The organism is Mesorhizobium sp. M0037 (genome assembly GCF_040323635.1).
Lineage (GTDB): Bacteria > Pseudomonadota > Alphaproteobacteria > Rhizobiales > Rhizobiaceae > Mesorhizobium.
In genome coordinates this window covers 115344-173014 of sequence record NZ_JAMYVB010000011.1, presented here as the reverse complement: position 1 = coordinate 173014, position 57671 = coordinate 115344, and the positions used below count along the sequence as shown (strand labels likewise).

47 protein-coding genes and 5 pseudogenes (2 of these 52 cut by a window edge) are annotated in these 57671 nt (G+C 61.1%); 38 read left to right on the top strand and 14 right to left on the bottom strand.

The window, feature by feature from the left end; all coding sequences use genetic code 11:
* On the bottom strand, positions 1 to 227 hold the 5' portion of the coding sequence (locus NKJ78_RS18330) for a hypothetical protein (protein WP_023807047.1). Its footprint begins 61 nt before the window's first position; only the first 227 of its 288 coding nucleotides appear in the window; the start codon lies at positions 225 to 227; the stop codon falls past the left edge of the window.
* 1010 nt (positions 228 to 1237) lie between these two features.
* Between NKJ78_RS18330 and bluB the strand changes: the two genes are divergently transcribed.
* From bluB to NKJ78_RS18300, 6 genes and pseudogenes are all read left to right on the top strand, one after another.
* On the top strand, positions 1238 to 1873 hold the full coding sequence (gene bluB / locus NKJ78_RS18325; protein WP_023808081.1) for a 5,6-dimethylbenzimidazole synthase: 636 nt from the start codon (positions 1238 to 1240) through the stop codon (positions 1871 to 1873).
* Positions 1874 to 2202: 329 nt separating this feature from the next.
* Positions 2203 to 2355: a class I SAM-dependent methyltransferase gene (locus tag NKJ78_RS18320; protein WP_023807044.1), complete on the top strand. Its 153-nt coding sequence runs from the start codon at positions 2203 to 2205 to the stop codon at positions 2353 to 2355.
* A gap of 386 nt (positions 2356 to 2741) precedes the next feature.
* On the top strand, positions 2742 to 4562 hold the full coding sequence (gene glmS, locus NKJ78_RS18315) for a glutamine--fructose-6-phosphate transaminase (isomerizing) (RefSeq protein ID WP_352562577.1): 1821 nt from the start codon (positions 2742 to 2744) through the stop codon (positions 4560 to 4562).
* A gap of 452 nt (positions 4563 to 5014) precedes the next feature.
* Positions 5015 to 5269, top strand: coding sequence for a helix-turn-helix domain-containing protein (locus NKJ78_RS18310; RefSeq protein ID WP_031197535.1), 255 nt, complete (start codon positions 5015 to 5017; stop codon positions 5267 to 5269).
* 681 nt (positions 5270 to 5950) lie between these two features.
* Positions 5951 to 6833, top strand: a pseudogene (locus NKJ78_RS18305) (IS1380 family transposase); the annotation flags it as partial.
* Between the two features lie 168 nt (positions 6834 to 7001).
* Positions 7002 to 7166: pseudogene (locus NKJ78_RS18300) on the top strand (LysR family transcriptional regulator); the annotation flags it as partial.
* On the opposite strand, the gene NKJ78_RS18295 reads toward NKJ78_RS18300, so the two are convergent.
* Positions 7153 to 8358 carry a beta-ketoacyl-[acyl-carrier-protein] synthase family protein gene (locus NKJ78_RS18295; protein WP_031356310.1) on the bottom strand — a complete coding sequence of 402 codons (1206 nt, stop codon included), beginning with the start codon at positions 8356 to 8358 and terminating at the stop codon, positions 7153 to 7155. The pseudogene NKJ78_RS18300 and the gene NKJ78_RS18295 overlap by 14 nt on opposite strands.
* Entirely contained in the window at positions 8359 to 8634 is a 276-nt protein-coding gene (locus NKJ78_RS18290; RefSeq protein WP_352562576.1) for an acyl carrier protein, read from the bottom strand.
* Between the two features lie 576 nt (positions 8635 to 9210).
* Between NKJ78_RS18290 and NKJ78_RS18285 the strand changes: the two are divergent.
* A pseudogene (locus tag NKJ78_RS18285) lies at positions 9211 to 9312 on the top strand (LysR family transcriptional regulator); the annotation flags it as partial.
* A 97-nt stretch (positions 9313 to 9409) separates the two neighbouring features.
* Positions 9410 to 10564: pseudogene (locus NKJ78_RS18280) on the top strand (IS1380 family transposase).
* A 71-nt stretch (positions 10565 to 10635) separates the two neighbouring features.
* Here the strand turns inward: NKJ78_RS18280 and NKJ78_RS18275 are convergent.
* A complete protein-coding gene (locus NKJ78_RS18275; protein WP_352519777.1) occupies positions 10636 to 10959 on the bottom strand; it encodes a hypothetical protein in 324 nt (107 codons plus the stop codon).
* A gap of 56 nt (positions 10960 to 11015) precedes the next feature.
* Positions 11016 to 11405, bottom strand: a complete 390-nt coding sequence (locus NKJ78_RS18270; protein ID WP_023747260.1) for a hypothetical protein — start codon at positions 11403 to 11405, stop codon at positions 11016 to 11018.
* A gap of 559 nt (positions 11406 to 11964) precedes the next feature.
* Here NKJ78_RS18270 and queC point away from each other — a divergent pair.
* Genes queC through queE form a run of 3 tightly spaced genes read left to right on the top strand, consistent with a single transcriptional unit; the run spans position 11965 to position 13750 of the window.
* Positions 11965 to 12663, top strand: a complete 699-nt coding sequence (queC, locus tag NKJ78_RS18265) for a 7-cyano-7-deazaguanine synthase QueC (protein ID WP_031209007.1) — start codon at positions 11965 to 11967, stop codon at positions 12661 to 12663.
* Positions 12663 to 13019, top strand: coding sequence for a 6-carboxytetrahydropterin synthase QueD (queD, locus tag NKJ78_RS18260; RefSeq protein ID WP_023673552.1), 357 nt, complete (start codon positions 12663 to 12665; stop codon positions 13017 to 13019). The genes queC and queD overlap by 1 nt, the downstream gene beginning before the upstream one ends.
* Positions 13016 to 13750, top strand: a complete 735-nt coding sequence (gene queE, locus NKJ78_RS18255) for a 7-carboxy-7-deazaguanine synthase QueE (protein WP_023808090.1) — start codon at positions 13016 to 13018, stop codon at positions 13748 to 13750. The genes queD and queE overlap by 4 nt, the downstream gene beginning before the upstream one ends.
* A gap of 237 nt (positions 13751 to 13987) precedes the next feature.
* On the opposite strand, the gene hemN is transcribed toward queE, so the two are convergent.
* Positions 13988 to 15337: an oxygen-independent coproporphyrinogen III oxidase gene (gene hemN / locus NKJ78_RS18250; protein WP_352562601.1), complete on the bottom strand. Its 1350-nt coding sequence runs from the start codon at positions 15335 to 15337 to the stop codon at positions 13988 to 13990.
* Between the two features lie 152 nt (positions 15338 to 15489).
* Here hemN and NKJ78_RS18245 point away from each other — a divergent pair, with 152 nt between their 5' ends.
* The 13 genes from NKJ78_RS18245 to NKJ78_RS18185 all read left to right on the top strand — a co-directional run bounded on the left by NKJ78_RS18245 (position 15490) and on the right by NKJ78_RS18185 (position 29656).
* The gene (locus NKJ78_RS18245; protein WP_031356309.1) at positions 15490 to 16236 is read left to right on the top strand and encodes a Crp/Fnr family transcriptional regulator; all 747 of its coding nucleotides are present in this window, start codon (positions 15490 to 15492) and stop codon (positions 16234 to 16236) included.
* A 554-nt stretch (positions 16237 to 16790) separates the two neighbouring features.
* Positions 16791 to 18401 (top strand): cytochrome-c oxidase, cbb3-type subunit I, encoded by a 1611-nt coding sequence (gene ccoN / locus NKJ78_RS18240; RefSeq protein WP_352562575.1) that lies wholly within the window; start codon positions 16791 to 16793, stop codon positions 18399 to 18401.
* 11 nt (positions 18402 to 18412) lie between these two features.
* Entirely contained in the window at positions 18413 to 19144 is a 732-nt protein-coding gene (ccoO, locus tag NKJ78_RS18235; RefSeq protein WP_352562574.1) for a cytochrome-c oxidase, cbb3-type subunit II, read from the top strand.
* 11 nt (positions 19145 to 19155) lie between these two features.
* On the top strand, positions 19156 to 19305 hold the full coding sequence (locus NKJ78_RS18230; RefSeq protein WP_023766610.1) for a CcoQ/FixQ family Cbb3-type cytochrome c oxidase assembly chaperone: 150 nt from the start codon (positions 19156 to 19158) through the stop codon (positions 19303 to 19305).
* Between the two features lie 2 nt (positions 19306 to 19307).
* Positions 19308 to 20171, top strand: coding sequence for a cytochrome-c oxidase, cbb3-type subunit III (gene ccoP / locus NKJ78_RS18225; RefSeq protein WP_023822528.1), 864 nt, complete (start codon positions 19308 to 19310; stop codon positions 20169 to 20171).
* Between the two features lie 127 nt (positions 20172 to 20298).
* Positions 20299 to 21858: a cytochrome c oxidase accessory protein CcoG gene (gene ccoG / locus NKJ78_RS18220; protein WP_352562573.1), complete on the top strand. Its 1560-nt coding sequence runs from the start codon at positions 20299 to 20301 to the stop codon at positions 21856 to 21858.
* Positions 21855 to 22352 (top strand): FixH family protein, encoded by a 498-nt coding sequence (locus NKJ78_RS18215; protein ID WP_023750568.1) that lies wholly within the window; start codon positions 21855 to 21857, stop codon positions 22350 to 22352. Before ccoG ends, NKJ78_RS18215 begins: the two co-directional genes overlap by 4 nt.
* Entirely contained in the window at positions 22349 to 24637 is a 2289-nt protein-coding gene (locus NKJ78_RS18210; protein WP_352562572.1) for a cation-translocating P-type ATPase, read from the top strand. Before NKJ78_RS18215 ends, NKJ78_RS18210 begins: the two co-directional genes overlap by 4 nt.
* The gene (gene ccoS, locus NKJ78_RS18205) at positions 24634 to 24804 is read left to right on the top strand and encodes a cbb3-type cytochrome oxidase assembly protein CcoS (RefSeq protein WP_023806655.1); all 171 of its coding nucleotides are present in this window, start codon (positions 24634 to 24636) and stop codon (positions 24802 to 24804) included. Before NKJ78_RS18210 ends, ccoS (NKJ78_RS18205) begins: the two co-directional genes overlap by 4 nt.
* Before the next feature lie 67 nt (positions 24805 to 24871).
* Entirely contained in the window at positions 24872 to 25639 is a 768-nt protein-coding gene (locus tag NKJ78_RS18200; protein ID WP_352562571.1) for a CBS domain-containing protein, read from the top strand.
* A gap of 100 nt (positions 25640 to 25739) precedes the next feature.
* Positions 25740 to 25856, top strand: coding sequence for a cbb3-type cytochrome oxidase assembly protein CcoS (ccoS, locus tag NKJ78_RS18195; protein WP_373420163.1), 117 nt, complete (start codon positions 25740 to 25742; stop codon positions 25854 to 25856).
* Between the two features lie 414 nt (positions 25857 to 26270).
* Positions 26271 to 27452, top strand: coding sequence for a 5-demethoxyubiquinol-8 5-hydroxylase UbiM (ubiM, locus tag NKJ78_RS18190; protein WP_023822533.1), 1182 nt, complete (start codon positions 26271 to 26273; stop codon positions 27450 to 27452).
* Between the two features lie 293 nt (positions 27453 to 27745).
* Entirely contained in the window at positions 27746 to 29656 is a 1911-nt protein-coding gene (locus NKJ78_RS18185) for a putative bifunctional diguanylate cyclase/phosphodiesterase (protein ID WP_352521966.1), read from the top strand.
* A gap of 94 nt (positions 29657 to 29750) precedes the next feature.
* Here the strand turns inward: NKJ78_RS18185 and NKJ78_RS18180 are convergent, their stop codons facing one another.
* Positions 29751 to 30032 (bottom strand): DNA -binding domain-containing protein, encoded by a 282-nt coding sequence (locus tag NKJ78_RS18180; protein ID WP_352562600.1) that lies wholly within the window; start codon positions 30030 to 30032, stop codon positions 29751 to 29753.
* A 104-nt stretch (positions 30033 to 30136) separates the two neighbouring features.
* Between NKJ78_RS18180 and NKJ78_RS18175 the strand changes: the two genes are divergently transcribed.
* The 10 genes and pseudogenes from NKJ78_RS18175 to NKJ78_RS18125 form a co-directional block, all read left to right on the top strand.
* Positions 30137 to 30370: a helix-turn-helix domain-containing protein gene (locus tag NKJ78_RS18175; protein ID WP_023694857.1), complete on the top strand. Its 234-nt coding sequence runs from the start codon at positions 30137 to 30139 to the stop codon at positions 30368 to 30370.
* 372 nt (positions 30371 to 30742) lie between these two features.
* Positions 30743 to 31705, top strand: a complete 963-nt coding sequence (locus tag NKJ78_RS18170) for an ArdC family protein (RefSeq protein ID WP_023694856.1) — start codon at positions 30743 to 30745, stop codon at positions 31703 to 31705.
* A 248-nt stretch (positions 31706 to 31953) separates the two neighbouring features.
* Positions 31954 to 32373 (top strand): DUF2958 domain-containing protein, encoded by a 420-nt coding sequence (locus tag NKJ78_RS18165; protein WP_352562570.1) that lies wholly within the window; start codon positions 31954 to 31956, stop codon positions 32371 to 32373.
* Between the two features lie 79 nt (positions 32374 to 32452).
* Positions 32453 to 34174, top strand: coding sequence for a ParB/RepB/Spo0J family partition protein (locus NKJ78_RS18160; protein WP_352562569.1), 1722 nt, complete (start codon positions 32453 to 32455; stop codon positions 34172 to 34174).
* 546 nt (positions 34175 to 34720) lie between these two features.
* Complete coding sequence (locus NKJ78_RS18155; RefSeq protein ID WP_023747246.1) at positions 34721 to 35044, top strand: DUF736 domain-containing protein; 324 nt, start codon at positions 34721 to 34723, stop codon at positions 35042 to 35044.
* A gap of 166 nt (positions 35045 to 35210) precedes the next feature.
* Entirely contained in the window at positions 35211 to 35480 is a 270-nt protein-coding gene (locus tag NKJ78_RS18150; RefSeq protein ID WP_023672373.1) for a helix-turn-helix transcriptional regulator, read from the top strand.
* Positions 35477 to 36025, top strand: a complete 549-nt coding sequence (locus tag NKJ78_RS18145) for a S26 family signal peptidase (protein WP_023806668.1) — start codon at positions 35477 to 35479, stop codon at positions 36023 to 36025. Before NKJ78_RS18150 ends, NKJ78_RS18145 begins: the two co-directional genes overlap by 4 nt.
* Positions 36013 to 36699: a lytic transglycosylase domain-containing protein gene (locus tag NKJ78_RS18140; protein ID WP_023806669.1), complete on the top strand. Its 687-nt coding sequence runs from the start codon at positions 36013 to 36015 to the stop codon at positions 36697 to 36699. Before NKJ78_RS18145 ends, NKJ78_RS18140 begins: the two co-directional genes overlap by 13 nt.
* Positions 36700 to 36885: 186 nt before the next feature.
* Positions 36886 to 38853 carry a relaxase/mobilization nuclease RlxS gene (gene rlxS / locus NKJ78_RS18135; RefSeq protein ID WP_352562568.1) on the top strand — a complete coding sequence of 656 codons (1968 nt, stop codon included), beginning with the start codon at positions 36886 to 36888 and terminating at the stop codon, positions 38851 to 38853.
* Between the two features lie 1289 nt (positions 38854 to 40142).
* Positions 40143 to 40535, top strand: a pseudogene (locus NKJ78_RS18125) (nodulation factor fucose acetyltransferase NolL); the annotation flags it as partial.
* Between the two features lie 407 nt (positions 40536 to 40942).
* On the opposite strand, the gene NKJ78_RS18120 reads toward NKJ78_RS18125, so the two are convergent.
* Both NKJ78_RS18120 and NKJ78_RS18115 read right to left on the bottom strand, forming a co-directional pair.
* Complete coding sequence (locus tag NKJ78_RS18120; RefSeq protein ID WP_023704122.1) at positions 40943 to 42589, bottom strand: MFS transporter; 1647 nt, start codon at positions 42587 to 42589, stop codon at positions 40943 to 40945.
* Positions 42590 to 43136: 547 nt separating this feature from the next.
* A complete protein-coding gene (locus NKJ78_RS18115) occupies positions 43137 to 44282 on the bottom strand; it encodes a trans-sulfuration enzyme family protein (RefSeq protein ID WP_352519763.1) in 1146 nt (381 codons plus the stop codon).
* 88 nt (positions 44283 to 44370) lie between these two features.
* On the opposite strand from NKJ78_RS18115, the gene NKJ78_RS18110 reads away from it, so the two are divergent.
* The gene (locus NKJ78_RS18110) at positions 44371 to 45015 is read left to right on the top strand and encodes a helix-turn-helix domain-containing protein (protein ID WP_352562567.1); all 645 of its coding nucleotides are present in this window, start codon (positions 44371 to 44373) and stop codon (positions 45013 to 45015) included.
* 49 nt (positions 45016 to 45064) lie between these two features.
* The gene (locus NKJ78_RS18105) at positions 45065 to 45703 is read left to right on the top strand and encodes an FMN-binding negative transcriptional regulator (RefSeq protein ID WP_023672382.1); all 639 of its coding nucleotides are present in this window, start codon (positions 45065 to 45067) and stop codon (positions 45701 to 45703) included.
* Positions 45704 to 46347: 644 nt separating this feature from the next.
* Here NKJ78_RS18105 and NKJ78_RS18100 read toward each other — a convergent pair.
* From NKJ78_RS18100 to NKJ78_RS18080, 5 genes are all read right to left on the bottom strand, one after another.
* Positions 46348 to 48411 (bottom strand): carbamoyltransferase family protein, encoded by a 2064-nt coding sequence (locus NKJ78_RS18100; RefSeq protein WP_023708043.1) that lies wholly within the window; start codon positions 48409 to 48411, stop codon positions 46348 to 46350.
* A 1139-nt stretch (positions 48412 to 49550) separates the two neighbouring features.
* On the bottom strand, positions 49551 to 51761 hold the full coding sequence (locus NKJ78_RS18095; RefSeq protein ID WP_352562566.1) for a xanthine dehydrogenase family protein molybdopterin-binding subunit: 2211 nt from the start codon (positions 51759 to 51761) through the stop codon (positions 49551 to 49553).
* A 3-nt stretch (positions 51762 to 51764) separates the two neighbouring features.
* A complete protein-coding gene (locus tag NKJ78_RS18090; protein WP_352562565.1) occupies positions 51765 to 52223 on the bottom strand; it encodes a (2Fe-2S)-binding protein in 459 nt (152 codons plus the stop codon).
* A gap of 1161 nt (positions 52224 to 53384) precedes the next feature.
* The gene (locus tag NKJ78_RS18085) at positions 53385 to 54287 is read right to left on the bottom strand and encodes a dihydrodipicolinate synthase family protein (protein ID WP_352562564.1); all 903 of its coding nucleotides are present in this window, start codon (positions 54285 to 54287) and stop codon (positions 53385 to 53387) included.
* Between the two features lie 52 nt (positions 54288 to 54339).
* Entirely contained in the window at positions 54340 to 55572 is a 1233-nt protein-coding gene (locus NKJ78_RS18080; protein WP_352562563.1) for a trans-sulfuration enzyme family protein, read from the bottom strand.
* A gap of 74 nt (positions 55573 to 55646) precedes the next feature.
* Between NKJ78_RS18080 and pdxR the strand changes: the two genes are divergently transcribed.
* Together pdxR and NKJ78_RS18070 are read left to right on the top strand one after the other, a co-directional pair.
* Positions 55647 to 57152, top strand: a complete 1506-nt coding sequence (pdxR, locus tag NKJ78_RS18075) for a MocR-like pyridoxine biosynthesis transcription factor PdxR (protein WP_023697829.1) — start codon at positions 55647 to 55649, stop codon at positions 57150 to 57152.
* Between the two features lie 158 nt (positions 57153 to 57310).
* Positions 57311 to 57671, top strand: partial view of an MOSC domain-containing protein gene (locus NKJ78_RS18070; RefSeq protein WP_352562599.1) — the 5' portion only. 131 nt of this gene lie beyond the right edge of the window; 361 of the gene's 492 nt are visible here — the first part of the coding sequence; its start codon is at positions 57311 to 57313; its stop codon lies off the right edge, out of view.

Below are 57671 nucleotides of genomic sequence, written 5' to 3'. Positions count from 1 at the left end.
TTCCAATCGCCAGCGATGTCGACTGTTCCTCCGGAAAGGGCAATGGTCCCGCATACGTACACGGGCCGGTCTCTGTCGTAGGCACCGATATCTATGATCTTGACCGAGACGGCGACGGAATAGGTTGCGAAAACGGCTAGAGGAGGCAAGTCGCCCTCCAACTTCATGACGGCACCAGCCCATCCGCTGTTGATGGTAACGGTCATCTCCGGGTTGAGGGTGAGCAACGTTCCCAGCCATTTGCATCAAATATTAGGACCTCGTAAATGCGACTTGTGGCGACTCTGCGGTACGACGGTCGAACACCGTCCACGTCTCATCCGTCTCCTGCCATACGTTTGTCAGTTGGTAGCTGATTGTAGAATGTGCCAGTAACTGGGGATGCTCATCGCGTTCCACATGCGCGAGCCCTGATGCGCGTCAGTTATTTTTACTCTCCGAGAACCACTGGCCCGGGCGATGTTTCTCCGAGAAGAACAAAGAGGTAGATGGTTCCGGCATGGTCCCACCAATGCTTTCCCCTTGTGAACGGCATCCAAACTTTTCGGCGGGCTTGAACAGCGGCCGCCTTTGGCGGCTGTCGTAGGGCTGATGATAGACTCCATTCCAGCTCTTTCTAATGTGTCGTCCGAACAGTGAACGAAAGTAGAACATGTAATTCAAGCGCGAATTGACCGTGAGAGGGATGAGCTCCAATTTGGGTCATGCCTGACGCTGCTGGAAGACGAAATTGCGGTAGCGACTGGAAGCTCAGCGATGCCCCAAATGAAATTGGGCAGCTGGTGCTGTCCGCTGCGGCGCTATGACGTCAGACGATGGTATCTGCCGAATGACCTGGGAATCTTCGGGGACGTCGAGGCCGGTCGTGGTCGGAAGCAAACTGAGTTGCAGGCGGTGCTGTAGGAACGAGTATATGCAAGCTGAGACGCCTGTCGCCGTCTCCGCGTTCCAGGCCGACGTTCTCCTCGTTCCGAGGCTTGGTGAGCGATACGGGTGCGCCTGAGTGTCAATGGCGCATTTAGCAACGGCCTGGTACACGATTCACCGCCCTGCGAGCTGATCGAACTGGCTTGGTCGATTGCATCGTAATAGCGCCGCCCACCAGGAAAGATTTTTCTATCGTTTGCGGTTGGGGTCGCATGACGCGATTGTCGGACGCAACAAGCCAGCTTGGCAATAGGCAGAGGCTGTCCACACTGTACTCCCTAGTGCCCAATCCATACCTAACGAGACCGCCATGCCGTCACCTCCAGATTTCACCGACGATTTTCGCTCCGGGCTGATCACGCTGCTGCGCTGGCGCAGGGATGTGCGGCGCTTCGAGCCAACGGCTCTGCCAGAGGGTACGCTGGAACGCCTGCTCGAGCTCGCCAGCATTGCGCCCTCCGTTGGCCTCAGCCAGCCCTGGCGCTTCGTAGTGGTCGAGAGCCTCAAGCGGCGCACTGCCGTGAGAGACTGCTTCGAGCGCTGCAATGCCGAGGCGCTCACGCGCTTTTCGGGAGAGCGCGCCGCACTCTATGCCCGGCTGAAGCTTGCCGGGCTCGACGAGGCGCCCTGTCAATTCGCGGTCTTCGCCGACCACACGACCCGACAAGGCCATGGGCTCGGTCGCATGACCATGGCGGCGACCATCGACTATTCGGCCGTCATGGCAGTGCACACACTGTGGGTGGCGGCGCGGGCGGAGGGCATCGGCATGGGCTGGGTGTCGATCCTCGATGCGACCGAGATGGCCCAAATTCTCGACACGCCGCCCGAATGGACGCTGATCGGCTATTTCTGCCTCGGCTATGCCAGCGAGGAGCACGACATGCCGACCTTGGAACGCGAATGCTGGGAACATCGGCGGCCGCCGGTGGTGATCAGGCGGTAGTGGGGCTGCCTATCATTCGCCTCTTCCGTGGCGATGAGCTTGACGCAGATCGGGTCGCCCTTCGCCACGTTGCCATTCCGACCGAAGCCGAGGTTCGTGTTCTTGCAAAGGCTAGGAAAGAGCAGCATGACAAGCGCGACCGCAGCGAAGATGGCGCTTGCGACAACCGGGCTGAAGCCGGGCTTGGAGGTGGTCGACCTCTGTTGCGGGGCGGCTGTGCCGATCGCCACAATCGCCCGCCATGTCGTCGCACTACGCCGACCAGCTGGAGGCCGCGCAGCGCCGGCTGACCGGCGCCGGCGCGACCAATTGCGAATTCGTCGCCGGCTATGCGCTATGAACTCGCTACTCTGGTGGTGTCACGCCCCGTCGACTTCGTCTTCACGGCCAACGCCTTCGACGGCGTCCCGGACCGACCGCGGCTGGCACGTGCCGTGCGCGAGGCGCTCGCCCCCGGCGGACATTTTGTTATCGTCAACTGACACCGGCAGCCGCGCGAGACGACGACGGTCCTGAAGCGAACTCAGGCTGTCGCCAAGACAGACCATCGCCGATGCCCAAGTCGGCGGCACAATGCTCCTACCCGCAGGTCCGTCGTCCGTCCACTGTCCAAGGCCTCCCGGCCTTTCTGAGGCCGTGATCCTGCCGCGGGTGTGAGTTTGCGATCCTCATAAGAGCGTCAGGCGCGAATAGAAGTTTGGGTCGTGGCCCCACAGCGGCCGACCTATCCATCGGGTGGATGGTAGTTATCACAACAATCAATTTTACCAATATTATGGATTACTACTACAAGGCCGCCACTTAAAGCGGCCGGACGGGTATCCGTCTCGCGTGGGCTGGTGCTGCCCGCAAAGATGCGGAGACGAACATGTGCGGGATTGTTGGCATCGTTGGGCAACAGCCGGTGTCGGATCGGTTGATCGGCGCGTTGAAGGGTTTGGAATATCGCGGCTATGATTCCGCCGGCGTTGCGACGATCATCGAGGGTGCCTTGCACCGCCGGCGCGCCGAGGGCAAGCTCGTCAATCTCGAGACGCGACTGAAGGAAGAGCCGCTGAGCGGCAACGTCGGCATCGGCCACACGCGTTGGGCAACCCACGGGGCCTCGACCGAACGCAATGCGCACCCGCACTTTAGCGACGGTGTCGCCGTAGTCCATAACGGCATCATCGAGAATTTCACCGAGCTGAAGGACGAATTGGCGGCGGATGGCGCCGAGTTCCAGACCGACACCGACACAGAGGTCGTTGGGCATCTCTTGGCAAGATACCGCCGAGAGGGCATGAGGCCGCAAGAGGCCACGCGTGCCATGCTGAAACGCGTCAAGGGCGCCTATGCGCTTGCCATCCTCTTCGAAGATGAACCGACGACCATCACGGCGGCGCGCAACGGACCACCGCTCGCGATCGGTCACGGCGACGGCGAGATGTTCCTGGGCTCCGACGCGATCGCCCTTGCTCCTTTCACCAATGAAATTACCTATCTCATCGACGGCGACTGGGCCGTCGTCGGCAATTCGGGCGCCCATATCTTCGATATCGACGGCCGTCCCGTCGAGCGTCCGCGCCATATCTCCACGGCCGCGGCCGATCTGGCCAACAAGGGCAACCATCGCCACTTCATGGAGAAGGAGATTTACGAGCAGCCCGAGGTCATCGCCCATGCTCTCCGTCATTACATTAACATCATAGACAGTCGCGACATGGTTCCTGGCATTGATTTCGCCAAGGTCCCGAGCTTGGCGATCTCTGCCTGCGGGACCGCCTATTTCGCCGGACTGATCGGAAAATACTGGTTCGAGCGCTATGCGCGCCTGACGGTTGAAATCGACGTTGCGTCCGAATTCCGTTACCGCGAGATCCCGTTGCCGCCGCAGTCGGCGGCTCTTTTCATCTCGCAGTCCGGCGAAACCGCCGATACGCTTGCGTCATTGAGGTACTGCAAGGAGCGTGGGCTGAAAATTGGCGCTATCGTCAATGCCTGCGAATCGACCATCGCTCGGGAGGCCGATACGGTTTTCCCGATCCTTGCCGGACCGGAGATCGGCGTCGCCTCTACCAAGGCTTTTACCTGCCAGCTTGCCGTTCTAGCAGCACTCGCCATCGGCGCGGCCAGAGCCCGCGGGACCGTCCCCGAAGACGAGCTGCAGGGGCTCGTCAGGAGCCTCGCCGAATTGCCGCGCGTGATGGGCCACGTACTCGAGTGCATCCAGCCGGAAATCGAGTTCTTGTCGCGCGAACTGTCAAAGTGTCGTGACGTCCTGTATCTCGGCCGTGGCACCAGTTTCCCGCTAGCGATGGAAGGTGCGCTGAAGCTCAAGGAGATTTCCTACATCCATGCCGAGGGCTATGCAGCGGGTGAATTGAAGCACGGGCCGATCGCCTTGATAGACGAGAACATGCCAGTGATCGTCATCGCGCCCCATGACCGTCTTTTCGACAAGACCGTTTCCAACATGCAGGAAGTGGCTGCCCGTGGAGGGCGGATTATCCTCATCACCGATGAAAAAGGGGCAGCCGTATCGAAACTCGAAACCATGCACACGCTCGTGCTGCCGGTTGTCGACGAGATTATCGCGCCAATGATCTTCTCGCTCCCGATACAGCTTCTAGCCTACCACACGGCGCTCTTCATGGGGACGGATGTAGACCAGCCGCGCAATCTCGCAAAATCGGTCACGGTCGAATGATTGTGAACCTGTACAGGTGGCGATGCGCCTCCAGGAAAGCGGTACCCCTTGTCTGGATCCGAAGCCCGGATGAAACCAGATGACCATTGTTTGCTGCAATTGCGAAACTCGGTAGCGGTTACGAGCGGGTCTTTCGCTGCCTCGCCGGTGGAGATTGGCCGAAGGAAGCAGTGTCCTGCCGAAAATTCGAGTTGCTGTTCAAGAAAGCCATCGGCGAGAATGGTCCACGAAGGATCGCAGGTCGCATGCGCTACGCCGACCAGGCTCTCAGCACGGGCAGCCTTGATACTTGATCAGAAGGAGGTGAGCCGCCATATTCCGGCCCGGCCAATTCAGCGGCCCATCCCATGCATGAGGCCGGTTCGGCCGAATGGACGACCATTTTTTTTATTTGCTAAGTGTGCGCCTCGGGGAGGAATCTCCGAGGGAGCTCCCAGTTCTTGGAGATGTTTATGAAGGATTCGCGCATTCCCGAACCAGTCTTGACGGCTATGTCCCAGGGAACCCACATCGTCCGCGCTTATCGCGAGCACCTTGGATATTCGATCGACGACCTGGCGGTCGCGTGCGGGCTGGCCGCTGAGGAAATCCAAAACATCGAGCGAGGTCTGAGGTACAGCAAGGGCTATCGGGATCGGATAGCGAAATCGCTTTCCATACCTGTGGGAATTCTTGAGTCGGAGTTGGACATTTCGGACGCCGCCTGAACAGTCGGATGATCTGCAATGGGTGGACTAGCTGTTGTGATGTGAAGCTTGCGGCTGATGTCGACGCTTGATTCGATTTGATGCGATGCCTTCTGGCGCAGCTCGCCGAACAACAAAGCGATATAGCCGCCCGGAGTGCTACGAAACGTGCACGACGGCATCGGCTCGCGACGAAGGACTAACGGCGAACTCTTCCTAGTTCGGCAAGGCGATGCTGGCTTGAGCATCAACTCGGCCTACGGGCTGAATCGTCCAACATGGCGAGTCGCGCCGCTCTGAAATTAACATGGCGGGCATCCTGACGTTTCCGGGTTGACTATGGGCGTTCGAACCACGAAAAGGGGCCGCTCTTCGTGAGTGGCGTGCGCCGGCAGTCTGACCCCCAAGCCCCCCGCCCAGGCTGCCGGCGCGCTTCTAGAAAGATCGAAGTAGGCACTCGCTTGCGCTCTGCCCGCTCACACCTTGTGGTTCCTCCTGCGGGTCCAGCGGACCACCATGGGTGTCGCCAGTTCTGGTGGTTACGCGCGTCCATTTGCGATCTCGTTCGGTGAGTGCACCGCAAGCACCCTCTCTGCTAGCCTGAAAAATTCATGGGGGTTGGTGGATGTGGCGCAAGCCTTGAAATGACGTAGGATTTGGTTGCTTAAGCCGATCCGAAATTTCCCGGAGACCACACCCACCATGAACGATGTTGCGCTGCCGCTGAGCGGTTTGTCATCAGTCGGCGGCAAGTCCGTCGTCGCCCGTTTCGACGGCGGCATGCTGTCGTCCAACAGCGGCGTTCTGGCCTTGGCCGAGGTGGAAAAGCGGTTGCGGGTGGCCGAGCGTCTGGCGCGTTGCATCGACGATCCGCGCTGCCCGGACCAGGTCGTCCACAGCCTGGCGGACATGATCGGCTTTCGCATGAAGATGATCGCCGCGGGCTACGAGGACGGCAACGACGCCAACCGGCTGCGCCGCGATCCGGTCTTCAAGATGGCCCAGGATGCGCTGCCGTCGGGTCGGGATCTGGCGTCGCAATCGACGCTGTGCCGGCTGGAGAACCTACCCGGCGTGCGGGAGTTGGTCGATGGGACGGGTGATGGTCGATCTCTATTGCGCCTCGTTCCGGCAGGTGCCGAAGCGGATCGTACCCGACATTGACGACACCTTCGACGCTGTGCACGGAGGCCAACAGCTTCGCCTGTTCAATGCCCACCATGACGAGTACGGCTTCCAGCCGATCGTCGTGTTCGATGGTGCGGGACGGTTCGTCAGCGCGATCCTGCGACCGGCCAAGCGGCCGAGTGGGGCTGAGATCCGCCCCCACCTGCGCCGTCTGGTGCGGGCGATCCGGATCAACTGGCCGAACATTCGAATCCTGCTCCGCGGCGATAGCCATTATTGCAACCCGCAGGTCATCGACTGGTGCCGCGCCAACGACGTCGACTTCATCTTTGGCCTCGCGCCCACCACGACCCTGCGCAAGCATGTCGCGGATCTGGATGCCAGCACGACGGCACGCTTGGAAGCGTCGGCCAAGACAGGCAAGGTCCGCAGGTTCAAGGAGCTCGTTGACGGCGCCCGCGGCGCGGCCGGGCCGGCAGCACTCAGGCGGCTATAACGGGCGCAGAGCCGACCCTGCGGCTTCCAGACATTATCGTGTACAGCTTCAGACCCTCAAGCCGAGCCCGCAGGGCCTCGCTTACCTTTTACGGGGCGGCGGTACGTCCAAGCCGCTTCAACAGTTAAGAATTTCGCAAAGACGATACCCCCGGATCGTCGAGCTTCCGCTGCCACTTCCCGCATTCGCCGAGGCGGTCAATGACCCGCCCTTCACAATAGTTATCTGGCAAGCATCTGGATGCGAGAGATAATGTTGCCGGAGGCATCTCTCATGGCCTCTACACCTGCCTGAACGCCAGAACCGCGTTCGTGCCGCCAAAGGCGAAGGAGTTGCTCAGTGCCACGCGCACCTTGCGCTCGCGTGCCACATTGGGCGTGACGTCGAGATCGCAATCGGGGTCCAGCTCACGATAATTGGCAGTCGGCGGCACGACGCTCTCGCGGATAGCCATCACGCAGGCGATCAACTCGAGCGCGCCGGACGCGCCGAGGCAATGCGCGTGCATGGACTTGGTAGAAGAAATGGACATTGAGAAGGCGTGCTGACCGAAGACGCGCTTGATCGCCGCCGTCTCGATCTGGTCGTTGGCCTTTGTGCCGGTGCCGTGCGCGTTGAGATAGTCGACATCCTCGGCGTCCAGCCTGGCATCGGCAAGGCAGGCCCGCATTGCTGCCTCCGGCCCCTCGACAGTCGGCGCGACGATGTCGGACGCATCGGCGGAAAGGCCGGCACCGGCAATTTCGGCAAGGATGGTGGCGCCCCGAGCCAGGGCATGCTCGTAGCTTTCCAGCACCGCCATGCCGGCGCCTTCACCAAGCGATAGGCCCTGGCGATCGGCCGAGAATGGCCGGCAAGCATCGGGCGAAAGCACGCGGATCGCTTCCCATGCCTTCAGCACACCCCATACGAGCGGCGCTTCGCTGCCGCCGGCAAGCATCACGTCGGCCCGGCCGTGCCTGATCTGGTCCACCGCGCAGGCAATCGCATGGTTTGCCGAGGAACAGGCGGACGTGACGCCGAAGACCGGCCCGCGCAGGCCGAGACTCATGCTGACCTGGCCGGCAGCGGCACCCGGCATCGCCTTGGGTACAGTCAAGAGAGCGGCACGCTTACCGCCCAGCAGGATGGCGCGGTAGGTTTGCTCGATCGCATCCCACCCGCAGCCGCCAACGCCCACCGTCGCACCGAAGCGATAGCTATTTCCCTCTTTGGAGGAAAGTCCGGCCTGACGCATGGCTTCGCGCGCCGCAAGAACAGCGAGCAGGCTGAAGCGGTCCATGGAGATGAGTTGCTTGCGGTCGATGTCATGCTCCGGCAGCGCTTTGATCTCGGCACCAATCCTGACCCTCAATTCATGGAGCTCGGAGTTGACGATTGGGCCGATGGCGGAGCGGCCTTCTCGCATCTCTGTCCAAATGGCGGCGGTGTTGGTCCCAAGCCCGCAAATCCCGCCAATCCCAGTAATCACGACGCGCCTGTCCATTCACACCCCCGTAGCGAGCAAGCTGCGCACGGCTTCCACCATGTCCCCAACATTCTGGAGATCCGACCATGCCTCGGCCGTATTCATCTCGATCTCGATGCCGTAGGCCTGCTCCAGGTCCCAGAGAACGTCCGCCAATCCCAGTGAATCGATACCGAGCGAAGTCAGTCTCGTGGCAGCCGTTATCTCGCCGCCTGTGGCAGCCGCTATGCCGCCCTCCGACGCGGCGCGCTTCTTGATCATGGCGATTATTTCGTTGGCGAGTTGATCTGCCATCTTGTTTCCTTTCCAGCTTGCGTTTTCGGCGTCGTTCAAAACCCGAATCGCGTCGCGTTGCCAAAATTGCCCCTCATGGAGCCCTGTGCGCCGACCAAGCCCAATGCCCATAGGAACCGGACGAGTTCCGGCTTCTGCGGCGTCAGCCCGATGACGAAGAAAAGTCGCCGGCCTCCCGCTTTTGCGCCAGCACATCAAGAATCTGCGTGTAAATGGATAGGAACCGTCGTCAAACGTCAGCTAAACGCTGCGACGGTGGGTGCTGTCAGCGTATTCACTCGGCACCTCATATGTAATCGAGATGTTTCATAGCTCCGGACCAGTTGCGATCAACTATTGTACCGGTCCGCCATTCGTCGGAGAGTTCGACATGATCGGAGCGCTGCCTCTCATTTCCAGTACAATCTCCACCGCACGCGACAGATTTCCTCTTTCGGGCTCTTCTCAAGGGACTCGCCACGCGATAGGGGCAGTGATCGGCGCACTTGAGATCCTGCCAGGTCCATGCGACATTCCGGAAAATTGGTAAAATCCTTTGTTTCAATCAAATTCATCCACGCTATGGATAGCTAAGACATGCGTTTCAAAGGGCTCGATCTGAATCTTCTCGTCGTTCTCGACGCGCTGCTGAGCGAGCGCAGCCTCACGGCGGCGGCACGCCGCATCAACCTAGCCAAATTCATGGGGGTTGGTGGATGTGGCGCAAGCCCGTTGAAATGACGTAGGATTTGGTTGCTTAAGCCGATCCGAACCATTTCCCGAGACCACACCCACCATGAACGATCTTGCGCTGCCGCTGAGCGGTTTGTCATCAGTCGGCGGCAAGTCCGTCGTCGCCCGTTTCGACGGCGGCATGCTGTCGTCCAACAGTGGCGTTCTGGCCTTGGCCGAGGTGGAAAAGCGGTTGCGGATGGCCGAGCGTCTGGCGCGTTGCATCGACGATCCGCGCTGCCCGGACCAGGTCGTCCACAGCCTGGCGGACATGATCGGCTTTCGCATGAAGATGATCGCCGCGGCTACGAGGACGACAACGACGCCAACCGGCTGCGCCGCGCTCTCGACACCTTCGACGCTGTGCACGGAGGCCAACAGCTTCGCCTGTTCAATGCCCACCATGACGAGTACGGCTTCCAGCCGATCGTCGTGTTCGATGGTGCGGGACGGTTCGTCAGCGCGATCCTGCGACCGGCCAAGCGGCCGAGTGGGGCTGAGATCCGCCCCCACCTGCGCCGTCTGGTGCGGGCGATCCGGATCAACTGGCCAAACATTCGAATCCTGCTCCGCGGCGATAGCCATTATTGCAACCCGCAGGTCATCGACTGGTGCCGCGCCAACGACGTCGACTTCATCTTTGGCCTCGCGCCCACCACGACCCTGCGCAAGCATGTCGCGGATCTGGAGGCCAGCACGACGGCACGCTTGGAAGCGTCGGCCAAGACAGGCAAGGTCCGCAGGTTCAAGGAGCTCGTTGACGGCGCCGCTAGTTGGAGCCGCGTCGAGCGCATCATCGCGCGGGTCGAGGTCGGCGCCCACGGTGGCGATATCCGCTTCATCGTCACCAACCTTGCAGGTGGGAAGGCCAAGGCGCTCTACGAGAATGTCTACTGTCGGCGCGGCGCGGCCGAGAACCACATCGTGGAAGACGCATCTTGCCGCCGACCGCACATCCTGCACCAGAGCGACGGCCAACCAGTTCCGGTTATTCCTGCATGCCGGCGCCTACTGGCTCATGTGGGGCTTGCGGGCCGCGATGCCGAGGCGCTCGAGCTTTGCCGTCGCCCAATTCGACACGCTGCGATTGCGCCTCATCAAAATCGCTGCGCGGGTGGTCGAGATGAAATCGCAAATCCGCCTGCACCTGCCGACATCGTGCCCCGACCAGCGCATCCTGCGCATCGTCCTCGATCGCATCCCCCAACTCGCGACATAACGATGGGCGCAGGCGCCCGAAACGAACCCGTCGACCGCAACCTGTAAACCCCCGCCTGCCATCACGACGGATCATCGCCGGCACCCGACGAGGCTTGTCAAAATGCACAGGGCGGCCAGATCGCCGATGCAGGCCGCCGAAAGCTCATCGCCGTGCATCAAGGCGGCTAGATGGCAACGAGGCTTATGCCGCCCGTGCATCGCAGCTCCATATGCATGAGGGGTCGTCGCTTCAAAATACTTGATACATTTGCGCTTGCGTAGCTCCTTGCATGCGCGCGATGCCAGGAGGAGACCTCTGTCTAAATGCTCGCATCGATGCAACGCCGTTGACACCATCATCGCGGCGACCGCTTTGCCACGGCCGCCGCAGCCCTTTTCGAGCATCACGATCATGCCGGCGCCATCGCAGTGATGCACATGCAAATTCAGAGATGCACTCTGGCCATATGCTAGGTGCCCAGCATATGTCCGGCATCCCGCAACGCCGCTACGAAAAGACGGGCATTGCCGTTGGCATCCATCTTGGCCTGCATCGACAGGGGCATCCTGTGCCAGCTCTCCAAGGCCGCAATGTAATGTGAGAACATACCGTTAACGATGCAATAGTGGGTAACTAGGCCGTGTCCGTCTAACGCCAGCACGCCGAATTGGCCGCCGTGATATCGGATGGCTGCGACCCGCTGGACCTGCGCGTCACCGTCGATCCGAACGTCGAAAAGCAGGCTGCCGCGGCTCCTGGTGGCTATCTCGGCGGCTTTTTCAGCGAAGCTCAACGAGAGCGAGCGGACGCTTTCGACTGCCATCTGTAAAACCATCAAGTTCAGTTCATCCACTGCCATGAGGTACCTGTGCGCAAGACATGGGTGATTGCAATCGACCACACCGCTTGTTCACAGATGTCGGCTCCGACCGGTTATTCAGGGTTCGCCGGTCATCCATTGAGGGCGTGCTCATCAAAATAATCCTGAAGTGGAATGCGCTGCATCTACGAAGCGCGAGGAGAAGCCAGCCAAAGCTGTCGCGACAATTGATCTCATAATCCATCCCGATATCTGGATTTCGGCATCGCTGAACATCCCTGGTAAGTGAGCTGTTTGCGGCCAGCCCATCTCGGCTTTGTACCCCGAAACCGTTGCACCGGCGTCGCTCGGCGCTCGGGACCGCCAGGCTCTGCTCGTCGAGAACTTTGTCCCCGAGAAGCGTTCGACTTTGAGCATTCCGCTGAAGGGTGACGTCTCGCCAGTCCGTGTCCTTGCAGCTCACCGCGAGGGCTTTTTGCGCATCGCACGCAAGCGCACGAACTGGTCTCCGTTCACTTCACAAAATGGTTTTCCTGAAGTACTGGAGCGCAGAGAAATCTCCGGTCGCAGCCTACCCGGTTAAAACAAGGACCCAACGATGAAGACTCTCGTCGTCTGCTCCGGCGGATTGGATTCCGTTACTCTTGCCCACAAGGTGGCAGCGGAGCACCAGCTTACCGGCCTGCTATCGTTCGATTACGGCCAACGGCATAGGAAGGAATTGGGCTACGCCACCCTTTGCGCGGAGCGCCTGAGTGTCCCGCAGCGAATCATCGATATCCACGAGATCGGCGGCGGCCTTTCCGGCTCCGCGCTGACCGACAATGTGGACGTGCCCGACGGGCACTATGCCGAAGACACGATGAAGATAACCGTGGTGCCCAACCGGAACGCCATCATGTTGGCCATTGCCTTCGGCCTCGCCGCAGCGCAAGACGCTGACGCAGTGGCGACGGCCGTGCATGGTGGGGATCACGTTGTCTATCCCGATTGCCGTCCGGCCTTCATCGACGCTTTCCAGATGATGCAGGACCACGCGCTCGACGGCTACGCGCAGATTCGCCTTTATGCACCCTATGTGAACCTGGCGAAGGCGGACATTGTTACGGATGGAGCCACATACGGCACGCCGTTTGCTCAGACCTGGTCCTGTTACAAGGGCGCCGAGCGTCATTGCGGGAGGTGCGGGACCTGCGTCGAGCGGCGTGAGGCGTTTCACATCGCTGGGCACCCGGACCCAACCGAGTATGAGGACTCCGACTTCTGGCTCGGAGCGCTGCGAAGGACCACGGCGTAATGTTCCGCATCACCAAGGAATTCCACTTCTCAGCCTCGCATCAGCTCACCTCATTGCCACCCGATCACCAATGCGCGCGCCTGCACGGACATAACTACATCGTCGAAGTGGAGCTTTCAGCGGATGGACTGGACGATCACGGCTTCGTGCGCGACTACCACGACTTGGCGCCATTCAAACGCTACATCGACGAGAGCTTCGACCACCGACATCTCAACGACGTGCTGGGACACGAGCAAGTCACGGCGGAATATCTGGCCAGACATTTCTACGACTGGTGCAAGGCACGCCTGAGCGAAACCGCGGCCGTGCGGGTGAGCGAAACGCCGAAAACCTGGGCGGAATACCGGCCATGACGAATACTCATCCCGCAATCCGCGTTAGCGAGATTTTCGGGCCGACGATCCAGGGCGAGGGCGTGCTCATAGGTTTGCCGACGATCTTCGTCAGAACCGGCGGGTGTGACTATCGCTGTTCCTGGTGCGACAGCCTCCATGCTGTGGACAGCCAATTCCGCCATGAATGGGAGATGATGTCCGTTGGGGCGGTGTGGAAAAATGTGCTTGCCCTTTCCGGTGGCCGCCCGCTGATGGTGTCGCTATCAGGCGGCAATCCGGCCATCCAGCCGCTCGGCGCGCTCATCGACCGGGGCCATGGTGACGGTTACCGTTTTGCGCTGGAAACCCAAGGGTCGCTTGCCAGGGACTGGTTTGCGCAGCTTGACGTGCTGATCCTCAGCCCAAAGCCGCCGTCAAGCCAAATGACGACAGATTGGGCCGCTGTCGAGGCGTGCCTCCAGGCGGCACAAGGCAAGCCCCAAGTCGTGCTCAAGCTCATTGTTTTCGACGAAAGGGACTACACCTACGCGAAAGACGCCGCTGCGCAATTTCCGCAACTTCCGATCTATCTGCAGCCCGGCAATCACACGCCGCCACACCCCACAAATGATGACGCGCCTGTCGACCTTGACGGAATATTGAAGCGCATGGAGTGGCTGGTTGACAGCGTGACCCGCGACAGATGGTTCGAGGCCCGCGTGCTACCGCAGCTGCACGTTGTGCTCTGGGGTAACAAGAGAGCCGTCTAGCCCAGGCCCTTTCCACTGGAACTGCGCCGGCAGAATTCGGGTGAACGGGTGGTTCAGGTCGAAGGGAGCTGTCGCCGAAAACCATGATCCGACAGGCAGGGCTCGAGCGGACGATATCGTCGCTGCGCCAAGACGCGTCTGGTCCGCTCCGAATCTTGTTTCGATACGACGGTCGCCGATCAACAAACGTACCGCGGTCCATGACCGACTGAGAGGCATGACCGTTCGACTGAGTGCTCAGACTGCCGCCGAGTGCCTGGCCGTTCCAGCTTCGAAATATTTGTCGAACCTGGCCGCGATGCTTCGGACGAAAGGGCGACTTTCAGCCGGCACAACGAATCTGTCGCCATCAAGTTCAAGCAATCGAACCGGATCGTGGAGGGCCATGGAACTTGACTGAAGGAGGAGCCTCTGGCCGGCCTCGCCGAAGCGTTCCACCAGATCGATGGCCGAGAAGGCGAAGTCGCACATCAAACGTTCGATGATCCAGCCGCGAACGCGGTCGTCGTTGGAAAATGCGATACCCCGAACAGCGGCCAGCCCGCCGTCATCAACCGTGCATCGATATTCGCTGGTCGAAGGCATGTTCTGCGCATAGCCCTGCCGAAACTGGCTGATGGACGATGGGCCTAACCCAATCAAGGTTTCGCAGCAATCGTCGGTGTAACCCTGAAAGTTCCGGTGCAGTGTTCCGGCGCGGGCGGCAAGGGCCAGGGCATCGCCGGGTTTGGCGAAATGGTCGAGGCCGATTGCTTCGTACCCCTGGTCCACGATCGCCCGCGCCGCCAGTTGCGATTGAGCAAATCTCTCCGCGGGACCGGGCAGCCATGCCTCGTCTATCATCGTCTGATGTTTCTTGAACCACGGCACATGGGCGTAGCCAAAAAGCGCTATCCTGTCCGGCTCCAGGGTCAGTGCCTGCGCGACCGTTGAGGAAACGCTCGCCCTGGTCTGGTGCGGCAGGCCGTACAGCAGGTCTAGATTGACGGATTCGACGCCGCGCGAACGAACACCGTCGACTACCGCTTTGGTCTGCAAAAAGCTCTGCTCGCGGTTGATTGCCTTCTGAACCTTCGGATCGAAGTCCTGGACGCCGAGGCTCGCACGAGTCATGCCGATTTCGGCAAGCGCATCGAGGCGGGCTCCATCCATATCGTTGGGTTCGATTTCAACGCTGATCTTGGCGCCGGGAAGAAAGCCGAAGCTGTTGCGCAGGGCGGTTCCCAGCGCCACCATATCTTCGGGTTTGAGCATGGTCGGCGAACCGCCACCGAAATGGACGGCACGGACGCGACCCTTGCCTGCGACAAGACTGGCGACGGTGGCGATCTCGGCATGCAGTGAGCGCAGATATGTGGTCACCGGTTCGTAATGGCGTGTCTGCTTGGTATGGCAGGCACAGAACCAGCAAAGCTTGTCGCAGTAAGGGATGTGCAGATAGAGCGAGATCTCGTCACCACCGCCGAGCGCTTGCAGCCAGCCACGACAAACGGCAGCATCAACGCCTGGATGGAAATGGGGCGCGGTCGGGTAGCTCGTATAGCGCGGGACGTTCTCGCCAAATCTGGCAACTAGCTTTTGTCGCATGTCGTGGTCCACCGTGTTTGCGTCGCCCGAACTGTGGATGCTTGGATGAGCCTAAGCCCTGATTTCGATCAACCTTCAGCACGGACAAACTGCCGCAAGGATTTTTCTACCGTGGATGCTATCCTGCCCGCACGGACCGGTAGAGCGATCGAATGACATTACGGCAGGATATTCACAGTTCAGGCATCCCCGTTCTTTGCCTGTCTTGCGAGGCACGGCGCCGCGGTGTCTGTGGCGCGCTAGAGCCAGACCATTTGGCTTACCTCGCCAAGACGTCGTCGCGGCACAATATTGAGCCGGGGGTCGAACTGATCGGCGACGCCGAGGCGGTCGACTGTTATTCGAACGTGCTTTCAGGCGTGGTGAAGCTCACGAAGAGCCTGTCAGATGGACGCCAACAGATTGTCGGCCTGCAGTTCGCCCCGGATTTTCTGGGTCGGCCCTTCAAGATGAAAAGTGCGATCAATGCCGAAGCGGCAACAGCTGTCTCGCTATGCTCGTTTCCCAGAGCGGCCATCGAACGGATGATGAAGCAGTCACCCGAATTTGTGCATCGCCTGCTCAAGCAGGCGCTGAACGAACTTGACGAGGCCCGCGAATGGATGGTGACTCTGGGGCGCAAGACCGCACCAGAGAAGGTGGCGAGCTTTCTCCTCATGATTGCCCGGAACATCGACTCCAATGTTGACCCCGCGGCTAGGTCGGCGTGCTTCGAGCTGCCGATGACGCGTGCCGACATCTCTGATTTCCTTGGAATCACAAACGAGACCGTGAGCCGTCAGCTGACCAGCCTGAGAATGGACGGCGTGATTCGGATCGAGAACAACCGCCGCGTCACCGTGGACAGCATGAGCCGGCTGGAACGGCGCTGCGGCGGCCGAGGCGCTACAGCCGTTTGAATGACGCAGAAGCTGCATGGCCCACGCCACTTACTTCATTCGGGGCAGGGCATGCTCGCGTTGGGCTCAGAAGAAATCGCGTAGCGACAGCCCGTTCTCCATCCGATCGTATGCGCCAGTTGCGTTTCGGCTCGTGGGCGAAGCATCCACACTTGGCCGAAGTCAATACGCCTCATCCGCAGGGGAAAATCGCCGTCTCCCCAAAGCCATGAATGTCACGACGGCAGCGTAACGCTGGCGCTGGCTGTTCCAAGGCATTGAACGCGGGGTTCGGTAAGGCATCGGCCTGCTTTCCAGCGTCACAGAAGGTGCGCTTCCCCACCCGCCCGCGATCGCCTCCGTACCCGGGCCCCGACCGGGGACGCCGGGCCTGTCCATAAACCGGCGGCCGGTGCTGCACTTCCACATTCGATCGCCACAGTCTGATCGCACCGAACTCGATGCTGCTCGAGCAAAATGGTGCGGCTCTGACATGGATCAGGGCGAGCAGGCGACGGCTGCGCAATAAGGCACCGTGGTTTGGCATCCGCCGGAATTGGAAATCGGGGCTTGCGATGAAATTCGGCAAAGAAATCGTGCTTCTAAGCCTGTTCGCATTCGCGGCTTTGGTGGCGGCTGGCGCTGGGGTGGATGAACCCTTTCGCCAGCATATGTGGGTCTTGTTCTTCGCCTTGGCTGGCTTCACTGCGATCCTACTGCGTAACACTGAGTTCAAGCCTGCCGCTCCGATCGACCCGTCCGCCTACATGGATGGTCCAATCCGCTATGGCGCCATCGCCACCATGTTCTGGGGTGTCATCGGCATGCTTGTCGGCGTGGTAATCGCGCTGCAGCTTGCCTATCCCGATCTCAACATACAGCCCTGGTTCAACTTCGGCCGCTTGCGGCCTCTGCACACCTCGGGCGTCGTCTTTGCCTTCGGCGGCAACGCGTTGCTTTGCACGTCTCTCTATGTCGTCCAACGCACATGCCGCGCTCGGCTGTTCGGTGGCGATCTCGCCTGGTTCGTGTTCTGGGGCTACCAGCTCTTCATTGTCATGGCCGCGACCGGTTATCTGCTCGGCATCACCGAGAGCCGCGAATATGCGGAACCCGAATGGTATGTCGACATCTGGCTGACCATCGTCTGGGTCGCCTACCTGATCCTTTTCCTGGGCACGATCTTGAAGCGCAAGGAACCGCACATCTACGTCGCCAACTGGTTCTATCTCTCCTTCATCGTCACCATCGCGATGCTGCATGTGATCAACAACCTCTCGATGCCGGCCTCCTTCCTCGGATCCAAGAGCTATTCCGCATTTTCCGGCGTCCAGGACGCCCTGACGCAGTGGTGGTACGGCCACAATGCCGTCGGGTTCTTCCTGACCGCCGGCTTCCTGGGCATGATGTATTATTTCGTGCCCAAGCAGGCCAACCGGCCGGTCTATTCCTACCGCCTGTCGATCGTCCATTTCTGGGCAATCATCTTCCTCTACATCTGGGCCGGGCCCCATCACCTGCACTACACCGCTTTGCCTGACTGGGCGCAGACACTCGGCATGGTGTTCTCGATCATGCTGTGGATGCCGTCATGGGGCGGCATGATCAATGGCCTGATGACGCTGTCGGGCGCCTGGGACAAGCTGCGCACTGACCCGATCATCCGCATGATGGTGATGGCCATCGCCTTCTACGGCATGTCGACCTTCGAGGGCCCGGTGATGTCAATCAAGACGGTCAATTCTCTGTCGCACTATACCGACTGGACCATCGGGCACGTCCATTCGGGCGCACTCGGCTGGGTTGGCATGATCTCGTTTGGCGCAATCTACTTCATGGTGCCGAAGCTGTGGAACCGTGAACGGCTCTACTCGCTGCGCCTCGTGACCTGGCACTTCTGGCTGGCGACGCTTGGCATCGTTGTCTACGCCGCGGTGATGTGGGTGTCCGGCATCATGCAGGGCCTGATGTGGCGCGAATACGACGAGCAGGGCTTCCTGGTCTACTCCTTCGCCGAAACCGTGGCCGCCATGCATCCTTATTACATCATGCGCGCCATAGGTGGGGCCATGTACCTCTCCGGCACCCTGATCATGGCCTGGAACATCGCCATGACCATCCTCGGCTACCGGCGCGAGCAGGATCCGATGCCGCGCTCCACCCCCGCCCTCCAGGTTGCGCGATGATGAGACAGAAAATGAGGTTGATGAACAGACACGCGGTTATCGAGAAGAACGCTACACTTCTCCTCCTCGGGTCGCTTCTCGTGGTCACCGTGGGCGGTATCGTCGAGATCGCGCCGCTCTTCTATCTCGATAATACGATCGAGAAGGTGGAAGGCATGCGGCCTTACTCGCCGCTCGAACTGGTCGGGCGCAACATCTACGTCCGCGAGGGCTGCTACCTCTGCCACAGCCAGATGATCAGGCCGTTCCGTGACGAGGTCGAGCGCTACGGCCACTACAGCCTGGCGGCCGAGTCGATGTACGACCACCCGTTCCAGTGGGGATCGAAGCGCACCGGACCGGATCTCGCCCGCGTTGGCGACCGCTATTCCAACCTGTGGCACGTGGATCACCTGACAGATCCACGGTCCGTGGTGCCGGAATCGATCATGCCGAGCTATGCCTTCCTGAAGGACAAGCCGATCGCGGTGAAGGACTTCTCGACGCATCTGGTCGCAAACCGGCGTGTCGGTGCCCCTTACACCGATGACATGATCGCGCATGCTAACGCCGATCTGATGACGCAGGCTGATCACAACGCCGACACGTCCGGCCTCGAGGCCCGCTACCCCAAGGCCAAGATCGGCGACTTCGACGGCAACCCGCAGCAAGTCACCGAAATGGACGCGCTGGTTTCTTATCTCCAGATGCTGGGCACGCTGGTCGATTTCAAGAACTACGATGAGACCGCCGGCTACCGCTGAGGACAATGGCGATGACGTACAATTTCATGCGGGAGTTTGCCGACAGCTGGGGCCTACTTGCCATGGCTCTTTTCTTCATCGGATCCGTTGCCTTTGCACTTCGTCCCGGCAGCCGCAGGCAAGCCGGCGAAGCAGCTCAAATTCCTCTGAAGGAGGACTGATCATGAGCAGCGATCACATTGACGAGGTTTCCGGCATCTCAACCACCGGTCATGAGTGGGACGGCATCCGGGAGCTCAACAACCCGCTTCCGCGCTGGTGGATCTGCACATTCTACATCACCATAGTCTGGGCGATCGGCTACACGATCGCCTATCCGGCATGGCCTCTACTGCACACGGCAACCAAGGGTGTGCTCGGCTATTCTAGCCGCAACGATGTCGGGAACGAGTTGTTCGGGGCTGAAGCGGCTAAGGGTAAATATGTCGCCGCAATAGAGTCCAAAAGTGTTTCGGAGATCGCGGCGGACGACACGCTGCGCGAATTCGCCGTCGCCGCCGGCGGTGCCGCGTTCAAGCTCAATTGCGTGCAGTGCCATGGTTCCGGCGCCCAGGGCTCCAAGGGCTTCCCCAACCTCAACGACGACGACTGGCTGTGGGGCGGCAAGGCGGACCAGATTCAGCAGACGATCACCCATGGCATTCGCTTCGCCTCCGATCCGAATACGCGCCTGTCGGAAATGCCCGCCTTTGCCGACATCATCACCGCCGACCAGATCAAACAGGTCAGCGCCTACGTCGCCAGTCTGTCGGGGGCCGTCGTCAATCAAGCATTGGTCGCGCCGGGCGCAAAGGTCTTTGCCGAAAACTGCGTGGCCTGTCATGGCGACAATGCAAAAGGCAACAAGGAACTCGGCGCTCCAGATCTGACCGACGCCATCTGGCTCTACGGGTCAGGCGAAGCGGCCATCGCCGCCCAGGTAACCGCACCGAAACACGGCGTGATGCCGGCTTGGGGCGCGCGCCTCGGCGAGATCAAGGTCAAGGAACTGACGGTCTACATCCATTCGCTTGGCGGCGGAGAATAGGAAAGAAGCCTATTCTCGTCCTCCCCCTCCCGCCAAGCGACGAGGCCCGGCGCAAGCCGGGCCTCGGCATCATCCAGTGCCGATGAGTCGGCTCCGGCGAAATCGTCGCTGGTGACTGGAGCTTCTCGTGCTCGATAACACGCAAATAGAACGGATCGAACCCACGACGGTCAACTCCGCCAAAGTGCGCCAGCCAATGTATGCCGCGCGCAGGAAGATCTTCCCGAAGCGGGCCTCGGGCAGCTTTCGCCGATTCAAATGGATCGTGATGGCGATCACGCTGGGCATCTACTATCTGACGCCGTGGCTGCGCTGGGATCGGGGTCCGTTTGCCCCCGACCAGGCCGTGCTGCTCGATGTCGCCAACCGGCGCTTCTACTTCTTCTTCGTCGAGATATGGCCGCAGGAATTCTACTATGTCGCCGGTCTTCTGGTCATGGCCGGCGTCGGTCTTTTCCTGATCACGTCAACGGTCGGCCGTGCATGGTGTGGCTACACATGCCCACAGACCGTATGGGTCGATCTGTTCCTGGTCGTCGAGCGTGCGATCGAGGGCGACCGCAACGCCCGCATCAAGCTCGATGCCGGTCCTTGGACCACTCGTAAGCTTGTGCTGCGGGCATCGAAACACGTCACCTGGCTGGTCATAGGCGCAGCGACTGGTGGCGCATGGATCTTCTATTTCGCCGATGCGCCGACCCTGCTCGGCGAACTCTTCACCGGCACGGCAGCGCCTGTCGCCTACATCACCGTCGCGGTTCTGACGGCGACGACCTACACGTTTGGCGGGCTGATGCGCGAACAGGTCTGCACCTATATGTGCCCATGGCCGCGCATCCAGGCAGCCATGCTCGACGAGAGCTCGCTCACCGTCACCTACAATGATTGGCGCGGCGAACCGCGCACGCCTCACGCCAAGAAGGTTCTTGCCGCAGGGCATCCCGTCGGCGATTGCGTCGACTGCAATGCCTGTGTCGCCGTCTGTCCGATGGGGATCGACATACGCGACGGTCAGCAACTCGAATGCATCACCTGCGCGCTCTGCATCGATGCCTGTGACGGCGTCATGGACAAGCTCGGCAAAGCGCGAGGACTGATCTCCTACGCGACGCTCTCCGACTACAACGCCAACATGATCCTGGCCACCGCCGGCGGCGCCAGCTCGGTCGATCCATCACTGGTCAGGACGGATGACGGCCTGTTTTCGGACAGGGTGGCGCATTTCCAGGTCCGCAAGATCTTTCGGCCACGCACCTATGTCTACATGGCGACGTGGTCGCTGATCGGACTGGGCCTGCTCTTTTCGCTGCTGACGCGCGACCGGCTCGAAATCAATGTCCTGCACGACCGCAACCCGCAATTCGTGACGCTCTCGGACGGCTCGATCCGCAATGGCTATACCGTCAAGCTGCTGAACATGATCCCCGAACCGAGAACGATTATCGTCACCCTCGGGGGTTTGCCAGGCGCGGAGATGAGCATCGTTGGCGTCGATCTCCCCGCCGATCGCTCCTTTGCAGTCCAGGTCGAACCCGACCGGCTGAAGATGTTGAAGGTTTTCGTGCGCCTGCCCGCCGACCAGATTCATGGCCAGGCGCAGACCTTCACATTCCGGGTCGAAGACAAGGTCAGCTTCGAGTCCAACGAATACACCGCCACCTTCAACTCGCCGGAGATCGCCAGATGAACGCCACCACGCGAAACCCCCGCGAGTTCACCGGCAGGCACATGTTGGCCACGATCCTTGCCTTTTTCGGCGTGGTCATCGCGGTCAATCTCACGATGGCGACGCTTGCCAACACAAGCTGGACCGGCCTTGTCGTCGAAAATACCTATGTCGCGAGCCAGCAATTCAACAAGAAGGCCGAGGAAGGCCGTGCGCAGGCAGCGCTTGGCTGGACCGGCCAGTTGACCATCGCATGGGGCGAAGTCCGCTATTGCATCATCGACGCCGCGGGCAAACCGGTTTCCCTGCATGGCGTGAAGGTGCTGTTTCGCCATCCGGCTTACGAGAAAGAGGATGAGTCCGTCACGCTCGCCCTGGTCTCTGGCCAGGAGTTTGCAGCACAACACGTGCCAAGGGATGGTGTCTGGATCATCGAAATAGACGCCGATGCCGGCCTGGCAAGACCTTATCGCGACGTGCGCAGGGTCATGATTTCCAATGGAGCGCTAAAATGAGCTGCTGTGCACCGGGCGCGGAAGTCGCGCTGGATCTTGTCAGCGCCACTTCAGTTCTGCTGTCCAGCCAGGAGGTCAGGCTGGCCAGCCGATCGCTTGGCGACGACCTTCATCAGACCGACCTTTCGGTGCCGACCGTTCATTGCGGCGCCTGCATCCAGACGATCGAGACGGCCTTGGGAAAACTCGGTCACGTCGAGGCAGCTCGCGTGAACCTGTCAACCAAGCGGGTCTCAGTCCGCTGGCGCGGCGACGAGGCTCCACCTTTGGTCGCTGTGCTCGGCCGGCTCGGCTATCAGGCGCATTTGTTCGAAGCCGAGATTGATGCAAAGGACAAGATGCTTTCGGAGCTTATCCGCGCCGTCGCTGTTGCCGGCTTTGCTGCGGGCAACATCATGCTGCTCTCGGTGTCGGTCTGGTCCGGCGCCGAGGGCGCCACCCGCGACCTGTTCCACTGGGTCTCGGCTCTCATCGCCATTCCTGCGCTGGCCTTCGCCGGCGGGATCTTCTTCAAGTCGGCGTGGAATGCGCTGCGCCACGGCCACATGAACATGGACGTGCCGATAGCCGTCGGCGTGTCGCTGGCCTACGCCATGAGCCTCTATGAGACGATCACCCATGGCGACCACGCCTATTTCGACGCATCGGTATCCCTGCTGTTCTTTCTCCTGATCGGTCGCACGCTCGATCACGTGATGCGGGAACGCGCCCGCACCGCTGTGAAGAGCCTGTCACAATTGGCCGCACGCGGTGCCATGGTGCTGCGCGGCGATGGCGCTCGGGACTATCTGCCGGTGGGCGAGATCGAACCGGGCATGCTGTTGCTGATCGCCGCCGGCGAAAGGATCCCCGTCGATGGCAAGATCGCGCGCGGGACATCGGACGTCGACTGCTCCCTGGTCTCCGGCGAGAGCACGCCCAGTAGCGTGGCGCCGGAAGACACCGTGCAGGCCGGGGTCCTCAACCTCACCGGTCCGCTGACGATTGAGGCGACAGCGGCCGCCAAGGATTCGTTCCTGGCGGAAATGGTTCGGTTGATGGAGGGCGCCGAAGGTGGTCGCGCCCGGTATCGCCGTATCGCCGACCGCGTGTCGGCACTCTACGCGCCCGTGGTTCATCTCACCGCCTTGGCAACCTTCCTGGGCTGGATGGCGGTGACTGGCGACTGGCACCGGGCGATGACGATCGCAATCGCTGTTCTCATCATCACATGCCCGTGCGCGCTTGGCCTCGCCGTTCCAATCGTTCAGGTGGTGGCCGCGCGGCGCCTGTTCGAAAACGGCATCATGGTCAAGGACGGCTCGGCCATGGAGCGCCTGGCGACGATCGATACAGCCGTGTTCGACAAGACCGGGACGCTCACGCTTGGGAAGCCACGGCTCGTCAACGCAGCTTCGATTGATCCCGCCATGCTGGCAATCGCTGCCGACTTGGCCGCGCATTCGCGTCATCCATATTCAAAGGCCATTGCCAGCTTTTCCGTCAGCAGCAGCCAGCACAAATTCGACGCGGTGACCGAGCACCCGGGTTTCGGGATCGAAGCCACAGCCGCCGGTAGCATCTGGCGGCTGGGTAGACGCGGATGGGCTGGCTGGAAGGCTCGAACCGGCGGCGAAGGCAAACATGGCTACGGCGGAACAGTCCTGACGAAAAACGGCATGATTGTCGCATCCTTCGTTTTCGAGGATGCGCTACGCCTCGACACCAGGGCAGCGATCGATCAACTGCGCAACGCTGGTATGTGCGTGGAAATGCTGTCGGGCGATACCGCGAAAGCCTGCGCCGAGGTTGCCGACATGCTTGGTGTCGATGACTTCGTTCCCTGCCTGCTGCCGTCCGGCAAGGTTGAACGCATCGAGAGCCTGGCGAGAGACGGGCACAAGGTTCTGATGGTTGGCGACGGGCTCAACGACACGCCGGCGCTGAGCGCCGCGCATGTCTCGATCGCACCCGCCACCGCCGCCGACATTGGCCGCAATGCAGCCGACTTCGTTTTTCTGCGCGAAAGCCTCTTGGCGATCCCGCTGGCGCTGGACGTGTCGCGCAAGGCGGGAAGCCTGATCCGACAGAACATAACAATTGCTATCGTTTACAATGCTGTGGCCGTGCCGATCGCCATTCTGGGTCATGTTACGCCTCTGATCGCGGCGGTCGCGATGTCTGCCTCGTCATTGCTTGTGATTGGAAATGCGATGCGTCTGCAAGGCTTCGCAACGGGTGCGTCGTCCGCAATTGCGCGGCGAGACAGGCGCGCGCGGGCCGGCACCTTGACCGAATCCTCATGACGACGCTCGTCTACCTTATCCCGGTAGCGCTATTCCTTGGTGCACTCGGCCTGTCCGGCTTCCTGTGGGCGTTGAGAAGCGGCCAGTACGAGGATCTCGATGGCGCGGCGGAGCGCATTCTCATCGACAGCGACGACGGCGCGGAGAATCCTCCTCGTTCCAAGTGACTCAGATCAACGCGCCGCGGGGTCGGGATGTCCTATCGTCGTCCGACGAAAGATCAGGAGGGTGAGGATGCAAGCCGAATCCATAATGACAAAGCCAGTCATCACGACGGATGCGAACGCGACGATCGAGCAAGCGGTCGAGCTCATGCTTTCAAACAAGGTCAGCTGCCTGCCGGTAGCAGACAGCGACGGCACCCTGATTGGCATTGTAAGCAAAAGCGACTTCTTGCGCCGAGAGGAACTTGGGACCCAGCGTGTGCGTCCGCGCTGGCTGGAGTTTGATCTTGGCCCGGGCACAGTCGCCGAAGACTATGCGCGCTCGAACGGACGGATCATCCATCAGGTGATGACCACACCCGTCATCTCGGCGCCTCCTGGCGCCTCGATTGCAGATATTGTCGACTTGATGATGCAACATCGCATCAACAATGTTCCGATTGTCGATCGGGAAAGGGTCGTCGGCATCATCACGCGAACCGATTTGCTGCTTGTCCTGATCCGCGCCATGCCGAAACAGGGCACCACGCCACCCGATGACGACCTGATCCGCAACGCGATACTTGCCGAACTGCAGTCACAAACCTGGAGCGGTGGTGACTTGATCGATGTGAGGGTCAGCGACGGCCTTGTCGAACTGAAGGGGGCGATTGTCGACGAGCGTCAGCGGAAGGCAGCGATCGTTGCGGCTGAGAAGGTTGCCGGCGTCGGGCAAGTCAAGGACGGCCTCCTCCTCAGTACGGACCCGTTCGGTGACGGTTTCGAAGCTGCGAAAAAAGCGGGGACGCCAAGCAGAGTCCCTTTGGTTCTGCTCCCTTCCCACATCGTTTGGACATGAGGCCGTCGGCGAGTTGCTTCGGCGATAGCGCCCGTCATGGTTGGCGAGCACGCTGTCGGCAGCGAAGACGCCCGTCCTGAGGGAATGCGATGGCCGCTCCCTGTTTTGGTGGGGCTTGGACCGGGGCTTCCTGTGGATCTTGAAGAGCGGCCAATACGAAGATCTCGACGGCTCCGCCCAGCGGATCCTTATCGATCGGGAAGAGCCGCGAGGCTGAACGGGTTGGCGGCGTCAACGACTGTGCGGATGCTGGTCGTCATCGACCGAATCTTTAGCTGGCGATCGCCCGCGTTGTGACGATATCGGCGCGCGTGCGAAGAACGGATCAGCCACAATACGTTGCCGAACCTTTGGCCAGGAGGGGCACGCGATTGGGAAGCCGACCATTCAGAATGACTGGACATCCAACGTTTTCGCGGCAATCGACCACTCGACCGTGAACCCGCCGTTGCCGGGTTATCGAGCCTGGTTGATCCAGATCAGCGTTATCTCTTCGTCGGCGTGGTTTCATTGACCAGGCTTCCAACGGAGAACGCATGTCTATCGACGCTGGGGAGATGTGCAAACCGTGGGTGATTGCGATGCTTCAAGAGCGCTTCGTATCGCAGATAGACGCTATGGCGGCACGCTGATGGCCGGCTCTGTCGACACATTCGACATCATTGTCGTCGGAGCTGGGCCGGTCGGACTTGCCTTCGCAGCATCGCTCGCCCGGAGCCGACTCAAGGTGGCAGTGGTTGAACGGCAATCGCTCGACAGCCTGGCGAATCCGGCTTTCGACGGTCGCGAGATCGCGCTGACCCACGCATCAGTGAGAATCCTTCGCGAGCTCGGCGCCTGGGATGCCATCCCCGCATCGGACAAATCACCGCTTCATGGCGCGCGCGTGCTCAACGGATCGAGCCCTTTCGCCCTGTGCTTCGATACTCCCAGCGGATCTGGGGAACCACTCGGATTTCTGGTCCCAAATTGTCGGATCCGCGATGCCCTGTTCAAAATTGTCTACTTCCAGGATCATACCCGGCTGCTGTGCGGCAACTCGGTCGTCAATGCAACAACCAGCGACGACGAGGCGGTCATAGCGCTTTCTGATGGCAGGCAATTGGCCGCTCGGCTGCTCGTCGCAGCGGATTCGCGTTTGTCCGCGATGCGCGACCTGCTCGGCATTGGCGCCAACATCCATCCGCTTGGCCACTCCATGCTGATTTGCCGAGTGAGGCACGAGCGCTTCCATCACCAGATCGCGGTCGAATGGTTCGACCACCATCAGACCATAGCGATGTTGCCGCTCATGGAAGGCGTGTCGTCGCTGCTTCTGACTTTGAGCTCAATCGAGGCCGATAGACTGTCTGTACTCGATGACGAATTGTTCCTCATGGAATTGATGAACCGGTGTCGAGGACTCCTCGGGCAGATGACCCTGGCAAGCACCCGCCATGCCTATCCGCTGGTCACGACCTGGGCGCACAAGTTCTCGGCACCGAGTGCGGCACTGATAGGAGACGCTGCCATCGGCATGCACCCGGTGACCGCGCATGGCTTCAACATAGGCCTAAGCGGCCAGAATCAACTCGCTCATAAAATACTGACAGCATGTCGCGCCCGCCGCGACATTGCCGATCCCGACATGCTCGGCAGATACGAAAACCGGCTGCGGCTGTCGGCGGCGCCGCTCTATCATGCCACCAACATGCTTGTCGGTCTTTACTCAAGCGAGCACCCGGCGGCACGGCTTGCAAGACATGCTGGGCTCCGCTTTGCCCAACATCTTCCCTTTGTCCGCCATGGCATTTCGGCCATGCTCAGGCGGTGAATCGCACAGAGCGCTACCGCTCTGGAGCGCTGTCTCGGCACGGCTTCTTTGTCTTGCTGGCTCGCGGCGTCGCGGGCAAGGCTGCTTCCTGGTGACGTTGCCGATCATGGCATGATTCGGATCAAGGCACGCGCGCGGGCGAAACCTTGATGATTCGGCAATGCTAAGCCAAAGGTGTGACCCGAAGCATGGTGAGCGCACTGGGTACCCTCGCTGGGTAGTTAACCCGTCCTTCAGTGGGCTTGCATAGGTTTGGTCCTCGCGAACAATGACGGAAGCAAACTGGTCCATTCATGGCACCCCTAAAGAAAGAAGAATCGCTGGAGGCCAAAATCCGTCAGGATCAGCTTGCTGACCTGAGGGCCGGGCTCTTCGTGTCGATGCCGATAAGCGCGATCCTGTCAGGCCTGATTTGCGGGGTGCAGGCCCTTTCTGGCGGCGGCTTTGCCGCTGCAAGCTGGTTCCTGGTCGTCAATGCGCTAAATGCCGCCCGGCTTGCACTCGCGCGTTTTCAGCTAAAGGAAACGGGGCGCCATCAGGATTTGCTTGGCGTTTTGCCGCGCCTTCGCATGTTTGGCGTCCTTGCCCTTCTGGCAGGGTTTGCCTGGTCCTTCCCGGCCGTGCTGACTGTTGGATACACAACACCACAAGCACCGATGCATCTGGTCATACTGGCGGGCATTTCAGCTGGTGCGGTTACATATGGCAGTTCGTATGCCGCTGCGGCGACCAGCTTCATCACACCTCCACTCCTCATCACGGTGGCGTGCCTTTTGGCGAAAGGCAATTTTGAACGCTACATTCTGGCTTTTGCCGTTCTGCTCTTCATGGGCGGCTTGGTCCGCGCTTCGTTTGTTGGGCAGGCGCGCTTCCGCGAAGCAAGCCGCCTGAGACATGAGGCAGAGCGACTTGCGTCGGAAATGGAGCGCAACTCCAGGGAGGACCATTTGACCGCCCTTCTCAACAGGCGGGGCCTTGAACACGCCATCGGTCGGTTCAAGACCGCGGATGGCCCCTTCGTGGCAATGCTGATTGATCTGGACGGCTTTAAATCTGTCAACGACACCTACGGTCACAGGACCGGTGATGAACTGCTTGTCATGATCGCCCGCCGCATAGAGCAGGAAGCACCGGAAGGCTCAACGCTCGCTCGTATCGGCGGCGATGAATTCGTGCTGGTTTTTCCCTCAACGAGAGCTTCGCTTTCTGCCAGTGATCTCGCCTCCAATATCATAGCCAAAATTGCTCGCCCCTATATCGGGGTCGCGTCCGTGCGCGTCGGGGCATCGATAGGGATATACTTGGCGCAGACGTCGAGCCTGACTGAAATGCTGTTGCGGGCCGATATCGCCCTTTATACGGCCAAGCGCCATGGCAGGAACGAATTTTGCCTGTTCGATGCCGAACTCGACCGGGAACTCCAACGCCGCCAGTCCATCGAACGGGACCTTCATTCGGCGATAAAGACGGGAAGATTGCAACCTTGGTTCCAGCCGATCGTGAAACTCGACACCGAGGCCGTGGTCGGTTTTGAAGCCTTGCTGAGATGGTCCCATCCGACACATGGTGCCATCTCTCCACCCGAAATCATCACAGCCGCACGCGAAACCGGAATGCTTCAGCTGCTGACGCAAACCGTATTCGCCGACTGTTGTGCTTTTATCGACGGCTTGGTGAAAGCTGACCGTCGTAACATTCGTGTGGCGATGAATGTTTCCCCGCGCGAACTGGAAGCCGGCGATATCGACGACATGGTTCTGGATGGTCTGGCGGCAAGAGGCCTGCCTGCAACGATGTTCGAAATCGAGATTACCGAAGAATCGCCGGTGGACCCGGACAGAGTGGATGAAAAGCTCGGACGGCTTTCACATGCCGGTATTTCCATCGCGCTCGACGACTTCGGCACCGGCTTTTCTACCTTGGCATCTCTCAAGGACCGTCGGATACGCAAGGTGAAAATAGACCAGGGCTTCATTCGCGGCTTGGCCAAGTCCCGAGAGGACCGACTGCTTGTCAAATCGGTCATCGAACTCGGTGACATGCTCGGGATCGAGGTCATGGCCGAGGGCGTCGAAACAGAGGCGGATCGGCAAACCCTGCACAAGCTTGGCTGCCGAACCGCTCAAGGCTTCCTCTTCTCCAAGGCTGTGCCTTTGATGCAAGCACTGGAAATGGCAGTCAAACAGCACGCGAACCAGTTGTGACCGCTCCCGCAGCGCCGGCTGTCGCGGCCGTGCGCCGCCGAATTTGGCTACAGAGACTTGCCTGCTCGAAACACGTGGCAGTGGGCGCTGTGCATCAGCCGGCGAACAGTTCCTTGTAGCCGGTCGTCACCATCCAGTTCGCACGGTCGATATGGCTGCGAAGAGCTTTGCGGGCGCGGACCGGGTCAATGGACGGGTCTATGCCGAGAATGCGCTCGGCCATCTCCTTTTCGCCGGCATTGTCGGCGCAGGCATCCAGGATCCGCAGGTAGATCTTGAAATGCTCCCTGTCGTAGCTCGTGAGGTTCTCCGACCAGGGGACTTCATCGCTCAAAGTTGAGCTTCGCGTCTCATCTGTTCCCATTGGTCCATTCATGCCTGCGGATCTCGCCTGTGAGCGCACGCAGTATATCCCAAACTGGGATAATCCGAAACCGGGATTAGTCGCTGATCCGGTCTTTACCCGACCGGTTCGCCTCCATGCCTAAATCCCTTCGATCGCCCCGCCACCAGCGGTTCCTGGCCCGGCTGGTTTTGCTGCGCAAGACCAAAGGCCTGACCCAGAAGCAGCTGGCTGACAAGCTTGGTCGTCCCCAATCCTTCGTGGCCAAGTACGAGGGCGCAGAGCGGCGTCTCGACGTCATCGAGTTTCTCGACATAACTGCGGCCCTTGACGCTGATCCGTGCGAGATTCTGTCCAGCCTCCGGTCCTAGCGGGCGCCCGCGCGCCTGACGACGCGCATCAGGTGCTCGTGAACCGAGCCCGCTTTTCTTCGGCAAGCTCAGGCGGTCTCGGCCATTCGGCTTCGCCCCTTGGCGTGGGCAGCCCTTCGGGCTGAGACGGCCGCCGCCCTTGCGGGCGGCGCGGTTTGTCGGTTGGCCTTTCCCGGTGGGCGCGGGGTGGGCGGCACTCCCTTCTAGGCCCGCCGCGGCAGCCCGCAACCCTTCGCGTGCCGCTCAGGGTCCTCCTCTTCGTTCCGGTCCGTCGGATGCGGTCCGCCTACCACGGCGGGCCTTTCCGGTCGCGACTCGCCGCCCACCCCGCTTCCGGGGAAAGCGCGGCGATTGGTGAGCGGAGGATAACACATGCGTGCAAACAGCAAGCGTACCACCAGCACAGAGGCTGGCGCAGGCAAGGGCCGGCGCCCGGGCGCCAGCCTTTATCAGGAGATCACCGACGGCATCATTGCCGAACTGGAGCGCGGTACCGTGCCATGGGTCAAGCCATGGGGCAGCGCAAAAGCAGGCTTTGGCCTGCCGAGGAATGCGTCCACGGGGCGCACCTATTCCGGCATCAATATCCTCATCCTGTGGGGCGCCGTCATCGAGCGCAGCTATCCCAGCCAGAACTGGCTGACCTTCCGGCAGGCGCTTGCCCTTGGCGGCAACGTCAGGAAGGGCGAGCGCGGCACGACCATCGTGCATGCCGACCGCTTTGTCCCCAAGGACGAGAAGGAGCGCGCACGCCACGAGGGCGATGAACCACTGGCGGTCCTTTTTTTGAAGCGCTTCACGGTCTTCAATGTCGCGCAGTGCGAAAATCTTCCGGAAGAGCTCCATGCCGCCGCCGAGCCGCTGCCTCAGTGCGAGATCGTGCCGCAGGCCGAGACGCTCATTCGCGCCAGCGGTGCGGATTTCAGGGTCGGCGGCGATCGCGCTTTCTACATGCCGGGCAGCGACCACATTCAGGTGCCGCCGCAGCCGGCGTTCCATCAGCAGATCGACTATTACCGGACCTGCTTTCACGAGCTTGGCCACTGGACCGGCCACCCGACGCGGCTTGCTCGCGACCTCTCCGGCTCGTTCGGCTCCAAGGCCTACGCGCGTGAAGAATTGGTCGCCGAAATCGCTGCCGCCTTCGTCTGCGGCAATCTCGGTATCGAGCCGATCGTGCGTCACGCCGATTACATCGGCTCATGGCTGAAGGTGCTGCGCGAGGACAACCGCGCCATCTTCCGTGCCGCCAGCCTCGCCTCGAAGGCCGCCGATTTCCTGCTTGGCCTTCAGGCCGATGCCGAAGGCGAGGCGCAAGAAGGGATTGCGGCATGACGATGCGCGATCCTCAACTGGCCGCGACCGAGCCGACGCCGCAAAGGAGCAGATGCTCATTCCCGGCGTCCAGCCCATCACCACGCGGGCAAACCCTCCTGATGGACGCGCCGATGTGTCCGCGCGCGGCGCAAAGCTGCTCGAAGTCGGCCTCTTAATGGTGAGGCGGATCAGAGGAAGGTCCAGGGAGCCTTTCTCCCGCCGGACGCAAGAAATCAACGCGACACGTTCTGACAAGGAGTCTTTCCATGATCCTGATCACCAATCCACTGCGCGCACGACTGCTCGCCCATGGCGCCGCCGGCGCCGACATCGACCATTTTCCCGTTGTGAAACTGTTTAATCCGACAGGTGCCGCGACCTGGCTTCTGAGCGAACTCGACGCCGATGGCGACACGCTGTTCGGTCTTTGCGATCTCGGCTTCGGCTTCCCCGAACTTGGCAGCGTCAGTCTGGCCGAGCTTGCATCCGTAAAAGGTCCGCTTGGCCTCGGCATAGAGCGCTACCTGCATTTCCAAGCGCGCTTTCCGCTCTCCGTCTATGCCGAAGCCGCCCGCATTTGCGGCCACGTCAGCGAGGCCGAGCGACTGCTGCGGCAAGCAGCAGACGCCCTATCAAAGCCCCATTCCGAGCTTCCGCCCGACACGGCGGAACAGCAGCGCCGATAGGCGCAAAAACCGTCCCGCCGCGCCGGCCTTCGGCCTCTGCGGCGGGGACAACCTTAACCAAGGCAAAAGGAGAGTAACCATGCAGCTTGCCCACATTCCCTTGGATCAGCTCAACATTTCCGCGCTCAACATGCGCCGTGGAAAACGCGCGCCCGACATATCCGACATCCTGCCCTCCGTGCGTGCGCGCGGCGTGCTGGTGCCACTCCTTGTGCGGCCGAACGGCCAGCCGGAAACCTTCGAGATCGTCGCCGGCAGGCGGCGCTATTTCGCCGCGAAATCGCTTGCCGACGAGCGCGGCGAAGGCGATCCCTTGCCCTGCGCCATCATGGAGGACGGTGACGACGCCGATGCGCTGGAAGCTTCGCTGATCGAAAACCTCGCCCGCCTCGATCCTGACGAAGTATCGCAATGGGAGACGTTTTCGCGGCTTGTCAGGCAAGGCCGCACCGTTCCCGACATCGCTGTGACCTTCGGCATCACTGATCTCAAGGTCAAACGCATTCTGGCGCTTGGCGACCTCTTGCCCAATATCCGCGAAGCCTATCGGCGCGAGGAGATCGATACCGAGACGGTGCGCCATCTCACCATGGCTTCCAAGGCGCAGCAGAAGGACTGGCTGGCACTCTGTGCCGATCCCGATCAACACGCGCCGCGTGGCTATCAATTGAAGCAATGGCTGTTCGGCGGCCAGTCGATTTCCACCAAGGTGGCGCTGTTTGCCATCGAGGAGTATCCCGGCCTGATCACCTCGGACCTGTTCGGCGAGGACAGCTATTTCGCCGATGCCGACCTGTTCTGGCAAAAGCAGAACGAAGCGATTGCCACCAAACGCGACACCTATCTAAACGAGGGCTGGAGCGAGGTTGTGCTGCTGGAACCGGGCCAGTATTTCCACGCATGGGACCACGAGAAGACCCCGAAGAAGAAGGGCGGCAAGATCGTCATCACTGTCTCGCATCGCGGCGAGGTCGAGTGTCACGAGGGCTGGCTGTCACGCAAGGAAGCCCGCCGCGCCCGCGAGGGCGGCGAGCAAGAAGAAACAGCCGCCAAGCTGCCGCGCCCCGAAGTCACCGGCCCGATGCAGAACTATATCGATCTGCATCGCCATGCCGCCGTGCGCGCGGCCATGCTCGACCATCCCGCCGTGGCGCTGCGCCTCGTGGTGGCGCACGCCATCACCGGTTCGGGCCTGTGGCAGGTGCGGCCCGAGCCGCAGCGCGCAGCCAACGAGACGGTGACTGCCAGCCTTGCCGGCTGCAAGGCTGAAGCCGCATTCGGCAAAAAGCGGCGCGAGGTATTGGCCCTGCTCGGATCACCGGATGAGGATAGCTTGGTCGCCGGCGGCAATGGCGACGCCGTTGCTATCGCCGGCGTGTTCGCGCGCCTCTTGGCGCTCTGCGACGACGATGTCATGCGCGTTCTCACCCTTGTCATGGCCGAGACGCTTGCAGCCGGCAGCGCCGTCATCGAGGCGCTCGGCAACCACCTGAACGTCGACATGGGCATATGGTGGCAACCGGACGATGCCTTCTTCGACCTCTTGCGCGACAAGGAAATCGCCAATTCGATGCTGGCCGACGTCGGCGGCAAGCTGGTCGCGGACGGCAATGTCGCCGAGAAGGTCAAGACGCAAAAGAACATCATCCGCGACTTCCTGGCGGGCGAGAATGGCCGCCCCAGGGTCGAGACCTGGCTGCCGCGCTGGATGAAATTCCCGGCCCAAAGCTACACCAGCCGCGGCGGCTTCCGCACCGCCGATCAGTGGACACAGGTGCAGCCGCTGTTCGTGCGCGAATAGTCGATCAGGGCCCGAGCGGCGGTTCTCTCGATTACCGCCGCTCAGGTCGCGCGCGCCGCTACGGGCCACGCCGGCTGCCGATTGGGCGTCTTGTCGAGCCAGTGCCGCGCGCGAGAAATTCCGACGCCAGTTCGCCCCATTTCGGCAGCCCCGCACCGCGCCGGGTTGCTTGCTGAGGCGCCAAAGGCGCATGGGGCCAATTGTCCGATCCGGTTGCCGACAGAGCCCGCGCAGCCGGCGCCCTGCATTGCCGCCGGCTTCTTGTGTCACCGATCGCGCCACCTGTCTCCATTGTGTCTCAGGGACCATTCCCCTGCGGCTGGCTGTCGACCTATGGGCGGATCCGGCCCGCCCGAAACCCTCGCCGGCAGCTTTTTTCCCCGCCGCCTGCGGCGGCTTCCTCGCGCCGCTTCGCTTCAAAAAAGCTGCCCGCGCGGGTCCTCCGCTATCGCTGCGGCCGTCCCGGTTCCGGCGGTCCGGACGCGCCCATCACGGTCCGCCATCGCAGGGGAATGGTCCCCTGCGAGCACCAAGAGGAGACTGGAAATGACCGCGATCGGATACGTCACCAAACAGGAAAACGGCGGCTACAAGGGCCAGCTCAAGACGCTCAGCGTCCGCGCCGACATCGATATCGTGCCCAATCAGGCAAAGAGCGCCGACACCCATCCCGACTTCCGGGTGCTGACGCAAGGGATCGAAGTGGGTGCGGGCTGGATCCGCACCGGCGAGACCTCCGGCAAGGACTATGTGAGCCTGTCGATTGCCGCCCCCGAGTTTGGCCCCCGCAAGCTCTACGCCAATCTCGGCCGCGCCGCCGGCCAGGATGACGACGACACTTACGCCATCATCTGGAACCCGGTCGACTGACCGGCCGATCCGGAAAGCCCCGCGCCGCCACCGGCGCGGGGCCTCTCTCAGGACCCGTGAGGGGAAGGGGGCGGCGAAAACTCGCCCCCCACTCTTCGCCCGTCCCCAAAACGATCTCGCTCGCCGATCCTCGCCTTCGCTTGTCCGTAGCGAAACGAGGATCATCATGGACGACGAAAACGAACGCGCAGCCCGCGCCAAGAAGGGCAGTCCGTTTCTCAATACCGCGCAGGCGGCCTTCTATATCGGGCTGTCCCAGCGCACGCTGGAGAAGATGCGCCTCAAAGGCGGCGGCCCGCAATTCCGCAAGCACGGCCGCTATGTCCGCTATCACATCGACGAACTCGACGATTGGTCGAAGGGGCACGCGCAGGAGACCGGGCCCGAGGACGGCGGGCACGATTCCGGCTCGGCCGGCGAGGGAGGCCGCTCATGAGCCGGCGTCCCACCATCCATCTGATCGGCAGCCATCTGCGGCGCATTCGGGCGCGCAAGACGATCGCCGTGGCCACGATGGGCCTTGCCCTGATCGGCTTCGCCGCCTTCGGCAAACCATCGCCCTGGCTGGTCTGGAACGCCTCGGCGAGTGCGCCGGTCGGCCTCTATCGCGTCGCGTCCGGATCGCCGGCTCTTGGTGATCTCGTACTCGTCCGCCCGCCAAAACCGGTCGTCGATCTGGCCGCCGAACGCTTCTATCTGCCCAGCAACGTGCCGCTGGTCAAGCACCTTGCCGCGCTGCCTGGCGAGCATGTCTGCGCCTTCGGCGACGCCATCATCATCGGCGGCGAGATTGTCGCGCGCCGGCTTGCAACCGACACGCAGCACCGTCCGCTGCCTTGGTGGAATGCCTGCCGAAAGCTCGCCGATGCCGAGGTTTTCCTACTCGGCAGCGATAAAAATCGCTCGTTCGACAGCCGCTATTTCGGGCCGGTGCCGACCAAAAATATCATCGGGAGGCTCGTGCCGCTATGGACCGAGTGACCCTCCTGATGCTGGGCATGGTGTCTCTCGCACCATGCGCCTGTTCCGCCGCGACCAACACGAAGCCGGTCGTCATCTCCCATAGTCCGCAGCTTGCAAGATGGCAGCCCTTCGTAGCCGAAGCAAGCCGGCGTTTCAGCATTCCACAGACCTGGATTTATGCCGTCATGCATGCCGAAAGCCGGGGGCAGACGACGCTCAATGGGCGGCCGGTCACGTCGAGCGCCGGCGCCATTGGCCTCATGCAGGTGATGCCAGGCACCTACGAGGAGTTGCGCGCAGAGCTTGGCCTGGGAGCCGCCCCGCACGACCCTCGCGACAACATTCTGGCAGGCACTGCCTATCTGCGCGCCATGTATGACCGCTTCGGATTTCCAGGCCTGTTTGCAGCCTATAACGCCGGGCCGGAGCGCTACGAACAGCATTTGCAGCGTGGGCGGCCACTGCCCAGCGAGACGGTTTCGTATCTGGAAGAGGTCAAGGCGGCGGGCATTTCGGCCGCCGATATGGACGCGCTCACCGACAAATCCCCTTCCAAAACCGCGCCGGGAATCCCGTCCGGGCAGTCGCTGTTTTTCCTCCGAAACGGTGTTTCCGTGACCGGCCCGAATGGCCAAATCCTGGTGCCGCTCGGATCGGAGCGAGCAAGGTCAGGCCGGCCGGATCGCAGGTGAGGGCAGCGGCTACCGTGGTTCGGGCGGGGGGCAGGGAGGCAGGTCCGCGGAAGGCAAGATAAAGGCATCGCCTCCTGAGGCGGCGAAGTGTTTGTCTGCACATCGTTTTCCCGGGAGGTTGCCTGCGGGTCCAGGAGGGTCTGGCGCGCAAGCCTCTGATTTTGCTGCTGGTTCATCGGAGGCCGCATGCAGGATGACGAATTCACGCCGAGGCTCGGCAAAATTGGCTCGCGCGGCTCGAAGGCGGGCAAACGCTACGCTGGCCAGGTCCAGGCCGCGGTCAACCGAGCAGGCGGCAGGAGCGGACGCGGCAGCCGCTTCATCGGAAGCCGGGTGGGGCGCGGCGGGGCTGCTGCCGCCGTTCTTAGAGCACGCGACCGCCACGCGGCGTTTCGGCAGCGGCGCGCAGTCGTCAAGGCACGCATCGTCAAGCTGGCCGGCAAGGGAGTCGACGGAGCTCGTGCGCACCTCCGCTACCTCCAGCGCGACGGCGTCACCCGGGAAGGCGAGCGTGGCGAGCTCTACGCTGCCGACAAAGACCACGCGGACGGCAGGGCCTTTCTCGATCGCGCGAACGGTGACCGTCATCAGTTCCGCTTCATCGTCGCCCCTGAAGACGGTATCGAGTATGATGACCTGAAGCTGCTCACCCGGCGCCTCATGGCGCAAATGGAAGAAGACCTCGGCACCAGGCTAGACTGGGTGGCCGTCGACCATTTCAACACCGGCCATCCTCACACCCACATCATCGTGCGCGGCAGGGACGATCACGGCGAAAACCTCGTCATCGCGCGGGACTACATCTCCTCTGGCCTGCGCGAGCGCGCAGCCGAACTGGTTAGCCTCGACCTTGGCCCGCGCACCGACCGCGAGATCGAGCAGCGCTTGCGCCAGGAGATGGAGCAGGAACGCTTCACCAGCATCGACCGGCAGCTGATGCGCATGCGCGACGAGGGGCATGTCTCACCAGCCAGCCGAGACACCTTTCGCCAGACGCTGCACCAGGGCCGCCTGCGCAAGCTCGAGCGGATGGGCCTCGCCGAGGAGATGCCTTCGGGTCGCTGGCGCCTGGAGGATGATCTCGAAGCCACGCTACGCCGCATCGGCGAGCGCGGCGACATTGTCAAGACCATCCATCGCGAGCTGACCGGCAAGGGGCTCGTCCGCAGTGCCGCCGACTATCTTATCCACGATCGATCCGACGGGTCGGCCCAAACCGTGGTCGGACGTGTCGTCGGGCGCGGGCTGGCCGACGAAATCACTGACCGCCATTACCTCGTCGTCGACGGCGTGGACGGCAAAAGCCACTATTTTGATATCGGCAAAGGCGGGGCCACCCAACCGACACAAGAAGGCTGCATAGTGCGGATCAGGCCGAGGGACACCGGGCCAAGAAAAGTCGACCGCACAATTGCCGGCATCGCCACGGTCAACGACGGGCGCTACAGCATCGATATCCATCTCAAGCATGACCCCTCGGCCACCGAACGCTTTGCCGAAACGCACGTACGGCGACTGGAGGCGATCCGCCGTGCGACCGGTGGCGTCGAGCGCGAGCCGGACGGCACATGGACAGTCGCGCCCGACCATCTCAACCGCGTCGCGGATTACGAGCGTCAACGAGCGAGGGCCCAGCCTGTTGTCGTCGACAAGCTCTCATCAATGCCGCTGGAGAGCCAAGTAGGCTTTGACGGCGCCACCTGGATCGACCAGGAGCTGGTATCAGCCCACCCTGAGTCCTTGCGCGACTCTGGCTTCGGTCGAGAAGTACGTCAGGTCCAGGCCCGCCGACAGCAGTGGCTGATCGCGCAAGGTCTTGCCCATGATGCGCAGGATCGGGTCATCTATCGCGCCAACATGCTTTCAATGCTGCGCCAACGAGAGCTGAACCGTGTTGCCAGTCAGCTCTCGGACGAACTCGGGCTCTCGTATTCTGAAGCGCAGCATGGCAATCGAATAGACGGTACGCTGCGCCGCTGCGTCGAGCTCGCCGGCGGAAAATACGCTGTCATCGAGAAATCGCGCGAGTTCACGCTGGTGCCCTGGCGGCCGGTGCTTGAGCATCATATCGGCAAGGAGGTGTCTGGCGTGGTGCGCGCCGAGGGGATTTCCTGGACGATCGGACGGCAGAGGAGCGGGCCTGGCGTTTCGTGAACTGGCTACAATTTATTTGTTCACGTTGAAACAGGTACTCAGCCCAGACGGAGTTCCTCCGCCTGCTGCTTGCTCGCAGCATTCATTTGGCGGAGAGTCAGTGTTCTGCATTTTGTAGTTCGCTCTGTCAAAAAGCGCTGGGAATATGCATCATGTTCTGCGTTGACAAGGAAGCCGGGCCGACAGGTGCCGCCCTGTGGTTGCGGATCGGCTCCCGATGGCTGCCAGCTAGAAAGGTGGGCTGACTCGTGATAGCGCAAGGGGCTATGGCGGCCGCGGTACGGCGAAGCGAGCTCTGGCATCGAGGATGAAGCCGCACTTCCCGATCTTATTCTACTCGCAGGACCGGCAGACGCGGCGGTCGCCCCTGCGGGTGCTGTTGGCCCTGGCGTGAACTGGCAGTCCGTCCCGCGGGGACTTTGTAACGGAGAAAAGTCGCTGCGATGGCCCGGGTGACGATGCGGTCAGCGACCATGCCAGACGAGATCGGCAGCTTTCTGCCGCGGCACGGCGCCGGAGCCATCAGGCCGCCGCGACATCGGGTCTGGCGCACCTTCGGATGTTGGCTGGCCGCGGTTTACTTCGAGCAGCGCCGGGTGGGTCATGCGGTGCCGCTACTGGGCACCGAGGCAGCTTTGGGCATGAGACCCGTTCAATCGCGCCGGCCACGTCGGTCATCGCGACATCTGGAGTCGAGGCCAGGTCAGACCGGGAAAAAAACCTGCTCGTCGCGCGGGAGCCCCGGGTTGCGCCGTCGATCCTTCCGCCCAACTCAGCGCCGCGCGACCAGCAATAGCCCCTTGCCCCGAAACTGACGCCAAGCCGACGGACCCGCTCTGCGCATACCGATGCCGTCCGCGCCGTCGTCGGCGGAAATCAGCGAGCCGTGGACCTCACACAATCTGAGCCGCTGGTGACGATGTGCATCGCCTACTTCCATCCGCACTCCTATCGACGAACTCGCCCGCTGCCCGCGGTGATGCGAACCCGTGGATGAATATTTCGCCGAAGCCGCAGTGGGGGCTCAGCCTCGACGATTTTTTTGCCTTGCCCCGGCGGGCGGCGCAACCGAGCATCGAGACAAAAAACGGGAAAGGGAGGGCACCAGCCCGTTAGAGCCGTGGCCATGATGATGTGGGGACGATCTCCTGGAAGAAATGTGGAGATCGACGCTCTCCTGACGCGCTCATCGAAGATTTTAGGCCGCGCCGACGTGGCTGCTTGAGCGATAACACTCACTCCGGAGGCCCCAGTGCGGCTCCTTGGCCAAGCTGCTCGGCACGCCGTGAGTGTGCTTTCTTGTTTGGGGAAGGGACTTACGTCTACAACAATCTCGTTTCGATCTACGATGGAGAGTCGGCGAGACAAGTGTTGCTGATGTTCATTGGCTCCGTAGCAACTTCTGCAGTCACAATGCAGCTTATGTTCCTATGCTGGAGAGTTGGCCATTCAACTCGCGTAGCTCGCTTTGTTGCGGTGGAGCTTGGTCAGAGCACACTGCTGCTTTACCTGCTTCAGGGCGCCGTGTTTCGCTTCATGGATCTAATAGGGTTCGGAGAGCTTTGGGATCTCCCGAGCAGAATCGGGTTCGCCACTTTGCTTGGTGCCGCGATCGTTGTCTCCGCTTGACAATTCGCAGGATTGCGCGTGACCACGGATGGTTGTCGCGCGGCTACGCTTAATATGTGACGACGCTTGCGCCTTGTAGGCAATTGTTGCGGCCGCCCACGGCCGACATGAACGTGCTTGGCCGCACGTTTTCTAAGTGAGGCGGAAAGAGGCGCGCGACCCCTCTCCCCAGCAACCCGCCTTGCGGATTCCTCCTCTGCCCGCTTCGCAGACGGGGATACCCTCCGCCCCCTTGCTATTCGTTGCCCGCCGCTATGCAAAGGACGGGCGACCTGAATCCGTGCTCAAGCCGATCTGGCGGCAGAGGGGGGGCGGGCTGAACATGGGACCCGTGATTGACATAATTGCCGCGCGAATTCTCATGCTCGCCTAACCGGCCGGAACGATTTGCATCCGGGCAGGCTCGACAAATCAAGGAGTAGCTCGTTCCGTGTCCAAGCCCAGACAAGTCTTGGTTATCTCACGGGCGCGATACAAAAGGCACAGGCTGGACTTGGCTGCCGGGGGCGGGGCTTGTCGACCGCTCGATTGAAAGTGAGATGCGAGGCGGAGAATCACCCATGTGCAGAGCGGCAAGGCGCTCGCCTACCTCCCTGTCATTCACCGTCAGCCGATGGTTTAGACGAAGATAGTCCGTCCATGTCGGCGTGCGGAATGTCTCGGTCCAAAGCGTCGACTTCTGAAGGTCGCGCTGGAGGGTCCAGTCCCGCGCACCGGCGCGGCTCTGAACGCGCCGCCTTTCGCGCATGCAGCTCAGAAATTCATCGATACTCTCCTCGGGTATCGAGTACTCCACCTTGATCACGATCGGACCGCTCCTGGGTTTCAAAGGGAGGGCCAGTTCTGGTGGCCTGAAGTCGACGGCCGCTTGATCCGATTCCTCCCATAGCCGCACTGGCAATAGCTTTCCCACAGCCGCGACCAGCAACAGTGCCGCTGCAGCACCTTCCAAAGCCCACGTCAGCGAATAGTACTGCGCGACAGCACCCCAGATCCAGCTGCCCGCTGCCATGCCGCCGTAGGTCAGGGCGTAATAGATGGACAGGGTCCGACCAACGACCCACCTGGGGCTTGCCAACTGCACACACACGTCGGTTCCGGTCCAGGTGACAACCCAGCCAGCGCCACCGATTGCAAGCGCGATCGCCGCCACAGCCACCGACGATGTGAGGGCCATCAAAAGGCAACACGTTGCGCAAGCAACGGATGCGAGCGTGATCAATCGGTTCTGGGACGTAATGCGTCTCAAGTAGCTGCTGCCAATGCCGGCTATGAAGGCGCCTGTGCCGAAGCCAGCCAATAGCACCCCGTAAACAATTGGCCCTCCCGCCAGCTGGTCGCGAACCAGGAGGGGGAGCAGAGCAAGGATCGAGATGCTTGACAGCCCGAATAGGGTTGCACGCACAATCGCCACTCTGATCTCTGAGGATATTGCCGTGAATCGCATGCCATCATGAATGGCCGTAGTCATCCGCTCGCGCGGAAGAGGCGAAAAGCGAACTTGCCACTTTGAGCGCAGAACAGCGCTCAACGGGACCAAGTCACTCAGCGCAGCGAGGGCGAAAGCCGTAAGGGGGCCTAGCAAAGCTAAGATTACACCGCCCAGCGCCGGTCCTATGCTCCGAACCACGTTGTAGCCCACCGACATCAGCGTCACTGCGGCGGGTATGTCGCGCTTTTCCAGGATATCGCCTACCGACGCGTGCCATGCTGGATCGTTCAAGGCAAAGCCGCATCCGGCCAAGAAACTCAGTCCCAGGATCAGCCATGGACTAACAAAGCCCAGTCCCACAGCGAGTGCCAGCGCCGTGGATGCCAGTGCGATAAGGCAGTGTCCGGCAAGCATCACGCCGCGGCGGCTGAAGCTGTCTGCAATGGCTCCAGCAAGGATCGACAAGAAGAACGCGGGCAGTGTCGATGCAGCCTGTACGAGCGCAACCATTAGATCGGAGGCTGAAATCGTCGCCATGAGCCAGCTTATAGCCACGCTCTGCACCAGCCAGCCAAGGCTGGATATCTGCGTGGCTGTCCAGATAGAACGAAAGACCGGGTTGTGAAGAGGGATCAGTGTGTTTGCCGCAAAGCGCGGAGGATCTTGACGCCGCATCACTTCTCTCCTCCACTGGGTGTCGTTCGTCCGCTCATTTGCTTACAGCGGTGCGCTCTGTGCACAGACTGCGTCACAACGAAGTTCCGAAATCGCGCTCGCAACAAGGACAATGTGACATCCATGGTGCTGATGCGCCTTGAGGTACCAACCTGGCCGTTAGCTGATGGGTCCCGCAGCCCGCTGGGTGCGGTCAGTTCTGCCCTGCGACTCTTGGCTTTGGACGGTGCTAGCGCCCCGATGGCCGGCTTGTCAAACTGCCGTAGTGCCAGCACATCCATCCCATCTGTTGACCGCGATCTCCGACGAGGTCGAGCAGCAGTAGGTCAACGGCAAATCTGGGTATTTCCGCTATCCGGTCGAGCGCGTGGCCCTCGTCCGGAAACCCGAAGACGTTCATCACCAGGCGACCACCACGCCCGAGACAATGCGACACGGCGGTAGCGGTTCACCAGAGGACGTGCGTTCTACTCAGCAGGAACATTGTTCTGCCGATCGTCGGCTGCGCCAGCCGTCACGTAAAGCGGCGCCAGAGTTCTTGCACCCGTCATTGGACTCCCGCTTTGCAGGTTTCGCCTAGGGCCTGCATCAGGTCATCTATAATGTCCTGAGGATGTTCAAGCCCTACAGAAATTCGCAGCAATCCGCCTGGCGCTTTGGACTTCGCACCTTCAACGGATGCGCGATGCTCTATCAGAGAATGCGTCCCGCCAAGGCTTGTCGCCCGGACAACAATCTTCAGGCGGCCGGCCACGGCCATTGCAGCATCGGCTCCGCCCTCGACGATAAAGGATAGCATCGCTCCGTAATGGCTCATTTGCCGCGTAGCAAGATCGTGTCCCGGATCAGTTTGCAAACCAGGAAAGAGCACTTTTTCGACGCGCGGATGAGACGCCAGGGCCTCGGCCACTTTCTGGGCGCCTTCGCAATGGGCGCGCATGCGGACCGGCAATGTCTGCAGGCCCCGCAACGCCAGCCAACAGTCGAAGGGCGCTGCGACGCTGCCCTTGTGTTTCTGGACCATCCGCAATGGGCGACCGAGGGGTGACGCGTTTGGGACAATGACGACACCGGCCATCAAATCCGAGTGGCCGCCAATGTACTTTGTCGCCGAGTGCATCACCGCGTCTGCCCCGATTTCGAGTGGCAGTTGAAGCACTGGGGTGGCCCACGTATTGTCCACCACCGCCAAGGCGTCTGCCTCGTGCGCGATTGCGCAGATGGCCGCAATGTCGACAACGCGGATCATCGGGTTTGACGGCGTCTCGACCCAGACGAGGCCAGTCCGCTTCGATGTCACCGCGGCGCGCAAAGCGTCCAAATCGCGCATGTCGACGGGGGCAAAGTCGAAGCGAGACCCAATGTCGGTCTCTTCGATCAGCGAACGAATGCCGAAATACATGTCATCCGGCAGAACGATCCGACCCGCCGACGGATGGCTCTCGAAAACTGCAGCGATTGCGGCCATGCCCGACGCGAACGCGATGCCGTCTTCCCCTCCCTCAAGCGTCGCCATGGCCGCCTCGAACGCATTGCGTGTCGGATTTCCATCCCTTGTGTATTCGAAGCCGGACGGAAATGACCCGTTGGCGCCTCGTTCGAACGTCGTGCTGGTGTGCAGCGGCATGGATACGGCCCCCGTGGACGCGTCGACACCTCGGCCGCAGTGGATCGCCTTCGTCTCAAAACGCATCGGTTATTCCTTCCTAACGGGCAGTTGCAATTTCGTGCCGGTCATTATACTGACCGCAATACGTGAGCCGAGGACCCAAGTCAATATAATGACCAATGTTACGGAAGCGTTTGATGCCGAGCAAGCGCTTGGGCAAGCGATAGCAGCCCGGATCCGAGACTTGAGGCGTGACCAAAGCCTGACCCTGGATCGCCTGGCTAAACTAAGTGGCCTATCGAAGGGAACCGTGGTCGCGCTGGAGCAGGGTAGGGCGAACCCCAGTATCGGCATACTGTGTCGGCTGGCGGCGGCGTTTTCGCTCTCGGTGGCCGATTTGTTGAACGAGCACCCTTCCACGGTGTGCCTTCCCATCGAGCGGACAGAGACCAGGAGGCTTTGGACGAGCGCCAAGGGAAGCTCTGCGCAACTGCATTCGTCGACCTCGGGACGCACGATGTTCGAACTGTGGAGCTGGGTCATGATGCCGGGCGATGTGTTTTCCGCGGACGCTCATAGTCCGGATACGCGCGAGCTGATCTCGGTCAGTCAGGGTGCCCTGAGCGTTGTGGTAGGTACCCACGTGGAAATTTTAAGCGAAGGCGAGAGTGCGCGGCTTGTCACTGACCAACCTCACTCATATGCGGCGGCATCTGATGTGCCCGCCCACTTCACGATGGCGGTGCTTGAGCGTGGTGGACACCGAAATCCGGGGCACTCGTCGACGGCAGCGAAGATTCAGGGGCACGTTCCGTAAGGCCCCGCCGATTACTAACAACCGCACATTCGCGACAGGAGATAAACCGTTGTACGTTCCGCCTCATTTTGCCGTCCCTGATCAGAACGCCCTGTTTGACCTTATCGAGAGACACCCGCTGGGTATCCTCGTCACCCAAAGCAAAGGCACGCTGGACGCGAACCACCTCCCTTTCGAGCTTGACCGCTCGAAGGGAGACAAGGGCGTTCTCAATTGCCATGTCGCTCGCAAGAACCCAGTCTGGGAGGAAGTCGCCAATGGCGATGAGGTTCTCGTAATCTTCCGTGAGGCCGACGCTTACATCTCGCCGAACTGGTATCCGAGCAAGCATGAATTCCACAAGCAGGTGCCGACCTGGAACTATCTCGTCGTCCATGCCCACGGACGCATCACTGTCCGGGATGATGAGCGGTATGTGCGCCGCAACGTGGCGAAGCTCACTCACATGCAAGAAGCCTCGCAGCCGGTCCCATGGAAGATGGGCGACGCGCCGAAGGACTTCATCGACACGATGGTCAGGGCAATCGTCGCCTTGGAGATCGAGATCACCGGCCTGGTTGGAAAATCAAAACTCAGCCAGAACAAAGAGTTGCGCGACATTCAGAACCCTGGCGAAATGCTGCGTGCCCAAGGGGCCATTGCGATGGGAGAAGCGATGCTCGCGGCTGCGGCGGTCAAATCCCAATAGCATGTGTCTTGTCCCGACAAAGCCGCTGGTGCCGGCTTCCCGACGGGTCACCTAGTCCGCCTTGACGCACGGCAATAGCGTTTGACGGCCTGAAGCGACGCTGTGGTCACCCTTGTGATGCTTTTCCACGCGCCTGGTCAGGCGACAGGATTGCTCCGTCGTGAGGACAGGCGGGAGTTTGCAGGTTGCGGTGGGCGGGTTCGTTTCCGGCGCCTGCGCCCCGTCGTATGTCGCGAGTTGAGGAATGCGATCGAGGGCGATGTGCAGGATGCGCTGCGGGAACGTCGTCGGCTGGCACAGACGGACTTCCGATTTCACCTCGACCACCCGCGCAGCGGTTTTGAATGAGGCGCAAACGCACGCGTGTCGAATTGGGCGATTTCCCTTGGGCGCCGAGCTCGACCATGCGCGATGATGCGCTCGACGCAGCTCCAGCTGGCGGCGCCTTCAACGAACTCCTTGAACCTGCAGACCTTGCCCGAAAGCACTTGCTCTTACGGGAGATGATTGGCTTTGTCGCCGAAGCGACTGATGGAGATGTTGGTGGGCGCCGCCGCGTAGGCGACGACCCCGTAATCACAGCGGGAGCTCGCAGGCGGGGTCGACAAACACCCTTGATTGGCCGAGCTTGAGGTGCATCTCTATCAGGCTGATTGCTTATTGGGCTGGTCCAGCGTTTGATCGGACCCATGATCCATCCGACCAGCTTGTGAGGGATGCAACCGAACCAGGCGCTGCTCCCACAGTCTTCGCAGGCCCTCCATTAGAGCTGCATGCCTGGCCTGATCCGGCTCAATCATATTGAGGTGATCTCGCAACACGGCTTCGCCCTCGATCCGCATCAGTAGATTAAACAAGTCGTTTGAAATTCGCACACTGTCAATGCTGGAGTGGTTCGGAATAATCTCGCAGACAGTCTCCTGATGATCTCGCGCTGTGTAAGCACGGGTTTGATGGAGGGAGACTGAGGGAGGCAATGAAATCGCAAGCGCAGTCCAATCCTGCAGCGTTGCAGCCCGTTTTTTTACCAGGAAGGGCCCGACCACAAGTCCATCCAGCTCTGTCGTCAAAAATGTGGCAATCGCGTCTGCAACCGTATCCACGATCGGTTCAGCATTGTTGTTAAAGGACGTATTGAGCAGAATTGGAGTGCCTGTCCGCTTCTTGAAGGCATTGATGACCTCCCAGTAAGCTGGGTTGGCATCGCGCGATACTGTTTGCAGCCGAGCCGTACCGTCGACGTGCGTAATGGCACCCAACAAGGCGCGCTTTGAGTCACGCACGCGAACGACGAAATTCATGAATGGAAATTCGTGCTTACCGTCCGGGAGGTCGAAAAATTCGCTCGCATCCTCTTCCAGCACAGATGGTGCGAAAGGCCTATAGCCTTCGCGCTTCTTGACCATGGCATTGATCCGGTCCTTGTTTGCAGCGGGCCGAGGGTCGGCAAGAATGCTGCGGTTGCCCAGCGCACGAGGCCCAAACTCCGAACGACCCTGCACCCAGCCGATCACGGCGCCGTTGGTGATCCAGTGGGCTGCACTGCTCGCTACGTCATAAGAGCGTTCAACCTCGAGATGTCCGGACCATGCATTCAGTTCCTGTTCCACGGCGCGGTCGCTCCCGAGATCAGGACCCCAATAGACCTCCTGCAGTCGCTCACGCGGCGCGGGGCGGCCCATCTCGTTAGAGACTATCAGCGCAGCTCCCAATGCGCAGCCAGCGTCGTGAGACGCGGGTTGCACGAAGATGTCTTCGAAAAGCCCTGAATACAGCAGCTTGCCGTTCATCGTGCAGTTGTGGGCTACCCCTCCCGCCAGACACAACCGCTTCATGCCGGTGGCCTCACGGTGGTGCCGGAGAATGTGGAACACGATCCGCTCAAGCGCTTCCTGCAGTGACGCACTCACATCTCGATGCTGCTGGGTGAAAGGCATTCCCTTTCGCCTGATCTCGATGTTGCGGAGCAACGCCGGACCGATGCGGTCGAGGTGAACACGGTAGCCACCGTTGGCGGAGAGCTCGTACAACTGCTCGAAGAGCTCGCGATAGGGAGCGGGGTCGCCATAGGGCGCGAGTCCCATTACCTTATACTCGTCGAACATGCCGTAGCCGAGACAGCGGATCGTCTCGAGATAAAACAGCCCAAGAGAATTGTCCTCCGGGAAAGCCTCGATTTGCGTAATTTCTGTGCCAGACCCTACCGCCACAAGGCCCGACAGGAAATCACCACAGCCATCAATCGCTAGAATGAGACTTTGTTCGAAGCCCGACATTGCAAAGGCGCTCACGGCGTGCGCCTGATGATGACCTACGAATGAAATACGCGAACTGTCCAACTTAGTGCCGAACTCACGCGCTAACAGGTTCTGCACCAACATTTTAGCATCCAACGGAGTGGAGAGAATGTCCGGTTGGGAAGCGGACATACCTTCAAGCATGGCGTTGGCATAGGGCTCGCTGGCGTAGACCGCGACACGATCAATGTCGCTGAGCTGAACCCCGGCCGTCGAGAGACAGTATTGAATCGAACCACTTGGCAGCTTGTTCGAGTGCTTGATTCGATTGAGGCGTTCCTCTTCTACGGCGGCTATCACCTTTCCGTCTCGGACGAGCACCGCGGCGCCATCGTGCATAAAGGCGTTCGGACGCTCGAATCGGTTTTCATGGACTTGGTCAAGTCCGCCGCTGATTCCTAGGCACAGCATTTCTTTCTCCAAATAGTAACGGGAAGCCAAATTGGCTTACCTCGACTGTTTCCAACTAAATAGGCGTGTTGTCGCCTGCAGCTGCGACCGCCCGTCAGGCATCAGCGGCATCGAAGAAAGCCTCATAAACGATCAATGAGATGCTTCGACTGTGACGCCTACAGTGCCATCACGCCGAGAGCTTGGCTGGATCATCCAATCCTGAGCGGCTGCTGACATGTATCCGGCGATGTCGTTTTCATCGGCAGAACCAACTTGCGATGCCGCCTGTTCTTGGGAAGGGCGGCCGTCGACGAATAACAGTACCGCCCCCGTGAACTGGCCCGATTTCATTCTCCGAAGCGACCATGGTCGCACCGCCCGACATTGTCGGCCAGTTGCAACTCACTTTCTCGGCACGACCTCCACTGCACGTCAGGGCGCATCGAAGATTTTCTCCTTTGGATTATACCTAAGGCAGCTTTCGTCACGCGTTAGAGCAGCGTGTGATTGGTGCGTGAGGCTCTTTTTTGTCCATGCACGATTCCGGAAGAGTGATGAAATCGATTGTTTTGATCAAAGTCATCCACGCTATGAATAACAGCCGCAGCACATGCGTTTTCAAAGCGCTTCAGGCTTCCCGGATGGCTACTCCGATGTGAAGCGCATGGCATTCCAAGCGCTCTGTCAACCAAACGATGAGTATCGGCGTCGACCCTCATTGCCTTCGTCTTCGCGACTCCGTGACAGCGGCTGGCATTGTGTTTGTAGGGCATCGGGCGAAGATCATGTCGATCGGTCATCTCGCCTGCCTATTGACAAACCCTTGAACAATGATCCACGCACCAGCGCGATTGTGATCACGAGCGCCTCTGAGCTCTGGAGGTTCGGTTTTCTGAGGGTTCCTGGGTCTCCGAAGCGATGGAGGTAGCTAGCCTTCCTGGTGCTATACGGTTGTGCTCTTCATGGAGTGGACGCATTTGCGTCTCGAAAGCGGTTCTTCAGTGGAACCGGCGCCAAGGCCCGTCTGTGGTCGTTCAGAACACGGGGTGCCGTCTCCAAACCGGATATTGGAGCAGGCAGCCGCCGGAATTTGACCCATGGAAATGAGCGCCTGTCAGGAGGCGTTCGAAAACGGCGCGATCTTCATCGCGGCTGTTTCATGGTGTCATTCCTGACATGTTCTTTATAATCGGCAGCTTGCGGATAGTCTTGCCCGTCGCCGCCCGTAGCGCGTTGGCGACGGCCGGGCCGATCGGCGGCACACCTGGCTCACCAACTCCCGTGGGCGGCTCCTCGGACGGCACAATGTGCACCTCGACTCGCGGCATCTGCTCGATCCTGAGCGGTGTATAGGTATCGTAGTTCTCTTGGTCTACGACACCGCCCTTCAGGGTCAGCTCCTCCTGGAGGATCGCACCTAGCCCGAATCCGATACCGCCCTCCATCTGAGCGCGAATCTGGTCAGGATTTATCGCGGTGCCGCAATCTACCGCGCAGACGACGCGGTCGACCTTGAAACCATTTTCATCGTTGAGGGTGATCTCCACCACATCGGCGACATAGGTCGAGAGGCTTTCATGCAGGGCCACGCCGCGGAAACGGCCTTCCGGCAGAGGCTTGTCCCAGCCTGCCTTCTCAGCAGCCACTTTAAGCACGGCGGCATGCCGTGGATGGTGACCGAGCATTGACAAGCGGAAGTCGACCGGGTCACGGTTCGCAGCGGCGGCGAGCTCATCGATCATGGTTTCCACCGCGTAAGCGGTGTGGGTGGAGCCTACCGAACGCCACCACAGCACCGGGATGTTCACGTCCGTGGTGGTCAGCTCGACCTTCAGGTTCGGGATCGCATAGGGCAGGTTGGTGGCGCCCTCTACGGAGGTTGGATCGATGCCGTTCTTGATCATCGCCGCAGAGGTCGAACCGCCCAAGACCGATTGACCCACGATGTGGTCATGGAGAGCGACGACATTGCCTTTCTTGTCGAGCCCCGCCTTGACTGCGTGCACATAGGCCGGCCGGTACCGCCCACCCCGCATGTCATTCTCGCGGGTCCACTGCACCTTCACTGGCTTGCCGCGTCCCAGTGCACGCGCTGTGGAAACAGCTTCGATAATGACATCTGCATCCAAGACCGCGCGGCGGCCGAAACTGCCGCCGGTCTTCATCACGTGCAGCCTCACCTTGTCCGGCGTGGTGCCGCCTACCTGAGCGGCAGCCGCCTGATAAAGGTCGGGCATCTGGTGTCCGCCCCAGACATCGATGGTGCCGTCTTCGTTGATTCGGGCGGCCGCGTTGAGTGGCTCAATCGAAGCATGGACAAGATAGGGGAATTCGTAGTGCCCCTCGATGATTTTCTCAGCACTGGCGAACGCTGCGGGAGTGTTACCGTCGTCGCGCGCGGTGGCCGCGCCCAGATCGTCTGCTGCCTTGTTGTATTCGGCCATGATCTCGGCCGTGCCGCGCTCTTCGGCCTTCTCCTCGTTCCAGGTCACCTCCACGAGGTCGCGGCCCTTCAGCGCCGTCCAGGTGTCCCTGCCAACCACGGCAAGGCCTCGCGGCGTCTGGACGACATCGACAATGCCGTCGAGTGCCTTGGCCTTGGTTGCGTCGAAGCTCTCGATCTCGGCGCCGAACTTCGGCGGATGGATCATAACGGCCGTCTGGAGTCCCTCCATCATGAGGTCGATCGTGTAGGTCTGCGCGCCGTTGGTCTTGCAGGCGGAATCGTAGCGCTTGAGGCTGTCCGATCCGATCTGGGCCCACTTGTCGCGCGGCTTTAGCGGCACGTCGTCGGGAACCGGCATTCCCGCTGCGGCTTCAGCCAGGTCACCGTAGCGCGCCTGCATCCCTGAGGCGTGCGACACGACCCCGGAAGCGACTTTGATCTCGCCGGCTGGCACGTCCCACCGCTGCGCCGCGGCCGCCACCAGCAAGGCCCGTGCGGCAGCACCCGCCTTGCGGTAGCGTTCCCACGACGAGCCCATCGACGTGGAGCCACCAGTTGCCTGTGCGGCCCCGCCCCAGGCGAGATTGCCGTAGAACGCGGTATTGCCATATCCGCCGACCACGTCCACCTGCGCCCAGTCGCCGTCGAGCTCTTCCATAACCAGGGTGGCGATGCCGAAATAGGAGCCTTGTCCCATCTCGAACTGCGAGGAGTGGATGATGATTCGGTTCTCCTTTGTGATCTCGACATAGGTCTGGAAGGGGTTCGCCGGAACCTTTGCAGGGGTCGTTTGTGCGATGTCGGGCGCGGCCAGCACTGGCCGGTAGCCCACTGCGAGGCCGCCGGTGGTAACGCCCGCGCCGACGAGGAACCAGCGGCGCGTGGGCCGCACGGCAGTATGCTTCGAGAGAAACTGCGACATGCCTCAAGTCTCCAGCCGGTTGGCGGTCTCGTGGATGGCCGCGCGGATGCGATGATAGGTGGCGCAGCGGCAGAGGTTGCCGCTCATCGCCGAATCAATATCATCGTCCGTCGGCTTAGGCGTTTCTGTAAGGAGGGCCACGGCCGACATGATCTGGCCAGACTGGCAATAGCCGCATTGAGGTACGTCGAACTCGGCCCACACGGCCTGGACCGTTTCGCCTATCTTGCCCGACACACCCTCAATGGTGGTGATCGAGACTCCTTCGATGTCGCCGACTGCGGTCTGGCACGAGCGCGTCGGCATGCCGTTAACGTGAACCGTGCAAGCGCCGCACTGGGCAAGCCCGCAACCGAATTTCGTTCCCGTGAGTCCGATGACGTCACGGACCGCCCAGAGCAGCGGCATCTCTGGATCGACGTCGAGTGTTCGCGCCTCGCCATTGAGGGTAAAAGCGACCATTGCTTGCTCTCCTTGTCCTGAGCTGGCTATCTCGTTGAGCCTCCGCCCGCCTGGCAACCGAGCTCTTGTTGCTGAGGCCTAGCGACCACACCGTAGGAACGCGCAGCTCAAGCAACAAGCCGCTAGGTTGGCGAGTTACGCGATCGTGAAGTGGGTCGTGTCGAAAGGCTGGAGGCAACTGAATGTCATTTTTGGGCGGACAGGCCGCTTTAGGCTGGGTTACACGAGACTGGACATTCGGGTCGTCGCGAACATCGGCCGCTGGTCGGCCGCGTCCGGCAGGGCCCTGATTGGCTACACGAAATGAAATGGGACTACTATCGATGGGGGCCTACCTCGACCCGCAACCTCCACGACTGGACCCTCAGGTTTCCGGCTATCGTCCCGGGCGGTGGCCGAGCTCGGCGCCTCGGACGCGTAATAGGCGGTGAGGCGTTCGTCGTTGACCAGAAGGCTTGTCGCGCATTCCCAGTCTTCAGCGGGCTCTTGGCCGCGGCGGGAGACGTCAGGACCATGCTTGCCGGCTTCGACCTGCTCAAGATCGACGGCGAGGGTCTTCGCGATCGGCCACTCGTCGATCGGCGCAAAGCGCTAGTTAACCTGCTGAGACGCCGCCAAACGGCATCGTTCTGAGCGACGAGATCAGCGGCGGCAGCGACATTCTCGCGCAAGTCTCCCAGTTCGGCCTCGATGGGCATCGTCTCCAAGCTGCGTGTCAGTCCATATCGATCCGGCCGGCGCCAAGAATGGGTGAGACAAAATGCGTGCTGAGTGATGAGTTCATCGTCATCGGCTGCGAACCCGGCAACAGTTACGGCGGTCGGGAAGCGTGCTCTGGCGAATGTCGAGGACGGAAATCTGGTGTTCGCCGGCGGCATTGGCACCGGCTTCAATGCGCGCACCGGGCCGGAAGTAAAGCGCCGGCTCGATGCCATTCCAATGGATAAACCACCGATTCCTAGTTTGAAGGCGAACGGTGCGGCATGGGCGGAGTGCCCTGCGCAGTCTGTACCTCCGCAGTCGATTGTCGAGTTCGAAGGGGGTGTGATTGGCGTCGAGACCGCTCCAGCCATGGCTATCAGCACGCCGAGTGCGTTGTTTTCGATCAGTTCTCGAAATGAGCGGGTAAATACCTTTCACTTGCCGAACGGGGTTTGCTGTTCACCGGCTGGCATCCGATGGCAAACCTTTCAACGCGGCGGCGATCTGGCGCTTCGATGCTGGGGGCAGAGGCAGGATGGGACGCGGGGGTTCGGCACTGCAAACGTCGAGCAATTCAGCGAGTGCATAGACGACGCGAAGGCTCGAGAACTCCTTGAAGAGGCTCCAGATCGGGACCAGCGCGGCATTGATCCGTCGCGCTTCGGCCGCATCGCCCTGTTGCGCCGCTGTGACGATCGTCATGCAGACCTCGGGCAGGATGCCCGCGAGGACGCTGTACCATGTGTCGGCGCCGGCGATCATGGCCTCGGCGGCGTTCCAGTCGCCGCTGTAACCAATCGAGAACCCTTCCGGCAGTGTGCGCCTCTGGGCGGTCAGGTGGTTCTTGATCGCATCGCTTTTGTCTGTCGGATTCTTGATGGCGACAATCCCAGCCACCTTTGCCAGGCGGCTGACAAGGGGTGGACTGAAATGGAAATGCGTCGTTCCTGGATTGTCGTAGACGACGATCGGCAGGCCACTTTCGCGCGCCACAGTGGAGAAATGATCGAACACCTCGTCATCAGTAAGCGGGGTGTAGGAGGCGGCGGCAAGCAAACCCGCAGCTGCTCCAAGGGCCTTGGCGTCTTGCGCGAGCCCCACGGCTTCATCGGTGCGCAGCGCGCCCACACCCACCACGACCGGCATTTGCCCCGCCGTTTGGTCCAAGGTCTCGGAGAGCGCCCGCCGCCGTTGCTCGCGCGACAGATAGATGTATGTGCCGGTGCTGCCGAGAAGACCGATGGAATCGACCTGAGCAATGCCAAGCCGAGCAATCAGCCTGCGCAGGGCAACGCTATCGACGCGGCCGTCACGATTGGTCGGGGTGATGGGGAACGCGGAAAGACCGCTCAGGAATGCCATGGCAAGGCTCCAGATCTATGTGTGAGCGCAGAGGTGGCCGCACGCCAGGTCATTACAAGACGTCCAAAGCCCGCCGCAGATCGGCGATCAGGTCATCAGCGTCTTCAAGCCCCACCGAGAGACGCATGAGATCCTCGCCGACTCCATCGGCCAAATGGGCATCCTTGCGGATCGGCTGCCGAGCACGGGTGAGGCTTGCTGGATGATAGATGAGGCTGTCGGCATCGCCGAGGCTGACGGCGCGAATGATCAGGTTGAGCCGGTCCATCATCCGGCGCGCTCCTTCGTATCCAGCGTGGAGGCCAAAGGCCAACATGCCCGATCCGTTGGACATCTGTTTTCGCGCCGTCACCTGATCAGGGTGCGAGTCGAGGAACGGATAACTCACAAATACCACCGCCGGGTGCGCTTCCAGCGCCCGAGCCACCGCAAGGGCTGTGGCGCTGTGCCGTTCCATACGCAGCGTCAGCGTCTTGAGACCGCGCAGGATTAGGAAAGCTGACATGGGCGAGAGCGCTGCGCCGGTGATGTAGCGCAGGCCCGTTTCATGCAGCGTACGGAGCGTCTGGGCGTCGCCGAGAAGCGCCCCGCCAAGGGCATCGCCATGACCATTGATGTACTTGGTCATCGAATGGAGCACGATGTCCGCCCCGTGCTCAAGCGGTCGCTGGAGCGCGGGCGAGGCGAAGGTGCTGTCGACTGCAACCCTTACACCGCGCGCGTGAGCGCGCTCGGCAATTGCCGCTATGTCGAGGATGCGGCTCAGCGGATTCACCGGCGTCTCGAAGAAAACCAGCCGCGTCCGCTCGGTGATCGCAGCATCGAGATTGTGAGGATTTGACAGATCGACCGCGACGACCTTGATGCCGAAGCGGGGGACCGCCTGTTCGACCATGGCAAGCGTGTTCGCATAAAGCGTCTTGTGGACGATGAGTTCATCGCCCTGGGACAGGAGCGACAGGATCAGAGTGCCGAAGGCCGCCATCCCCGAGGCAACAACCAGCCCTGCCTCGGCTCCTTCCAGATTCGCGAGCCGCTGCTCGAGGATCTCGGTCGTGGGATTGTATTCGCGCGCATAGAGCCTTCCACCAAGGGCGGCGGCGGCATCGTTTGCTGCCACGCTTTCGAACCCATAGGTTGACGTCAGGAACACTGGCGGCTGGACGGCATTGGAAAAGCCGGCCGGATCGTAGCCATGATGGATCGCCCGGGTGGCAAATCCGGGGCTGGTGCGGTTGAGCGACCCCGTGGGAGCATCGGTTTCGGATTGATGGGAGCTGGTCATTCGGCCTCTGCGATCTCTCTTGGGGTTCCGAAAGATTGACGGCAACCTGGCCAATGTGAAATATCCAGTTGGCGATGAAAGAGATGGTCCAGTCTTCAAGTGCCGGGTCTGCAGCGCGCTCGCACGCGATGGGTGCACGCCAGATATACGAAGCCCTTCGCGAGCAAATCCTCGGCGGCGTCTACGAAACCGGCAGTCAGTTGCCATCCTCCCGGGCCCTGGCAAATGACCTCGGCGTTTCGCGAACCACGGTGACGGTCGCCTATGAACAACTGGCTGCGGAGGGTTTCATCGAAGTCCGTCAAGGCGCACGACCTCGCGTTGCGTCTTCGTTGATGGGCCATGGGACGGGGCGCACTCACGCGCAACGGGTCGGCCCAATCCACCTGTCCGCATATGGCGAGCGGCTGCGCGCGACGTCACCCTGGCCAGATTATCTGCCGACTGGGCTGAAGGTCGAGTTCCGCTATGGCGACCTCGCGCCGTCGGATTTCCCTTCATTGGTCTGGAAACGCGCGATGAACGAGGCGATGGGGCAGCGCCCGCTGCGTCTTGCCTATGACGATCCTCGCGGCTCGCGCCGGCTTCGCCAGGCGCTTCAGGGCTATCTCTGGCGCGCCCGGACCCTGAGCTGCGACCTCGACCAGATCATAGTTGTGAACGGTTCGCAGCAGGGCCTTGATCTGTGCGCGCGCCTGCTTCTCGATCCCGCCGACCGTTTCGTCATCGAGGATCCGTGCTACAGGATGGCGCGTCAGGTCTTTGCCAGTACGGGTGCCTCACCCATCCCGGTCATCGTCGACGAAGACGGGATGAGGACCGAGTTGCTAGCGGGGATCGGAGCACGACTGGCTTATGTGACGCCATCGCATCAGTTTCCGCTGGGCGGCGTCATGCCGATCGCGCGCCGCCATCAGCTTCTGAAATGGGCGCGGCACAACAACGCCTATGTGATCGAGGACGACTACGACAGCGAATATCGCTACGACATCAATCCGGTCCCTCCGCTGCACAGTCTCGAGGACCACGGGGCTGTCATCTACCTCGGCACGATCTCCAAAACGCTCTCGCCGATGCTGCGCATCGGCTACCTCGTCGTCCCGCCCGAATTGCAGGAGGTCTTCGCAACCGCCAAACAATTCGCAGACCGGCATTCGCCGGTCGCTGAACAGGAAGCGCTGGCATCGTTGATCGAGAGCGGCGGCTACGAAAGCCATGTGCGCCGTGTGCGCAGGCTGAATGGCGAGCGTCGGGAAACGTTGTTGGGTGCCTTGCAGCACAGCTTCGGGGATCGCATCACTGTCCAGGGAGCAGATGCGGGACTGCACGTCGCGGTTTGGTTCAATGACCTGCCACGATCGCGGGAAACGGCCTTGGTCGAATCCGCCCGCGACGCTGGCCTGGGGCTACACCTGATCTCGCCGCTCTACGAACGGCCATCGGACGAAGGCCGCACCGATCGCGTCGGACTTGTCATGGGCTATGCCGCCTTGAGCATTCGGCAGATCGGGAAGGGCGTTGAGGTCCTGCGAGAGGTTGTCAAGCAGGTGCAAGACGCGATGCCGGCGCGGAACAACTGAGCCGGGGCGACGCCGAAAGCTGGCGCTGAAAACGGTCCGAGGGCCCCCCGTATTTCTTTCCAAACAGCCAACTGGACCGGGAAAATGCCATGCAACTGGCGCTGTTGATCAGGCCAGTTTTGCAGCAGGTTTCCACGGACGAATTTCGGAGAGCGATGATGACCTGGCGAGGAAAGCTGCTTCACGTCCATATCGCGCCTGCCGCCTCCTATGAAATGGAGGAGCTGGCGCAGGCGCAGCTTATTGCCGGCCAAGGCATTGTCGGAGACCGCTACTACCTGGGGACGGGGACCTATTCCGCGCGTCCTGACGTTCGCGAAGTGACGCTGATCGAAGCTGAAGTCATGGACGCCATCGCGCAGGGCGAACCCAGAATTCCGGGCTTCAAGGCCAAGCTCGCACCCGAAGATCACCGGCGCAATCTGACGACACGAGGCGTTCCGCTTAGCCATCTTGTCGGCAAACGCTTCCGGGTCGGGGAAACGATTCTCAGGGCCGCCCGGATGAATGTGCCGTGCA

Bases quoted from the DNA above. Each gene is read 5' to 3' on its own strand.
- ccoS (WP_023806655.1), top strand. From the start codon at position 24,634: ATGACGACGCTCGTCTACCTTATCCCGGTAGCGCTATTCCTTGGTGCA.
- hemN (WP_352562601.1), bottom strand. From the start codon at position 15,337: ATGCGACAAAAGCTAGTTGCCAGATTTGGCGAGAACGTCCCGCGCTAT.
- queD (WP_023673552.1), top strand. From the start codon at position 12,663: ATGTTCCGCATCACCAAGGAATTCCACTTCTCAGCCTCGCATCAGCTC.
- NKJ78_RS18295 (WP_031356310.1), bottom strand. From the start codon at position 8,358: ATGGACAGGCGCGTCGTGATTACTGGGATTGGCGGGATTTGCGGGCTT.
- glmS (WP_352562577.1), top strand. From the start codon at position 2,742: ATGTGCGGGATTGTTGGCATCGTTGGGCAACAGCCGGTGTCGGATCGG.
- bluB (WP_023808081.1), top strand. From the start codon at position 1,238: ATGCCGTCACCTCCAGATTTCACCGACGATTTTCGCTCCGGGCTGATC.
- NKJ78_RS18140 (WP_023806669.1), top strand. From the start codon at position 36,013: ATGGACCGAGTGACCCTCCTGATGCTGGGCATGGTGTCTCTCGCACCA.
- NKJ78_RS18115 (WP_352519763.1), bottom strand. From the start codon at position 44,282: ATGCGTTTTGAGACGAAGGCGATCCACTGCGGCCGAGGTGTCGACGCG.
- NKJ78_RS18275 (WP_352519777.1), bottom strand. From the start codon at position 10,959: ATGATCGTGATGCTCGAAAAGGGCTGCGGCGGCCGTGGCAAAGCGGTC.
- queC (WP_031209007.1), top strand. From the start codon at position 11,965: ATGAAGACTCTCGTCGTCTGCTCCGGCGGATTGGATTCCGTTACTCTT.
- NKJ78_RS18095 (WP_352562566.1), bottom strand. From the start codon at position 51,761: ATGTCGCAGTTTCTCTCGAAGCATACTGCCGTGCGGCCCACGCGCCGC.
- NKJ78_RS18165 (WP_352562570.1), top strand. From the start codon at position 31,954: ATGATCCTGATCACCAATCCACTGCGCGCACGACTGCTCGCCCATGGC.
- NKJ78_RS18100 (WP_023708043.1), bottom strand. From the start codon at position 48,411: ATGCTGTGCCTAGGAATCAGCGGCGGACTTGACCAAGTCCATGAAAAC.
- NKJ78_RS18215 (WP_023750568.1), top strand. From the start codon at position 21,855: ATGAACGCCACCACGCGAAACCCCCGCGAGTTCACCGGCAGGCACATG.
- NKJ78_RS18160 (WP_352562569.1), top strand. From the start codon at position 32,453: ATGCAGCTTGCCCACATTCCCTTGGATCAGCTCAACATTTCCGCGCTC.
- NKJ78_RS18090 (WP_352562565.1), bottom strand. From the start codon at position 52,223: ATGGTCGCTTTTACCCTCAATGGCGAGGCGCGAACACTCGACGTCGAT.
- NKJ78_RS18320 (WP_023807044.1), top strand. From the start codon at position 2,203: ATGCGCTATGAACTCGCTACTCTGGTGGTGTCACGCCCCGTCGACTTC.
- NKJ78_RS18185 (WP_352521966.1), top strand. From the start codon at position 27,746: ATGGCACCCCTAAAGAAAGAAGAATCGCTGGAGGCCAAAATCCGTCAG.
- NKJ78_RS18245 (WP_031356309.1), top strand. From the start codon at position 15,490: ATGACATTACGGCAGGATATTCACAGTTCAGGCATCCCCGTTCTTTGC.
- NKJ78_RS18175 (WP_023694857.1), top strand. From the start codon at position 30,137: ATGCCTAAATCCCTTCGATCGCCCCGCCACCAGCGGTTCCTGGCCCGG.
- ubiM (WP_023822533.1), top strand. From the start codon at position 26,271: ATGGCCGGCTCTGTCGACACATTCGACATCATTGTCGTCGGAGCTGGG.
- NKJ78_RS18120 (WP_023704122.1), bottom strand. From the start codon at position 42,589: ATGCGGCGTCAAGATCCTCCGCGCTTTGCGGCAAACACACTGATCCCT.
- NKJ78_RS18170 (WP_023694856.1), top strand. From the start codon at position 30,743: ATGCGTGCAAACAGCAAGCGTACCACCAGCACAGAGGCTGGCGCAGGC.
- NKJ78_RS18080 (WP_352562563.1), bottom strand. From the start codon at position 55,572: ATGACCAGCTCCCATCAATCCGAAACCGATGCTCCCACGGGGTCGCTC.
- ccoP (WP_023822528.1), top strand. From the start codon at position 19,308: ATGAGCAGCGATCACATTGACGAGGTTTCCGGCATCTCAACCACCGGT.
- queE (WP_023808090.1), top strand. From the start codon at position 13,016: ATGACGAATACTCATCCCGCAATCCGCGTTAGCGAGATTTTCGGGCCG.
- NKJ78_RS18310 (WP_031197535.1), top strand. From the start codon at position 5,015: ATGAAGGATTCGCGCATTCCCGAACCAGTCTTGACGGCTATGTCCCAG.
- NKJ78_RS18110 (WP_352562567.1), top strand. From the start codon at position 44,371: ATGACCAATGTTACGGAAGCGTTTGATGCCGAGCAAGCGCTTGGGCAA.
- NKJ78_RS18200 (WP_352562571.1), top strand. From the start codon at position 24,872: ATGCAAGCCGAATCCATAATGACAAAGCCAGTCATCACGACGGATGCG.
- NKJ78_RS18145 (WP_023806668.1), top strand. From the start codon at position 35,477: ATGAGCCGGCGTCCCACCATCCATCTGATCGGCAGCCATCTGCGGCGC.
- rlxS (WP_352562568.1), top strand. From the start codon at position 36,886: ATGCAGGATGACGAATTCACGCCGAGGCTCGGCAAAATTGGCTCGCGC.
- NKJ78_RS18210 (WP_352562572.1), top strand. From the start codon at position 22,349: ATGAGCTGCTGTGCACCGGGCGCGGAAGTCGCGCTGGATCTTGTCAGC.
- ccoO (WP_352562574.1), top strand. From the start codon at position 18,413: ATGAGGTTGATGAACAGACACGCGGTTATCGAGAAGAACGCTACACTT.
- NKJ78_RS18155 (WP_023747246.1), top strand. From the start codon at position 34,721: ATGACCGCGATCGGATACGTCACCAAACAGGAAAACGGCGGCTACAAG.
- NKJ78_RS18180 (WP_352562600.1), bottom strand. From the start codon at position 30,032: ATGAATGGACCAATGGGAACAGATGAGACGCGAAGCTCAACTTTGAGC.
- NKJ78_RS18270 (WP_023747260.1), bottom strand. From the start codon at position 11,405: ATGGCAGTGGATGAACTGAACTTGATGGTTTTACAGATGGCAGTCGAA.
- NKJ78_RS18290 (WP_352562576.1), bottom strand. From the start codon at position 8,634: ATGGCAGATCAACTCGCCAACGAAATAATCGCCATGATCAAGAAGCGC.
- NKJ78_RS18150 (WP_023672373.1), top strand. From the start codon at position 35,211: ATGGACGACGAAAACGAACGCGCAGCCCGCGCCAAGAAGGGCAGTCCG.
- ccoN (WP_352562575.1), top strand. From the start codon at position 16,791: ATGAAATTCGGCAAAGAAATCGTGCTTCTAAGCCTGTTCGCATTCGCG.
- pdxR (WP_023697829.1), top strand. From the start codon at position 55,647: ATGAAAGAGATGGTCCAGTCTTCAAGTGCCGGGTCTGCAGCGCGCTCG.
- NKJ78_RS18230 (WP_023766610.1), top strand. From the start codon at position 19,156: ATGACGTACAATTTCATGCGGGAGTTTGCCGACAGCTGGGGCCTACTT.
- NKJ78_RS18085 (WP_352562564.1), bottom strand. From the start codon at position 54,287: ATGGCATTCCTGAGCGGTCTTTCCGCGTTCCCCATCACCCCGACCAAT.